Source organism: Amycolatopsis sp. cg9, from assembly GCF_041346945.1.
In the GTDB taxonomy this organism is placed as follows: Bacteria; Actinomycetota; Actinomycetes; order Mycobacteriales; family Pseudonocardiaceae; genus Amycolatopsis.
Map to the genome: position 1 here is coordinate 5,843,560 of NZ_CP166850.1, position 56,103 is coordinate 5,899,662.

Sequence of the window (56,103 nt, forward strand, 5' to 3'; positions counted from 1 at the left end):
GCCGGATCGCCTCGGACAACGGCCGCCACTTCGGGCCGGCCCGGCCCGCGGTGGCCGGCGGGGCGGCCGGTGGCCCGGCGAGGACCGCCGGCCGGGGACGGGGGGACGGGACGGCCGCGAGGGCCGGCACCGGGCCGCCGAGGGAGACGACGCGGTCGCAGCGGGCCAGCACCGCGGGGTGGTGGCTGACGATGACGGCGGTCCGCCCGGCGAGCACCTCGGGCAGGCGAGCCAGGATGGCGGCCTCGGTCTCGGCGTCGACGCCCTCGGTGGGTTCGTCGAGCAGGATCAGCGGCCGGTCGAGCAGCACCGCGCGGGCCAGCGCGACGCGCCGGCGTTGCCCGGTCGAGAGCCCGGCGCCCAGCTCGCCGACCACGGTGGACAGCGGGACGTCGAGCGCCGCGGTGCCGGCGGCGGCCGCCACGGCGGCGTCGGTGGCGTCGGGGCGGCCCAGCCGGATGTTGTCGGCCACCGTGCCCGCGACCAGGTGCGGCTGCTGCGGCACCCAGGCGAGGTGCCGGTGCCAGGTGGTGCGGCCGATGGTCGCGAGGTCGACGTCGCCGACGAGGATCCGGCCGGAGCCGGGCCGGCGCCAGCCGAGCAGCAGGTCGAGCAGCGTCGACTTGCCCGCCCCGCTCGGCCCGGTGACGCCGACGATCTCGCCGGGGGGCAGCCGCACGCTGAAGCCGTCGAGGATCGGCCCGGACCGGCCTTCGACCGTGACGTCTTCGCAGCGCAGGGCCGCGCGCGCCAGGTCGGGCACGACACCGGTGCCGTGGTCGCCGGAGGGCGTGCCGGCGAGGGCGACGATCTCTTCGGCCGCGGCCAGGCCTTCGGCGCTGTCGTGGAACCGCGCGCCGACCGCGCGCAGCGGCAGGTACACCTCCGGTGCGAGGATCAGCACGAGGAGCGCGGTCCGCAGGTCCAGTTCCCCGGCCAGCAGCCGCAGCCCGATCGACACGGCCACGAGCGCGACCGACAGCGTGGCCAGGAGTTCGAGGGCGAGCGCGGACAGGAACGCGACGCGCAGGGTCCGCATCGTGGCGGTGCGGTACTTCCCGGTGATCTCCCGCAGCGACCGGATCTGCGCCCGCGCCCTGCCGAACGCCGTGAGCTCGGCCAGCCCGGCGACGAGGTCGAGGAAGTGGTTGCCCAGCACCGAGAGCGTCCGCCACTGCCGCCGGACGTCACGCTCGGTGTAGCGCCCGATGAGGATCATGAAGAGCGGGATCAGCGGCACGGTGAGGCCCACGACCACCGCGGCGACCCAGTCGGCGGCCAGGATCCGCACCCCCACCACCAGCGGCACGACCGAGGCGATCAGCAGCTGGGGCAGGTAGCGCGCGAAGTAGCCCTCCAGCCGGTCGACGCCGTGCGTGGCCAGCGACGCGACTTCGGCGGGGGAGCGGCCGGCCTGCCGGGGCCCGATGCGCAGCGCGGCCGCGATCACGGTCTCCCGGAGCTGGGACAGCGCCCGGGCGGCCGCGCGGTGGGCGGTCGTCTCCGACAGCCACGCGAGGCCCGCCCGGGCGAGCACCACCAGCAGGAGCATCCCGAGCGGGACCAGGAGGTGCCGCAGCGCGGCGCCGCCGAGGAACGCCCAGGTGATCGTCCCGGCCAGCAGCTCCGCCTGGGCGAGCACCAGCATCGCGGTGAGCACGCCCAGCGCGGCGCAGGCGAGGACGAACGGCCGGACCGCGCTCGCGTGGCGCAGCAGCCGCGGGTCGAGCGGCTTCACCGGCGGCCCGCCGGCAGGCCGCCGCCGGCCGGGATCGAGGACCGGCCGATCCGCTTGCGGAACACCCAGTACGTCCAGGCCTGGTAGGCCAGCACGATCGGGGTGAACGCCACCGCCACCCAGGTCATGATCCGCAGCGTGTACGGCGTCGAGGCGGCGTTCGTCGTGGTCAGGCCGAACGCGGGGTCGGTCGTCGAGGGCAGCACGTCCGGGTAGAGCGACCAGAACAGCGTGAAGGTGACCGCGATGATCGCGCCGGCCGTGCTCGCGAAGGCGTACCCGTCGCGGTCGCCGGCGGCGAACAGCACCGCCGCGATCAGCAGCGCCGCGGCGATCAGCGACGTCAGCCACGCCCAGCCGCCGTGCTCGATCGCGGTGTAGGCGAGGAACCCGCCCCCGGCCACGATCGCGGCGCCGCCGAGCGCGCGGCTCAGCGTCCGGGCGCGGTCGCGCACGGCACCGGTCGTCTTCAGCGTGAGGAAGACCGCGCCGTGGAAGGTGAACAGCGTGAGCGTGGCGAGGCCGCCGAGCAGCCCGTACGGGTTCAGCAAGGTGAAGAACGAGCCGGTGAAGTGGTGCCGGGCGTCGAGCGGGACCCCGTGGACGATGTTGCCGAACGCCACGCCCCACAGCAGTGCCGGCGTCGCGGAGCCGAACACGATGACCCAGTCCCAGGTGTTCCGCCAGCGCGGGCTGTCGATCTTGCCCCGGAACTCGAACGCGACGCCGCGCAGGATCAGCGCGACGAGCACCAGCAGCAGCGCGAGGTAGAAGCCGGAGAACAGGCTCGAGTACCAGAGCGGGAACGCGGCGAAGGTGGCGCCGCCGGCGACGAGCAGCCACACCTCGTTGCCGTCCCAGACCGGGCCGATCGTGTTGATCAGGACCCTGCGGTCGGTGTCGTCGCGGCCGAGGACGCGCAGGAGCGTGCCGACGCCGAAGTCGAAGCCTTCGAGGACGAAGTAGCCGGTCCAGAGGACCGCGATGAGCAGGAACCAGATGTCGGTGAGGGCCATGGCGGGTTCTCCGGCGTCAGTAGGCGAAGGCCGCGGGGCGCGGCTCGTCGGAATCGGTGTCTTCGCGCGGCGCCTCGGGTGGCGGTGGCCCGGCCTTGGCGTAGCGGACCATCAGGACGCCGTCGACGACCGCGAGCACGCCGTAGAGGACGGTGAACACGATCAGCGAGGTCAGCACGCTGCCCGCGGCGACGGTGGGCGACACCGAATCGGCGGTCTTCAGCACCCCGAACACCGACCACGGCTGGCGGCCCATCTCGGTGAAGATCCAGCCGACGCTGTTGGCCAGGAACGGCAGGGCGAGCCCGGCGGTCGCGACGGGGAAGAACCAGCGGGCGCGCGGGGTGCGGCCGCGCCGGAACAGCCAGAGGCCGGCCAGGGAGATCAGTGCGCAGAGGAAGCCGAAGCCGATCATCAGGCGGAACGTCCAGTAGGCGACCGGGATGTCGGGCCGGTACTCGCCGGGCCCGTACTGCCGCTGCTCCGCGGCCTGGAGGTCGTTGATGCCCTCGACCTGCCCGTCGAAGCGGCCGGTGGCCATGAAGGACAGGACACCGGGCACGCGGACGCTGAACTTCTCCTGCGAGCCGTCGAGCGAGCCGATGGTGAACAGCGAGAACGACGCGGGCGCGACGGTGTCGTAGAGCGCTTCGGCGGCGGCCATCTTCATCGGCTGCTGCTGGGTCATCAGGCGCGCCTGCAGGTCACCGGTGACGATGACGCCGAGGCTCGCGATCAGCACGGTGACCAGTGCGAACTTCATCGACGGGCGGAACACGCCGGCGTCGCGGCCCTTGCGCAGCTGCCAGGCGCTGATCCCGACGACGAACATGCCGCCGGTGAGGAAGCACGCGGTGATGGTGTGCGCGAAGGCGCCGACGGCGGTCGAGTTGGTGAGCACGGCGCCGAAGTCCTTCAGCTCGGCGCGGCCGGTCGCGGGGTTGACCGCGTAGCCGACCGGGTGCTGCATCCAGGAGTTGGCGGCGAGGATGAAGTACGCCGAGAGCACGGTGCCGATCGACGCGAGCCAGATGGTGGCCAGGTGCAGCTTCTTCGGCAGCTTGTCCCAGCCGAAGATCCACAGGCCGAGGAACGTCGACTCGAGGAAGAACGCGAGCAGCCCTTCGATCGCCAGCGGAGCGCCGAAGATGTCGCCGACGAACGTGCTGTAGTCCGACCAGTTCATCCCGAACTGGAACTCCTGCACGATGCCGGTGGCCACGCCCATGGCGAAGTTGATGAGGAACAGCTTCCCCCAGAACTTCGTCATCCGGCGGTACTTGTCGTTCCCCGTGCGCACCCAGGCCGTCTGCATCCCGGCGACCAGGAACGACAGCCCGATCGTCAAGGGGACGAAGAGGAAGTGGTAGACGGTGGTGATCCCGAACTGCCATCGGGCGAGTTCCAGGGCGCTCATCGGTTCTCCTGCTCGCGCGGATGCTGGTTACCCCGCCGAGCTTCGGGCCGGGAGGCCGTGCGGCGAGAGGGTCCTTGGTCACTTCCGCGACGGTCCCGGGTCCCTCCCGCCGGAGGCCTTGTGGTCGTACGCTGATCTCCGTCCACCCGATTTCAGGAGGCCGGCATGCTCCGCGTGTTTCTCGTCGACGACCACGAGGTCGTGCGCCGTGGTGTGGCCGATCTGCTGGACGAGGACGAAGGCCTCACGGTGATCGGGCAAGCCGGCAGCGTGTCGCAGGCCCTCGCGCGGATCCCGGCGCTGAACCCCGACGTCGCGGTGCTGGACGTGCGCCTCCCGGACGGCAACGGCATCGAGCTGGCCCGCGAGCTGCGCTCCAAGCTGCCGGAGCTGAAGTGCCTGATGCTCACCAGCTACACCGACGAGCAGGCGATGCTCGACGCGGTGATGGCGGGCGCGAGCGGGTTCGTCATCAAGGACATCAAGGGCATGGACCTGGTCTCGGCGGTGAAGGACGTCGGCGCGGGCAAGTCCCTGCTCGACACCCACGCGGCGGCGGCGCTCATGGCGAAGCTGCGCGACAGCCAGGCCAAGAAGGGCCCGCTGGCCGACCTTTCGGACCAGGAGAAGAAGCTGCTGGAGCTGATCGGCGAGGGGCTGACCAACCGGCAGATCTCCGAGCGGATGTTCCTGGCCGAGAAGACGGTCAAGAACTACGTGTCACGGTTGCTGACCAAGCTGGGGATGGAACGCCGCACCCAGGCGGCCGTGCTGGCCACCGAGCTGCGCAACCAGGCCGACTGACGGGGCTCACCAGGCGCCCACCAGCACGTCGGCCAGCGGCCGCCGCGGGGTCCACGGAACCGGTTCGCCCCGGCCGAGGCGCAGCACGATCTGCGGCCACAACCCGCCGCCGAGCAGCTGGCGGAGTTCGGCGCGCACCGCCGGGACCTCGACCGGCTGGGAGATGAACGACGCGTCGAGCCCGGCCGCCGTCGCCGTCAGCAGCACCCGTTGCATGGCCTGCCCGGCGCGAAGCCGCTCGGCCCGGGTGTCGTCGAAGGAGCCGATGACCACGACGAGGGGTTCGGAGTCGTCGGGCAGGCCGCGCGGGCCCGAGCCGAAGTCCCGGAGCACCCAGCCCCCGTTGTTCGAGGGCGTCCCGCCGGCCGCGTAGGCGGGGACGCCGTCCCGGCTGTCCGGGCCGCGCCCGGTCCAGTGGCGCCACTCGGCGAGGAAGGCGGGATCGGACACCTGGAGCCGGTGTCCCCGGTGCACCAGTTCCCGCAGCCCCTCGAGCTGGTGCGCGCTCAGGCGGGGGAGCCAGGCCTGTTCCACTTCCGCGGCGTGCCGCAGGTCGGCGACCACGGAAGCGGGGACCCGGCCCGGGGCGAACGGCGTCCGGTTCGTGTGCCGGCGCGGGATCGCGTCGGCGAGCTGGATCAGGCGCGGGTCGGGCCGGCGGGCTCCCAGCGGCCGGACCACGGCCAGCAACGTCGGGTCGTCGCGCCGGGGGAACAGGGTCGTCGCCGGGTGCGCGCCCAGTGCGTGGATGGCCGTGCGCAAGTTGAACAGCGCCGCACCGCAGGAGAGCAGCAGCTCCCGCTGGTCCGCGTCCGCCACCGGCAGGGCGCGGTCCGGATCGGCGTGCAGCTCGATGCCCGCGCGGGTGCAGCGGAACCGCCACGGCTGCGTGTTGTGCGTCGACGGGGCGAGCACCGCGGCGCCGATGACGGACTTCACCTGATCGGAGTCCAGCAGGCCGATCGAGGTGATGGGTAGGGTCATGGTTTCCCCTCGGTGCCGGGGACCGGCACACTGTCGATCCGGAAGCGTCCTTCGACGATCTCTCGCGCCGCGGCGTCGCGGAAAGGGGACAAAGTCACCGATGATGCGGAGGACTTGGTGAGCGAAGCCGGGCAGGAGCCGCGGCGGCTGGCCGGCACGCTGTCCGGGCTGCGGCTGCGCGAGGTGCTGCGCGACCTGCAGGACCGGATCGAGCTGCTGATCGGCACCCGCGACAAGATGGACGGCCTGCTCGACGCCGTCCTCGCGGTCGCGTCGGGCCTGGAGCTGGACACCACGCTGCGGCGGATCGTGCAGGCCGCGATCGAGCTGGGCGAGGCGAAGTACGGCGCGCTGGGCGTCCTCGCCGACGACGGTTCGCTGTCCGAGTTCGTCTACCTCGGGATCGACGACGAGACGCGACGGCTGATCGGCGACCTCCCGGCCGGCCACGGCGTCCTCGGCGTGGTCATCGAAGAAGCGAAACCCCTGCGGCTGGCGGAGATCTCCGGGCACCCGGCGTCGGTCGGGTTCCCGGCGCACCACCCGCCGATGCACACCTTCCTCGGCGTGCCGGTGCGGGTGCGCGACGAGGTGTTCGGGCGGCTCTACCTCGCCGAGAAGAAGGACGGCGAGCCGTTCACCGACGACGACGAGGTCGTCGTGCAGGCGCTCGCCGCGGCGGCCGGCATCGCGATCGAGAACGCGCACCTCTACGAGCAGGCGCGGGTGCGGCAGCAGTGGCTGGCCGCGACCAGCGAGGTCACCACCGAGCTGCTCGGCGGCACCGACCCGGCCGAGGCGCTGAACGTGATCGCGACCCGCGTCCTGGAGCTGACCGGCTCGGACGTCGCGCTGCTCGCGCTGCCCAACTCCGGGCGGCTCGACGTGGACGAGGACTGGGGCGACGAGGTCGACGACCTGACGGTCACGGTGTGCGCGGGGACCCGGGCGGCGGAGCTGTCGGGAACGCGGATCACCCTCGTGGACAGCATCCCGGGTGCGGTGTACCGGGACCGGACGCCGCGCAGCGTGCCCGAGATCGTCTTGCGCGAGCACCGGTTCGGGCCCGCGCTGGTGGTTCCGCTGCGGGCGGGCGACCGGACGACGGGCGTGCTCGTCGCGGCCAGGGAAGCGGGCGCGGGCGCGTTCGAGACGGCGCAGCTGCCGGTGGTGGCGTCGTTCGCCGACCAGGCGGCGCTGGCGCTGCAGCTGGCGGCGCAGCAGCGGGCCGCGCGGGAGCTGGACGTGCTCGGCGACCGCGACCGGATCGCCCGGGACCTGCACGACCACGTCATCCAGCGGCTGTTCGCGGTGGGCTTGTCGATGCAGAGCACCCAGCGGCGGACGAAGTCGCCGGAGCTGCAGAAACGGCTCGGCGACAGCATCGAGCAGATGCACGAGATCGTCCAGGAGATCCGGACGGCGATCTTCGACCTGCACGGCGGCGCGGCGGGGGAGACGGGCCTGCGGCTGCGGCACCGGCTGCACGACGCGGTCGCCGAGCTCACCGACGACGCGCCGCTCCAGCCGACGGTCAGCATGACCGGCCCGGTCGACACGGTGCCGGCGCAGCTGGCCGAGCACGTCGAGGCGGTGGTGCGCGAGGCGGTGAGCAACGCGGTCCGGCACGCGGACGCCGCCACGCTCTCGGTCTCGGTCACGGTGCGGGGGGAGACGATCCGCGTCGTCGTGGCCGACGACGGCAAGGGGCTGGCGGAGGGCATCTCGCCGAGCGGGCTGGGCAACCTGCGCGACCGCGCGGAAGCCGTGGGCGGCACGTTCGCGCTGACCGACGGCCCGGACGGGGGCCTGCAGGTGGAGTGGGCGGCCCCGGTCGGCTGAGCCGCGGGGTACCGCGGACGCTGGGCCGGGCGGCCGAGGGGTGTCGTCCGGCCGACGTCGAGCGCGCCGCGAGCTGCGTGACGCGCTGAGCCGCGGGGTACCGGCGGCGCACCGCGGACGCTGGGCCGGGCGGCCGAGGGGTGTCGTCCGGCCGACGTCGAACGCACCGCGAGCCGCGCGACCCCGTGGTGCGGGCCGTGCTCGTGCGGTGTCGCGACTGCTGTGCGGCGGGCTCGTGCGGCCGTCGGTCGTGCTGATCGAGCCGGCTGGTGCCCGGGTCCGCGGCGACGACCCGGCCACGAAGCCGGTCGCGCCGGTCGTCGCCCCCGGCCGGATCCGGACTCGCCGGGCGTCCGATCGGCGAAAATCGTGACGGTCGGCTAGCGTCTGTCACGCGGGCCGGTGCGCTCCCTCCCCCCTCGGCGCGCCGGCCCGCTTCACCTCGCCCGCGCGGCCGGACACCGCCCGCCGGCTTCGGTGACGAAGGTCCTCGCGGTTCGGGCAATCCGGCCGCGTCGCCGCACCCCGGTCCTGCGGTCTCCTTGTCCCGCGGCGGTCCATCGCCGCGCAGAGCCGGTTTCGGAGCGCCCGTGCGCCCAGCACGTCGGATCCAGGTCACGAAGGCCGGTGACGCACCCCCACGCCTGAGGAGAAACGATGGCCCGGGCCCTGCTCGCCGGCGGTGACGTGGTGCTCGTGCGCCCGTTGCGCCCGGCCGACACCGCCGAGGTGCTCGCCCTGCACACCAGGCTGACCCGGCAAGACACCTACTTCCGGTTCTTCGGCGCCCCGTCCGGGCTGGAGAAGCTGGCCGCCGGGATCGCCGCCGACCCGGGCCCCGGCCACTACGCCGTGGGCTGCTACTCGCGCGGCGAGCTCGTCGGCGTCGCCAACTACGAAGTGCTGGCCGACTCGGCCGACGCCGAAGTCGCGCTCGTCGTGGACGCGAAGATGCGGACCCAGGGCGTGGCGACCCTGCTGATGGAACACCTCGTCTCCCACGCCCGGAAGACCGGCCTGCGCCGGTTCCTCGCCGAGGTGCTCGCCGAAAACGCCAAGGTGCTCAACGTCTTCAAGGACCTCGGGCTCAGCTTCGAGGCGACCATCGGCGGTCCCGAGCGCGACGTCGTGATGACGCTCGACGAGGACTCCGCGTACCTGGACGCGGTGCTGAAGCGCGACTCGATCGCCGACGCGGCGAGCTTGGCGCACTTGTTCAAGCCGTCCTCGATCGCGGTGATCGGCGCCGGCCGCCGCCCCGGCTCGGTGGGGCACGCGGTGCTGGCCAACCTGGCCTCGTCCGGCTACCGGGGTCCGGTCGAGGTGGTGAACCCGCACGCCCGCGCGATCCTCGGCGTGCCGTGCGTGCCTTCCGTCGCGGCGCTGAGCCGGACGCCCGAGCTCGCCGTGGTCTGCCTGCCCGCGGCCGCCGCGGCCGCCGCGGTCGAAGAGTGCGGCAGGCGCGGGGTCCGGGCGGTCGTCGTCATCTCCTCGGGGCTGACCGGTACCGAGCACGGCGACCGGGTCCGCGCGGCGGTGCGCGAGTACGGCCTGCGGCTGGTCGGCCCGAACTGCCTCGGCGTCCTGTCCACGGATCCGGCGTGCCCCTTCGACCTGACCTTCCTGGCCGCCGGCGTGAAGCCCGGCAACATCGGGGTCGTCACGCAGTCCGGCGGGGTCGGCATCGCCCTCGCCGAATCCCTCGGCGACCTCGGTCTCGGCATGTCGACGCTGGTCTCGACGGGGGACAAGTACGACGTCAGCGGCAACGACCTGCTGATGTGGTGGACCGCCGACCTCCGCACCGAGCTGGTGGTGCTCTACCTGGAGTCCTTCGGCAACCCCCGCAAGTTCGGCCGGCTGGCCCGGGGGCTCGCCCGCACCCGCCCGGTGCTCGCCGTCCGCTCCGGCAGCGGGGACACCGCCCAGCGCGCGGCCGCGTCGCACACCGCCGCCGCCGCGACCCCGGCGGTCACCCGGGACGCGCTCTTCGAGCAGGCCGGGGTCATCGCCGTCGACACCGTGGCGGAGCTGGTCGACGTCATCGCCGGGCTGTCCTGGCAGCTGCTGCCGGGCGGGCGCCGGGTGGCCGTGGTCAGCAACGCCGGTGGCGCCGGGGTGCTGGCCGCCGACGCCTGCGAGCGGGAAGGCCTGGTGATGGCGGAGCTGTCCGAGGAGACCCGGAACCGGCTCGCGAAGGTGCTCCCGGCCGAGGCCGCGGTGCGCAACCCGGTCGACACGACCGCGGCCGTCCCGCCGGCGGTGTTCGCCGACGCGCTGCGCGCGGTCCTCGCCGACGACGGCGTGGACGCGATCATCGCGGCGACCGTCCCGACCGCGGTCGGCGACCCGGGCACGTCGCTGGCCGGAGTCCTGCCGCCGGAGTACAAGACCGTCTTCGCCGTCCGGCCCGGGCAGCGGGCCCGCGTGGCACCGCTGGTGCCCGGGTCCGGGGTGACCGCCTGCTACGACGACCCGGCCGCGGCGGCCGCGGTGCTGGCCCGGCTCGTCCGGTACGAGGAGTGGCTGAACCGGCCCGAGGCCGGCGACCCGGCCGCCCCGCCGGCGGACCCGGACGCCCTGCGCGCGTTCGCCGCCGGGCGCGAAGGCTGGCTGCCGCCCGCGGACGCGGTCGAGCTGCTGCGCCTGGCCGGGATCCCGATGGTGGAGACCCACTACGTCGAAGCCGGCGACTCGATGGCCGCCGCGGCCGCCGACCTCGGGTCGCCGGTCGTGCTGAAGGCCGACGCCGACGGCCTGCTGCACAAGACCGCCGGTGGCGGAGTGCTGCTCGACGTGCACGGCGCCGACCGGATCCTGGAGGCGTTCCGGACCCTGCGGTCCCGCTTCGGCTCGGCCCTGCGCGGGGTCACGGTGCAGCCGATGGCCGAACCCGGCCGGGAACTGCTGGTCGGGGTGCGCTCGGACCCGGTGTTCGGGCCGCTGGTCGTGTTCGGCGTCGGCGGTGTCGACACCGACCTGATCGCCGACCACGCCGCCCGGCTCGCGCCGCTCACCGGCGCCGACGCGGACCTGCTGCTCGACGGCCTGCGCGCGTCGAAAACGCTGTGGGGGAGCGGGAAACTCGACCGGGCCGCCGTGCGCGAGCTGCTGCTGAACGTCAGCCGGCTGGCCGAGCTGGTCCCGGAGCTGGCCGAACTGGACCTCAACCCGGTCCGCGTGCGGTCCGACGGCTGCGTGGCGCTCGACGTCCGCGCCCGGCTGGAGCGGCTCACCGCGCCGGATCCGTTCTTGCGCGGGTTGCGGGACTGAGCCGGAGAGGAGAGAAGCGTGCGCGTGCTGACGGTGAACCCGGGTTCGTCGAGCGTGAAGGTGTCGCTGGTCGCCGACGGCGTGGCGGTCGGCTGGGCCGCCTGGGACCTGGCCGACCCCGCCGTGGTCGGGCAGGCGATCCGCCGGTGGTCCGAAGTGGACGCCGTAGCGGTGCGGTTCGTCCACGGCGGGTCGCAGACGGCCCCGGTGTGCGTCGACGACGCGCTGCTCGCCAACCTCGGGCGGCTCACTTCCCTGGCGCCCAACCACCAGCCGCTGTCGCTCGAGGTGACCGGGGAAGTCCGCCGCCTCCTGCCGGACGTCCCGGTGGTGGCCTGCTTCGACACCGCGTTCCACGCCCGGATGCCCGAAGCCGCCGCGCGCTACCCGCTGCCGCGCGCGTGGACCGCGCAGAACCGCCTGCGCCGCTACGGGTTCCACGGCCTCTCCTGCCAGTACGCCTTGCACCGCACCGGTGAACTGCTGAACCGGGCGCCGGACGGCCTGCAGCTGGTGTGTGCCCACGTCGGGGCCGGGGTGTCGGTGACGGCGATCCGCGACGGCCACGGCGTCGACACCAGCATGGGCTTCACCCCGCTCGAGGGCGCCATGATGGCGACGCGGTCCGGTTCGATCGACCCCGGCCTGCTGCTGCACGTGATGCAGACGGCGCCGATGACCGCGGCGGAGATGGCCGACGCCTTGTTCCACCGCTCGGGGCTGGCGGGGATGACCGGCACGAACGGCGATCTGCGGCGGGTCCTCGCGGCCGCCGCGCGCGGCGAGCACGACGCCGCGGTCGCCCTCGACGTCTACCGGCACCGGCTGCGGCGGGAGATCGGCGCGGCGGCGGCGAGCTTGTCCCGGCTGGACGCGGTCGTGTTCACCGGCGGGGTGGCCGAGCACCAGCCGGAGCTGATCACGTCCGTCATCGACGGGCTCGGGGTGCTCGGCCTGCGGGCCGGGAAGGTGCCCCACACCGAGGTCGACCGGATCGTCACCGGGGCCGGCTCACCGGTGCCCGCGCTGATCGTGGCGCCCCGGGAGGACCTGGAACTGGCCCGCGGCGCCGAAGCGGCGCTCGCCCGAGAGACCGTGAGGTGACCCCGTGCCCGTCTTGCCGACCGAAGCGTCCTTCGGCGACGCCGCCTGCCGGGCCGCCGCGGGACAGCCGGGCGGATGACCGGGCTCGGCTTCCGCTGGGACGCCTCCGCCCGGGCCGTCCTCGGTGACGCGCTGGCGCGGCTGGGCCCGAACCGGTGCGTCGCGGAGGTCACGCCGGAGGAAGTCGTGCTGACCGAGCCGCTCACCCGGCGGGAGCGGGCGGGCAACGCTGCCCTGCTCGAATGCGGCGCGGCGCTGTCGACCGTCTGGACCGTCCTGCGGGTGCTGGGCCGCGACCCGGTCGTGGCCTTCCCGCGGGACCCCGGACGGCCGGACATCGCCGCCGTCGTCCGGATCGGCGGCCCGCGCGGCCCGACGGCCGGGGAATGGGCGCGCTACCTCGCGCTGCGCGAGCCGGCGGAACCGGGACGCGGCACGGTGTCGCGGCCGGTCAGCCTCGCCGTGCTCAGCGCGCTGGCCGCCGACGACTTCTGGCCGGACACCGACGTCCGGCTCGTCCGCCCCGGCTGGGCTTCGACGCTCAAGCGGCTCGGCGCCGACCTCACCGGCCGGTCGGCCCTCCTCGTCACCACCCCGGGCGACACCCGCCGCCACCACGTCCTCGCCGGCGCCGCGCTCCACGCGACCCGGCTCGCCGCGGCGGTGCGCGGGTTCGCGTCCGAGCGGGTTCCGCTGATCTCCCTGGCGGCCGCCGAGCGGGCCCGCCACGCCGAAGTGCTGCGGGGAGTCCCGCAAGGGCTGCTGCTGGTCGGCCTCGCCACCCCGAACCGGCGGCGGGCGTGACGGCCACCCGGCCGCGGCCACCGTCCGGAATGGACGGTGGCCGCCGTGCGGTGCCGGCTCAGCCGCGGAACAGCGCGACCTTCAGCGCGTTGCTGTCCTGCGGGTGGGCGAAGACGTCGTAGGCCTCGTCCATCTCGTCGAGCCCGAAGCGGTGGGTGATGAAGCGGCTCGTGTCCAGCCGGCCCGCCGCGAGCATCCGCAGCAGCATCGGCGTGCTGGAGGTGTCGACCAGGCCCGTCGTGATCGTGACGTTCTTGATCCACAGCTCCTCGAGGTGCAGCGTGGCCGGTGCGCCGTGCACGCCGACGTTCGCGACGTGCCCGCCGGGGCGGATCAGCTTCGCGCACAGTTCGAACGTCTCCGGGACCCCGACCGCCTCGATCGCGACGTCCGCGCCGAGCCCGCCGCTCGCCTCCGCCACCGTCGCCGCCGCGTCCTCCGGCCGCACCATCAGGTCGGCGCCGAACGACTTCGCCGCGTCGAGGCGGGCCGGTTCCTTGTCGACCACGATGACGGTCCCGGGGGAGAACAGCTGGGCGTTCGTGATCGCGGCGAGCCCGATCGGCCCGGCCCCGACGATCACCACCGTGTCACCGGGCTTGACCCCGCCGTTGCGGACGCCGACCTCGTAGGACGTCGGCACGATGTCGGCCAGCATCAGCGCCGACTCGTCGCTCACCCCGGCGGGCAGCACGTACGTCGACGTGTCGGCGAACGGCACGCGCGCGTACTCGGCCTGGACGCCGTCGGTCGTGTGCCCGAGGATCCAGCCACCGCCGCCGAGGCACTGGCCGTAGGCCGCGACCCGGCAGTACGCGCAGCGGCCGCACGCGGAAATGCACGACACCAGCACCTTGTCGCCGGTCTTGACGCCGGTCACGGCGGACCCGGTCTCGACGATCGTGCCGACCGCTTCGTGACCGAGGACCCGGCCGCGCTCGACCTCGGGCACGTCGCCCTTGAGGATGTGCAGATCGGTGCCGCAGATGGTGACCGCGTCGACCCGCACGACCGCGTCGGTGGGCGCGGCGAGCTGGGGTTCGGCGTGGTCGGTCCAGCTGCGCCGGCCGGGGCCGTCGTACACGAGTGCCTTCATCTTTCGTCCTTCCGGCAGGGGAACGGGCGCCCGCCGGCCGGCGGGCGCCCTGGGTGGGGGATCGCTTTCAGCGCAGCCACGCGCGGTCACCGACGGCGTCGGCCCAGCGGCGGCCGAGTCCCCAGGTGTGCCCCGCCGAGGCGGCGGCGAGCGCGATGAGGACCAGCGCGTAGATGATGTGGTAGTCGATGATCGGGTTGGTGGAGTGCGTCGCTTCGCCGGTGCTCATGCTCTGCGCGAGCGGCCATTCGGCGGCCCACATCATGAGCATCATCAGCGAGCCGGCGATGGCGCTCAGCCGCAGCCCGACCCCGGCGATCACGGCGATGCCGATGGCGCCCAGGCCGAGCATGAACAGCCAGTCGGCCCACCAGGTGCCGGCCCAGGTGTGGAACATCGACTCGAACGGGCCGGCGTGGACGTTGCTCAGGAAGCCCTTGGTCGGCGAGCCGCCGCTGAGCCAGGCGCCCTTCGCGGGAGTGGCGTAGCCGAGGCCGAACAGCTTGTCCAGGAACGCCCACAGGAAGATGAACCCGGTGGCGACCCGCAGGACGGCCAGCGACTTCCCGGCGACCGTGGGGCCGGTGGTGAACTCGGGGATCGGCTTCGGTTCGGTGGCCCGGTGAACCGGGGTGTTCTTCTCATCCGGTCGGATGGACATGGGGAAACCTCCGTTCTTTCGGTGCTGCGGTCAGTTTGTTCCGGTGCCCGGCCGGTCTCTGGGGCCGAAGGTCACCGGCGGGGAGGCCCTTGGGCGCCGGTTGCCGGGGACCGCCCGGAAAGGACCGAAGTCCTCGCACGGGGGAGGCGGAAGCCTCGCGGTTCGGGCAGAACGACTGCTTCGCGCGAGAAGCGGAAAGCGTTACCTGGAGCGAAGAGACCTCTGGTGGGTGCGGAAGGAGCGGTGATGACGGGAACAACCGCGAACGGCCGGATCGTGGTCGGCGTCGACGGATCGGAAACCGGCGCGGCGGCCCTCGTCTGGGCGGTGGGGGAAGCGGAGACGAGCGGCGCGGAACTGGACGTCGTGACGGTCTGGCGGCACGACGTGATGCTCGACGACCTCTCGGTGGGCCGGACCGTCGAAGAGGCGCGGATCGCGCACCGCCACGAGCTGGAGGCACTCGTCACGGCGGCGCTGCAGCACCACGCCGGGGTGGTCGCGCGGTGCGCGGCCCCGGACGGCGAGCCCGCCGACATCCTGGTCGAGCGCGCGAAGGACGCGACGATGCTGGTGGTCGGCAGCCACGGCAAGGGCAAGCTGCGCGAGGTCCTCGCCGGTTCGGTGAGCAGCGCGTGCCTGCGCCGGGCGACCTGCCCGGTGGTGGTGATCCCGCCGCCCGCGCGTTCCCCGGAAAGCCCGCTGGGCCGTCGGCTCGCCGAGCTGGCTTGACCCGGGCCGTTTGTCCATTGTGGACTATCGATCTCCTCCGGGCGTACCTCGGCGGCGGGCGGGCGGGGATCGCCCGCCCGCGCACCGTCATCTCGTCTTCGTGAGGGCGTCGCGGCGGCGTTCGTACTCCGCCTCGTCGATCTCGCCGCGGGCGAACCGCTCGTCGAGGATCCGGCGGGCGTTCCCGTGGCCGCCCGGGGGCTGCGGGCCCCGCCGGGCCAGGACGACGGTCAGGCTGACGACCGCGGCCAGCACCAGCGTCATCAGCACGAGCATGCCGATGCCACCGGCCCAGCCCATGGATCCGGTGTGGTGCCACCAATACGGCATGACGGCTCCTTTCCTAGTGGGCCTGGAAGTGCTTCGGGGGAGCTTCGAGGGGCTGCAGCACGTCGGCGAGACCGCGCCGCGGGGTGGCGGGCAGCGGGTCGGCGTTGGCGGGCGCCCAGCCGACGCGCAGCACCATCTGCGGGAACGAGCCGCCGGTGACCCGCTCGGTCACGGTTTCGCGGACGTCGGGCAGCTCCAGTGGCTCGGTCAAGGGGCACGACGCCAGGCCGAAGGCGTTCGCCGTCAGCAGCACGGCGCTGGTCGCCTCACCGGCGCGCAGGCGCGACATCCGGTCGTCGGAGGCGGTGCTCAGCACCAGCAGCACGGTCTCGTCGTCCTCGGCCTTGGCGTCGGGCGGCTGGGTCAGGAGCGGGTCGGCGAACGGGCGGGCGCGCAGGACGCCCGGGGTGTCGTCCGGGGCCGGGGTGTTGCGGGACGGGACGCCGTCGGGCGAGACGTGGCGGCCGCTCCAGGCCGCGAGTTCGGTGCGGTAGGCGGGATCGGCGGCGTGGCGCCGCGACGCTTCCTCGATCGCGGTCGCCAGGTGGTGGCGCCCCGAGTTCTCGGCGACCTGCAGCACGGTCCCCTCCAGCGCGGCGGCCTTCGCCAGCGCTTCGACGTGCCCGCGCGGCACGGTCCACGAGCTGTGCCGTCGCCGGTCGGTGCGTCGCCGCGGGATGGCCGCGGCCATGGCGATCTCGTCCTGCGACGGCTCGTGCCGGTGCAGCTTCACGGCCGCGAGGTGCCCGGGCTCGGCCGGGTTCGGCAGCCGGTGCACCGCCGCGGCCCAGCCGAGGGCGGCGAAGCCGATCCGGAGGTGGTGCAGGGCCGCGCCGCAGCTCAGCAGCAGGTCCCGGCCGTCCGGGTCGGTTTCGGGCAGCCGGCGGTCGTGGTCCGCGTACAGGTGCAGGGAGCTGTGGCCGATCCGCCAGCACCACGGCTGGGAGTTGTGCACCGACGGCGCGCGCAGCGCCATGGCCACCGCGGTCCGCACGGTGAATTCGTCCGGGAATCCTCGGTCCATCGTCGGCCTGCCTCGGGTCGGGTTCTGCTGGCGGTCCGACGGTCGCACGCCGGTCCCGGACCGGGAGAGGGCCGGAGTGCCTTTGCCGCGGGGACTTTCGGTGCGCCGGCACCGCGCGCGTGTGCCTCGCCGGACACCTCGGGCGCTGGTGACGAAAGTCCCTGCCGCCAGTGCCGAACGACGCCATCCGGCGCGGGCCGCGCGCCCGTACCGTCGGGACCCGACGAGCGCCGGTCCGCAGTGGCCGGCGCGCCACCCGAGGCGATGGAGGGTGATTCCCCTGCTGACCGGTATCGACCGTGACCACGGCCTGCGGAGCGGCCTGACCGGCTACCTGGCGGCCGTGAGCGCCGCGGTCGGCGTGGGCGCGGAGTCCTGCACGGTGGACCTCGACGACCCCGCGTCGGCGTACGTCGCGCTCGACCTGCGGCTGCCCGGCCACCCCGGCCGGGACACGGCGCTGCTGTGGGACGAACGCCACGGCTGGGCGCTCGCCATGGAGACCCACTCCGGGGAGGACCTGCTGGTGCTCGCGTACCTCGGGGACGAGCTCGTGCCCGCCCCGGCGCGCGTCCGCGGGTTCGTCGCGGCGATCCGGGCCGCCGGCGGCGCGTCCGGCGAGGCCGTCCCGCCCGACCTGGGTGCTGACCGCGGCGACCTGCCGGCCCGGTTGCTGCGCCACCGCCGCGGCGCGTGGACCACGGCGCCGTTCCTCGCCGAGGCGGGCTGATCGGATGTCCGCTGCGGAGCACCAGGCGTGGACGCCGGCCGAGACGCAGGTGCTGGTCCGGGCGATGACGCGCGCGCCGTCGGTGCACAACACCCAGCCGTGGCTGCTGGAGGTCGCACCGGGCGCGCTCTCGGTGCGCGAACGCGCCGAACCCGTGCTCCCGCACCACGACCCGCACGGACGCGACCGCGCGGCCTCCTGCGGTGCCGCGGTGGCCAACCTCGAGCTGGCTGCCCGCGCCCTCGGCCGCTCGTGCGCCGCCGCGTTCCTCCCCGAACACGGGCAGCCGGACCTGGTCGCCCGGCTCGCCGTCGGCGGCCCCGAAGCGCCGGCGACCGAGGAGCTGCGCCGCTTCGGCGCGATCACCCACCGGGTCAGCCACCGCGCGCCGTTCGAAGGGGTGGCCGTGCCGGGTCCGGTGGTGCGCGAGATCGCCGGGGCGGGCGGGGCGCCGGGCGTCGAGGCGCGCCCGGTGCGGGCCGGCCGGGAGATCGCCGTCGTCGCCCGGCTGCTGCACCACGCCGCGGAGAGCTTCCGGCGGGACAGCGGCTACCAGCGGGAACTTTCCCTGTGGACGATCCGCGACGAAAGCAGCCACCGCCACGGCGTCGGGCTCGCCGCCGGCCGCATCCCGGCCGGCTCGGTGCCGTGGGCGGGCCTCGTCCGCCGGGCGACCGAGGTCCCGGCGCGGGCCGAGCTCGCACACCGGCTCTCCGGCGAAACGCTGCTGCTCTTCGTCACCGCCGACGACACCCGCCTCGACCACGTCCGCGCCGGCTACGCGCTGGAACGGGCCTGGCTCGCGGCGGTCGGCCTCGGCCTGGCGGCCGCGGTGCTGACGCAGCCGCTGCACCTGGAACCGGTGCGGTCCGCGCTGTGCGAGGACCTCGGGCTCACCGGGTTCCCCCAGGCGCTCCTGCGGATCGGCTACGCGGCCGAGGTGATCCCGCCCGCCCCGCGCCGGGCGGCGGAAGAGGTCCTGCGCCCGGCGGCCCACCACGACCCTTCGGCGCCGGGGCGGTGACTTCCGGCCCTGCTCCCGCTCGCGGAGCACGGGTCGACTGGACCGGGGACCGGATGGCTGGTTCCGAGCGATCCGGAAGGCGGGAGCGATGGACACCAGGACGCCGTTGACCAGGCTGCGGCACAGCCTCCGGCCCGGCCGCACCGCGCTCGCACGCCCGTCGGACCGGCTCCAGGCCCGGCTCCTGGCGCTCGTGATCTTCCTGTCGCTGACGGCGGCCGCCGGCGCGGTGCTGCTCGGCATCGGCGTCTACCGGGTGGAGGCGGCGAAGTCCGCCGAACAGACCGCCGGCCGCTACGTCGTGCAGGCGACCCTGCTGGCCGACGCCCCCCGGCCCCCGGTGACCGGCCACGGCGGGACGTCCGCCGAGACGGGCCCGACGCCGGCGACCTGGCGGACCCGGGACGGGCAGGACCGCGCCGGCGAGGTGCTCGCGGCAGCGGGCGCGGTCGCGGGCCGGCAGGCCGAGGTCTGGCTGGACGCGACCGGCACGCCGACCGAGCGCCCCCTGACCGCGGCCGCCGCGGTGGTCGGGGCCCCGATCGCCGCGCTGACCTTCTGGGTGGCCGTGACGTCCGGGCTCGTCGTGCTCTACCGCGTCGTGGTCTTCCTGCTGGACCGGTACCGCTTCGCCCAGTGGCAGCGGGAGTGGTTCGCCGTGCAGGCCCGGCCCGCCGGTTCCTGAGCGGCGGCCGGGAAGGGGCCGACCGGGTGACGTTCCGGCCGGTCCCTCAACCCGCCGCGACCCGGTCGCGTGGTCGCCGTGCACCGTCCGCGCTGCCGGCGGCCGCCGGGTGGAGCTTCCGCAGCCCCGATGCTCGCACCCGCTCCGAAGATCGAAGTGCCTTACCATGGGGGCCGGAGGGTGTGGGGATGCTGGAAGGGCTGTTGTCGGCCGACGCGGGAGCGCTGTACGACGCGATGGTGCGGTCCGGGCCGGTGCCGCTGGACGATCCGCGGGCCGCCGGGCCGGAGATGCAGGAGCTGATCGACCGCGGGTTCGTGCGGCGCGACTTCCGCGAGGACCCGGTGCTGGCGCCGATGGAGCCGGTGCGGGCCGTCGACCACGCGATCCTCGGCGCGCAGCAGCGGCTGGTCGAGCAGCAGCGCCAGATCGTCGCGGCGCGCCAGCAGCTCGACCTGCTCCAGACCGTCTACCGGGCGACCTACGGCGGCGGCAGCGACGCGGCCGTCGAGGTGCTGTCCGACCCGCAGCGGATCGGCGCCCTGTCGCTCGAGTTGTGCCTGTCGGCGAAGGCGGAGTTCCTCACCTTCACGACGCGGCACTTCAAGCGCAAACCCGACGCGAACACCGTGATGGCCCTGCCCGAGGCGGTGACCGAGCGCGGGGTGCGGCTGCGCAACGTCTACGAGCGCGCCGCGCTGGAGTTCGAGGGGGCGAAGGGCGTCGTCGAGGCCAGCATCGCCGCCGGCTGGACCATGCGGGTGGCGCCCGAGCTGCCGATGAAGATGGTGATCGCCGACCAGCACTCGGCGTTGCTGCCGCTCGATCCCAGCGGGATGGCGGGCGCGGTCTTCGTGCGCAGCCCGACCATCGTGGCCGGCCTGCGGATGCTGTTCGAGCTGGTGTGGAGCCAAGCCGTCCCGATCGGCGACGGCGGCGGGCAGCAGCGCCACGGGCTGACCCCGACCCAGGCCAAGGTGCTCGACCTGCTGGCCACCGGGATGACCGACGGGGCCATCGCGCGCCACCTCGACGTGAGCGAGCGGACCGTGCGCCGCCACGTCCAGGGCCTGCTCGACGCCCTGCAGGCGGACAACCGGGTGGCCGCGGTCCACGCGGCCACCCGGCTCGGCTGGCTCGCTTAGCCGGCTAGGTGTATTGCCCTGTGAGGTTGAAGACGCGGCTGACAGGTGGTTTACCAGCCAGTGAGGTGTGTCCTCGGTGGTGGTTGTAGGTGTGCAGCCAACCCGGTAACGCTGCTCGGCGTTCGGTTTCGGTGCGGTAGGGCTGGTTGTAGGCCCATTCCTCGAGCAGAGTCCGGGTGAACCGCTCGACCTTGCCGTTGGTCTGCGGCCGGTAAGGCCGGGTGCGTTGGTGGGCGATCTGCGTGTCGCGCCAGAGGCGTGAGCGGTAGCAGGAGCCGTTGTCGGTCAGCACCCGCGCGACGGTGATCCCGCAGCCGGTGAAGAACGCCTGCGTCCGGCCCCAGAACGCGGCCGCGGTTTCCTTGGTCTCATCGGCCAGGATCTCGGTGCAGGCCGGCCGGGAGTGGTCATCCACGGCGTTGTGCAGGTAGCTGTAGCCCAGGTTCGCGCGGCCACCGGCCCTGCGGGGCCGGGCGTGGTCGCGGTCGAGCTTTTTGATGTCGACGTGGACCAGGTCACCGGGGGCGGCGTGTTCGTAGCGGCGGACCGGCCGGCCGGTGGCCCGATCGAGATGGACCAGGCGTGCCAGCCGGTAGCGGGTCAGGACCCGGTGCACCGTGGAGGGGTTCAGGCCGAGCAGGTAGGCGATGCGGGCCGGGCCCCACCGGCGCAGGACCCGGACTTTGATGATTCGCCGTTCGGTGCGGGTGGGTGTCCGGTTCGGGCTGGTCCTGGGGCTGTGAGGAACGGTCGGTCATCCCTGCCTCGCCGTGGTTGCGGTAGCGGGCAGTCCACCGCGCGGCGGTGGTGACCGACACCTGGAACCGTTGCGCGGCCCGCCGCAGCGGCCATTGGTCCTCGACGACACAGCGGGCCAGGCGCAGTCTGCCGGTCGGGGTCAGGGGTGCGTTAGCGTGGGTCACGAGGGCCTCCGTTGCCCGGTGTAGACGTCGCAATCCACACCGAACCCGGAGGCCCTCCCTCGATCCAAGATCATCCGATCACGTGTCGCCACGATCGCGACCTCCCCGGACAGAACAGCTAGGCGAGGTGGCACCACGGCTCGCCCTCGGTCCAGATCCACACGCACTTCGGCTGCGGCTTGCCCGTGGCCGAAGCCTCCGGCGCCACCACGCCCCCGAACGCGAGCGCCGCCAGCGCCGCCGCGACCACCCCGGTCACCATCCGCTTGATCATGTCGTCCTCCCCGCGAAAGCGATCTCTCTGATGAGTGACAAGTTAGGCGGCGATGTCTTACGCCGGGAGAGCAAGTCCGGCCACTGTCCGGATCCGGTCACGCGGGGCTCGCCGGGTCCGGGCCGGGCCCGGCCGGCGGCTCCTCGTCCGGCTCCGGGCTCCCCACCCAGTGCAGGGTGTCCGGTTCGGGCCACCACCCCGGCGGGGCGGGACGGGGTCCGCCGCCCGTCTCGCCCCACCAGCGCGCGACCGGTTCGTCAGCCATGCCGGAGCTGCCGGGCTAGGCGCCGAACGGCTGGGCCGAGAGCAGCGTCTGCGTCCAGCCCTGGGTGTCGACCGGGTCGGTGCCGAACCCCTGGATGTCCGAGCCGTCGAAGTCGAACGGGTTGTGGTCGTGGTAGCGGTACAGCGCGCCGTCGCGGGTCTGGCCGTAGTACAGGCCGTAGCCGGGTGACACGATCTGGTCGAAGGTGCTCCAGCGGTCCGCCAGCGTCGTGCCGGTCCAGGTGTGGTCGGCCGCGATGTGGTACGAGCGCAGGACGCCGGTGGTGCTGATGCCGATGAGCCAGTCGTCGCCGGTGGCGGCGATGGTGCGCAGGGTGAACCCGGTGCCGATCACGGCCCGCTGGCCGATCTGGGTGCTCGCCGGCTTGGGCCGGGAGACCACGTAGGACATCAGGGTGCTGCCGGCGATGCCGTAGAGGTGGCCGTGGCCGTCGTAGGTCAGCATGTCGTGGGTCCAGCCGCCGCCGAGCGCGGTCGGCGTGCCGAACTGCAGCGAGTTGTTGTTCGTGATGACGTCGACGCGGTAGAGCACGCCGGCGGGCGAGGTCGCGAGCACGGTGTTGAAGTTCAGCGTGGCCAGCGCCTTGGGCGCGAACCCGAGGTTGTCGGTCGAGACGAGGGTCTTCGCGCGGTCGCCGGTCTGCGAGTTGATGGTGCTGTAGGTCAGCCGCCCGTCGGCGAGCGCGCCGTACACCGACACGGTGGTCGAGGCCGGGCTGCTCAGCTCGTCGACGATGCGCTGCGCGTCGGCGGCCTGCGGCTGGTAGCGCTCGGGGAAGGCGGAGCGCTGCACCCGCTGGCAGACGTCGCCGATCGGGGCGGTGCGCCAGCTGCCGTCGGGGTAGAAGTCCGTCATCACGTCCAGGAACGCGTTGGTGGCCCAGGCCGGGTTGAGCCGCTGCGCCTCGGTGCCCCAGGAGTCGAGCTGCTGGAACAGGCCGAGGCTGGTGTGGTCGACCTTCTCGCTGATGTTCTCGATCAGGGACTCGACGATCGTGGTGGTGATCGCGATGACGGCCGCGCGCTCGTCCAGCCCGCGGGCCTGCACGGCGTTGATGACGGCGCGGGCGCAGGACACCCGGTAGGGCGTCATGTGCCCCTTCAGGGTGCCGGTCAGGACGTTGTTGAGCCGGGTGGCCGCGGCGGTGTCGGCCGCGGTCGGGCCGCCGGTGACGCAGGCCGCGGTCGCGTAGGCCGCCAGCTGCTCCATCCGGGCGGCCATGGCGTCGGACTCGGTGGTGGCGCTCGCGGCGGTGGCGCCCGCGGTCAGGACGGCCAGTGCCGCGAGGCCCGCGGCGATCGATCTCGTGGTGAAGCGCATGGAGAACTCCAAGGGTGGTGGGGCGGTGCCGCGGCCGGGCCGCGGCACCGCCGGGGAAGGGGTCAGGCGCCGGGCGGGGAGACGTAGCCGGAGATCAGCACGTTGTCCGCGCCGGAGCGGGCGGTGTCGGGGTCGATCACCCGCCGGGTCACCTTGTTGCCGACGTTGCCGCCGACGACGGTGAGCGTGCCGTCGGGGTGCACCGCGGTGATCACGTCGACGTGGCCGCCCGTGCTGCCGTCCGGCGCGCCGTAGATGACCCAGTCACCGATCTTCGGGCTGCCGTGCGAGCTGCCGGTCCGGGACTTGAACAGGTCGTGGTCGACACCCCACTTGCCGAGACCGCGGGCGACCCAGGTGCCGCGCGGCACGTTCGCCACGCCGGCGGCCGCCCAGGTCCAGGTGGCGAACATCGCGCACCAGTCGTTCGCGCCGTGGTCGCAGCCGTCGTTGTACTTGTCGCAGTTCGCTTCGGTGGTGCCGACTTCGCCGGTGGCGAGGGTGGCGATCTTCGAGCGCAGCGGCTTGACCGGGGTGGTGCTGGTGCAGCCGGCCGGGTCGGCCGAGAGCAGGTACTGCGTCCAGCCGCGCGAGGCGACCGGGTCGTTCAGGTGGTAGGCGATGTCCGTGCCGGAGCCGTCGGCCGGGTCGTCGTCCTCGTACCAGTACATGGCGCCGTCGGGGTTCTTGCCGTAGTACAGGCCGCCGCCGGGGGAGACGAGGTTTTCGAAGCTCTGCCAGCCGGCGTCGTCGAGCTGCCCGCGGGTGTAGGTGGTGCCGGTCTGCGAAACGGCGTAGCTGATCAGCTGGCCGTCGGACGCGGTCGCGATGAGCCGGTCGTCCCCGGCCGCGGCCAGGGTCTTGAGCGCGAACCCGCCGCTGCCGATTTCGCGGCGCTGCCCGATCTGGTTCACGCCGGGCTTGGGCGCGGAAACGAGGTACTGCAGCAGCGAACCACCGGAGGTCGTGCCGTAGAGGTGACCGTGGCCGTCGTAGGACAGCAGGTTGTGGGTCCAGCCGTGCTGGACGTCGATCGGGTCGTTGAAGGTGAGGCTGCCGCTGTTGGTGACGACGTCGACGCGGTAGAGGACACCGGCCGTCGAGGTCACGAGCAGCGTGTTGAAGTTGAGCGTGGCCAGCGCTTTCGCGGTGAATCCGAGCGTCCGCGTGGAGACGACGACGTGCGTGATGTCGCCGGTGTCCGGGTCGATCGTGGTGTAGCTGAGCCGGCCGTCGGGCAGCACGCCGTAGACCGAAACCCCACCGGCGCACGACGCGGCGGCGGAGGCGGGCGCGGTGGTCAGCGCGGCCGTGGACAGGCCGCTCAGCAGCACGAGGAACGCCAGCACCGCGGCGCGCACTCTGGTTCTGAACATGGGAAACCCCTCGTCGAATGGAAGATTGCGTCGGCCGCGGCCCCGGGAAAGGCGGCTCGACGGGGCAGAGCTTACGAAGGATTTCCGCGGCGGCGCATGAGCGAACCCGGCCATTGGCCGCTTCCGGACAGGGGCCGGCTCATCCGGTGCCGCGCGCGACCGGCTCCGATCTGTCCGAAGTGGACGACCGGTACCGACCGACGGCGCAGCCCGGTCACGCGCAGTGCTAGAGTCGCCGCGCTCGGTTCTTTTCCGGTTACCCAAAGGATTTTCGTCATGGAAGAACAGGCTGCGCTCGAAGCGGCCTCCCGCCGGCGGATCGCGAACGTCAGCCGCAGCCTGGCGGACGCGCGGTCGGCGGCCGACGACGACGTGGTCCGGGTGCAGGCGGCGCGGCTGGAGCACGCGTTCGACCTCGCGCTGCGGTTCACGCTCGGCGAAGGCGAACCGAAGCTGGGCCGGAAGGCGATTCCCCGGCCCCGCAAAGCGTTGCCGCGGCGGTGAACCGTCAGGCCAGGCGGGCGGCGCGGGTGAGCAGGTGGCGCCGCTCGGGTTCGCTGGTGGTGCGCCGGGCCGCCTCCTGGTAGCCGGCGCGCGCCGCGTCGTGGTCGCCGGCCATTTCCAGCAGGTGGGCGCGGACGGACACGAGGTGGTGGGAAGCGGCGGCGCGTTCGTCGGCCGAGAGGGTGCCGAGCAGCGCCAGCCCGGGCGCGGGGCCGTGGACCTCGGCCACCGCGACCGCCCGGTTGAGCGTGACCGCCGGGTTGGGGGCCACGCGCTCGAGAACGGTGTAGAGGGCCAGGATCTGCGGCCAGTCGGTGGCCTCGGCGGTGGGTGCCTCGTCGTGGACGGCGGCGATGGCGGCCTGGAGCTGGTACGGGCCGACCGGGCCGGTCGGCAGGGCGCCGGTCACGAGGGCCACGCCTTCGGCGATGGCTTCGGCGTCCCACCGCGTCCGGTCCTGCTCGCCCAGCGGGACCAGCGACCCGTCCGGGGCCGTGCGGGCCCGGCGGCGGGCGTCGGTCAGCAGCAGGAGGGCCAGCAGCCCGGCCACCTCCCCGTCGCCGGGGACCAGCCGGTGGAGTTCGCGGGCCAGCCGGATCGCCTCGGCCGTCAGCTCGGCCCGCACCAGCCGCGTCCCCGACGTGGCCGTGTAGCCCTCGTTGAAGACGAGGTAGATCACGTGGAGCACCACGCCGAGCCGCGCCGCCCGTTCGGCGGGCGGCGGCGGGGCGAAGCCGGCCCCGGCCGCCTTGATGCGCTGCTTCGCCCGGCTGATGCGCTGGGCCATGGTCGCCTCGGGCACGAGGAAGGCCCGGGCGATCTCGGCGGTCGACAGGCCGCCGACGGCACGCAGGGTCAGCGCGATCTGCGACGGGGGCGTCAGCGCCGGGTGGCAGCACAGGAACAGCAGCGTGAGGGTGTCGTCGGGGTACACCTCGCCGCCGGCGGGGGGAGTGCGGCGGGCATCGGCCTCCTCCCGCCGGCGCCGGGCGGCGTCGCTGCGCACCTGGTCGGCGAGGCGGCGCGACGCCACCGTCACCAGCCACGCCCGGGGGTTCTCGGGCCACCCCTCCACCGGCCACTGGGCGCTGGCCGCCACCAGCGCTTCCTGGACGGCGTCTTCGCAGGCGTCGAAGAGGCCGTAGCGGCGCACCAGCACGCCGAGCACCTCGGGCACCAGGCGCCGCACGGCCTGCCAGCCGGTCACGGCTCGACGTTCGCCTCGTGCATGAGCGGCCGGACCTCGATCCCCCAGTGGCGCGCCGAGGGGTTGCGAGCCGCGATCTCCAGCGCCCGTTCCAGGGAGTCGCAGTCGACGATCGTGAAGCTGCCCAGGAACTCCTTGGCCTCGGCGTAGGGGCCGTCGGTCACCACCGGCGTCCCGCCGGTGACCCGGACCATCTTCGTGTTCACCTCGTCGGCGACGCCGTAGGCGCCGACCAGCTCGCCGGACTCGAACAGCTCCTGGTTGAGGGCATCGGTCTCGCGGATGAGCTCGGCGAGGGCCTCCGCCCCGATCGAGTTGAAGGCTTCTTCGTTGCCGTAGATCAGCAGCATGTACTTCACCGCGCGCTCCTCCGCTCCGCCGGGGCCGGTCCGACCAGATCGCCACTGGCGCCGCGATCGTCCAGCACCAGCTTCGACCGCCCGGTCACGGTATAGCGGATGTGGGTGACCCCGGGCGACTCGACGACCCGGCCCGGGACCAGCTCGATGCCGTCGTCCGCGCCGAGGCCGAGACCGGCGTCGAACAGGCGCTGGCCGTCGCCCAGCAGCACCGGGGCGATGTGCAGCTCGAGCTGGTCGAGCAGCCCGGCGGTGAGCACCTGGCGCAGGAGCTCCCCGCCGCCGGCCACCGCGACGTCCTTGCCGCCGGCGGCGGCCCTGGCCAGCTCGACGGCCCGCTCGGGTCCTTCGGTGACGAAGGTGAAGGACGTGCCGCCCCGGCGTTCGAGCACGGCCCGGGGACGGTGGGTGACGACGAACACCGGGGCGTGGAACGGCGGCTCCTCGCCCCAGGGGACCTCGCCGGCGTCGAACATGCGCCGGCCCATGACGTAGGCACCGGCGGCCGCGAACGTCTCCGCGACGATCTCCGAGTCGATCGACTGCTCACCGCCGGCGAAGCCCTGCCGCTCGCGCCAGGCCATCGCGTCGACGGCCCAGCGGGTGACCCGGAAGAACCCGGGCGCTTCGGGGCCTTGCAGCCAACCGGTCATGCCGTCGGGTTCCCGGGTGTCGCGGGGCCCGGTGTAGCAGCCGTCTAGGGACACCGACATCTGGGCGGTCACCTTGGTCATCGCTCGCGCACCCTCTCGTGGTGGCGGCCTGGCCGGCCGCCGGTACCCCTCAGTCGGAGCCGGCCGGCCGTTCTCGACACGCGCCGGGGAGGAATTCGAGCGGGGTGCCCCGGCTCACGGGACCACGACCGGGGTGCCGGGCAGGACCAGGCGGACGTCGACGCCCGGGGCGAGCCGCGCGACGGCGTCGGCGTAGTGCCGCGGGTCCCGGTCGCCCCGGGTGATCATCCGGTCGCCCAGCCGTCCGCTGTGGAAGGCGTAGTGGTGCGGGACGGCCACGGCCGGCCTCAGCGCGGCCGTCAGCCCGGCCGCTTCCTCGGCGTCCATGACCACCTGCCGGTCGTTCATCGGCCGGACGCACAGGCCGTTCGTCGGCAGGATGGCCAGGTCGACGGGGCCGAACCGGTCCGGGATCGTGTCCAGCTCCGGGACGCGCAGCGAGTCGCCGCCGAAGAAGACCGTGCGTTCGCCTGCCTGGAGGACGAAGGTGACTTCGTGGACGCCGTGCTTGCCCGGTGCCGCCGTCACGGTGAGGTCGCCGATCGTCGTGGCCTCCCACGCCTCGACGACCCGGACGTCGCGGAAACCCTTGTCCCGCGCGATGGCCGCGACGGTGCCGGGCCCGATCAGCGGGGTGGCGAGGTCGAAGCCGCCGGTGACCAGCGCGTCGAGGTCGCAGTGGTCGTAGTGCTCGTGGCTGACCACGACCGCGTCGACGCGGCCCAGCGCGCCGACGGCCGAGGCGAGCGGTTCGCCCGGGTAGTAGGTCGCGGTCTGGGTGAACCACGGGTCGGTCAGGACGCGGAGCCCGCCGAGTTCGATCAGCTGGCAGGCGTGCCCGATCCGGGTGACGCGCAGCGGGGTGCTCATGGTGTTCCCTTCCGGGGTTGTCAGTCGCCGAGGTCGAGGAGCGCGCCCAGCAGCTCTTCGGGGGTCTCGAGCTGCGGCAGGTGGCCGGTGCGGGGGAGCTGGGTGAACCGCGACAGCGGGATCGCCGCGGCGTAGGCCTTCCCGTACTCCGGGTCGACGATGCCGTCGCTTTCGCCCCATACGACGTGCACCGGCAGTTCGAGGTCCCCGAGCCGCCCGGCGAGCGTCGGGTCCGTCATCGCGGGGCCGGTGTAGCCGACGAGGGCGCGCACGTCCGGGCTGGGTCCGGGGCCGCCGGCGCCGGGCGGGACGGGGGCCTTGCCCGGGTCGTGGAAGGAATGCGCCCGGATTTCGGCGGGGGAGAGGCCGCTGATGTCGGTCAGCGGGTGACCGTCCACCTCGATGCCGATCCCGTCGACGATCACGGCGCCGCTGACCCGGGGACTCTTCAGCAGCGCCATTTCGGCGGCCAGCCAGCCGCCGAAGGAGTTGCCGATCACCGTCACGTCCGTGAGGTCGAGCCGATCGAGCAGCGCGACGTACAGCCGCGCCAGCGCGGGCACGCCGGTGAGGCCCCCGGCCTTGGGGGTGCCGCCGAAGCCCGGGTGGGTGGGCAGCAGCACCCGGGAGTGGGTGCGTTCGGCGAGCAGGTCGGCGAAGCCGGTCATCGTCGCGACGCCGCCCCCGCCGTGCAGGAGCAGGTACGGGCGGGTGCGGTCGAGGTCCCGGACGGTCACGTCGGCCGGGTCGAGCGCGTGGGTTTCGGTGCGGGCGGGCCGGAGCGAGCCGGCGAGGGGGCGGGTCGTCATGGGTGCTCCTCGGTCTCGGGACTTACCTAAGGAACCTTATATAAGGATGCTTAGATAAGCAACCTGGTCTCGCGGGGCTTAAGGTGGGCGCATGAAGTACCGCCCCGGTGACGTCGCCCTGGCTGTGAAGCGCCTGCAGTACCGCCACCACCGCGCGTTGAGCCGCGCGCTGGCGCCGCTCGGGCTCTCGCTCGTGCAGTGGGACACGTTGCGCCACCTGCACGCCCGGCCGGACGCCTCGCTGCACGACCTGGCGGTGCTGACCTTCCAGACCGACCAGTCCTTCGGCTCGCTGGCCACCCGGATGGCGGAGCGCGGGCTGATCGAACGCGTCCCGGGCCCGGGGCGGGCGGTGCGGCACCGGCTCACCGAGGAAGGCGCGCGGCTGCGCGCCGAGGGGCAGGAACTGGTCGACGCCGTCGTGACGACGTCGTTCCAGGAGCTGTCGGCCACCCAGGTCGATCAGCTGGGGGAGCTGCTGGATCGCGCGCTGGGGCCGGACCCCACGGCCTGAGGCAGCCGCCGACTTTTGCGTCTGGACGGCGTAATTCTGCTCAAACGCGACATACTTTCGTTGACTTGATGCAAAAGTCGTCCCTACCCTCACTGAGCGTCAGGTAGAGACCCTGGCTCTCCCCGAGGAGCAACGATGCTTCTGGCTGTCCGCGAACGCTGCCGCCGGGCACTTCTGGCGCTAACAGTCCTGTTCACGGCCCTGTCCGCCGTCGTCGTCGGGCCGGCGCACGCCGCCGTGCCGCCCCAAGAGCCGGGTGTGACGCTCCGGGTGTTCGACATGCAGACCGAGCTGACCAAGCTCTGCACCATCAAGCCCGGGTTGACCCCCAACGTCGACAAGCTGATGCCGTCGATCAACTGGACCGGTACCGGCGACTTCGGGGTCGGCGACTTCTTCGTGTCCGAGGTGACCGCCAACATCGCCATCGCGACGGCCGGCACCCACCAGTTCCGGCTGACCAGTGACGACGGCTCGCGGCTGAGCGTCGACGGGCAGGTCGTGATCACCAACGACGGGCTGCACAGCTCGGCCGCGGTGACCGGCTCGGTCGCGCTGACCACCGGCTACCACGCGCTGCGGATCGAGCACTTCGACAACGCCGGCGAGCAGCAGCTCACCCTCGAATGGCAGCCGCCCGGCTCGTCGGCCTTCGCGGTGGTGCCCACCTCCGTGCTCAGCACCGACGCCGGGGTCGTGCGGGTGACGTCGCCGGGGAAGAAGGAGTGCGAAGGCACCGCCGACTCGCCCGGCGACGGCCTGCCGCTGACCGGCGTCCACCCCGGCTTCACGCTGACCGACTTGCGCCCCGGCGGTTTCCAGCCGCAGGTGACCGGGATGGACTGGCTGCCCGACGGGCGCCTCGCCATCGCGACCTGGGGCGGTTCGAACACGACCGCCGGTGAAGTCCACCTGATCGGCAACGCCACCGGGACCACGGACCCGTCCCGGGTGCGGACCCAGCGGATCGCCAGTGGCCTCAAGGAACCGATGGGCGTCAAGTACGTCGACGGCAAGCTGTACGTGTCGGAGAAGACGCGGCTCGTCGAACTCGACGACACCGATGGCGACGGCGTCACCGACGTCTACCGCACGGTCGCGACCTGGCCGTTCGGCGGCAACTTCCACGAGTTCGCGTTCGGGTTGCTGTACCGGGACGGGTTCTTCTACCTCAACCTCTCGGTGGCGATCGACCTCGGTGGCGCGACGACCAGCCCGCAGCCCGCGCCGGGCCGCGGCGTCACCCTCAAGGTCGACAAGAACACCGGTGCCGTCTCGACCATCGCCGGTGGCCTGCGCACCCCGCACGGCATCGGCTGGGGCCCGGAAGGCGACGTCTTCGTCACCGACAACCAGGGCGGCTGGCTGCCCGCGAACAAACTCGTGCGCATCAAGCAGAACCGGTTCTTCAACCACTACACGAACCCGGCGGGCCCGTTCGACGCGCAGCCGGTGACCGCGCCGGTGGTGTGGTTGCCGCACAACGAAATCGCGAACTCGCCCAGCAACCCGGTCCAGCTGACCCAAGGCACCTTCGCCGGCCAGCTCGTCTACGGCGACGTGACCTACGGCGGCCTGCAGCGGGTCTACCTCGAGAAGGTCAACGGCGAGTACCAGGGCGCGGTTTTCCGGATGACACAAGGACTCGAGTCCGGGGTCAGCCGGATCAGCCTCGGCCCGGACGGCGCGATCTACACCGGCGGGATCGACGGCGGCGGAAACTGGGGGCAGCCGGGCAAGCTCGCCTACGGCCTGCAGAAGCTGACGCCCAACGGCGCCGGCACCTTCGACATCCTCGCCATGCGGGCGGTCGCGGGCGGGTTCGAACTCGAGTACACCCAGCCGCTGTCCGCGGCGACCGTGGCCGACCTGAGCACGAAGTACCAGGTCTCGCAATGGCGGTACGCGCCAACGGCCGCGTACGGCGGCCCGAAGGTCGACGAGCAGACGCTCGCCGTCACCGGCACGACGGTGTCCGCCGACCGCAAGAAGGTCACGCTGCGGATCGCCGGCCTGCAGGCCGGGCGGGTCGTGCACGTCCGGTCGCCGCGGCCGTTCGCGGCCGAATCCGGCACGCCGTTGTGGAGCACGGAAGCGTGGTACACCCTCAACTCCGTGGTGGGTGGCCCGCCCGCCGCCCTGACCTACGAAGCGGAGCGGGCCACGCTGAGCGGCGGCGCGGGCGTCAACACCGACCACCCGGGCTACCAGGCCACCGGATTCGTCGACGGGTACTGGAACTCCGGCGCCGCCACGACGTTCGCGGTGACCGTGCCGTCCGCCGGGACCTACAACGTCGGCCTGCGGTACTCGAACGGCCCGAACCCCAGCGCCGGCACGAAATCCGTGAGCGTCTACGTCAACGGCGCGAAGGTCCGCCAGACCCGGCTCGCCAGCACGACGACGTGGGACAACTGGGCGCTGCAGCCGGAAGCCCTCTCGCTCGCCGCGGGCGCCAACTCGATCTCCTACCGGTTCGACAGCGGCGACACCGGCAACGTCAACCTCGACAACATCACCGTCACCGCGGCCACCCGCGTCCCGCTGTTCGACGGGACGAACCTGGACGCGTGGGAGCTCCGATCCGGCGGCGCGGCAACGTGGCCGATCTCCGGCGGGTCCGTGGAAGCGCTCGGCGGGGACATCCGGACCCGGCAGAAGTTCGGCGACTTCAAGCTCCACGTCGAGTGGTACGAGCCGCAATACCCGCCGGAGGTGACCGGGCAGGCGCGGGGCAACAGCGGCGTCTACCTGCAGGACCGGTACGAGCTGCAGGTGCTCGATTCCTTCGGGGACACCACGCTCGCCAACGACGAGGCCGGTTCGATCTACTCGCAGAAGGCGCCGGACGTCAACGCCGCGACCGCACCGCTGACGTGGCAGACCTACGACATCACGTTCCGGGCGGCCCGGTTCGACAGCGCCGGGACCAAGACCGACAACGCCCGGGTGACCGTCGTCTGGAACGGCGTGACCGTCCACAACGACGTCGCCATCACCGGTTCGACCGGCGGCGGTGATCCGGAAGGCGCGGCCGCCGGCGCGATCCGGCTGCAGGACCACGGTGACGCCGGTGCGAACCCGAGGTTCCGGAACGTCTGGGTCGAGCCGATCGGCTGACCGTCGTCCGGCGGGCGCCCGTGCACCGGGCCCCCGCCGGACGCGTCTGTCCACATTAGACGATCGCGTCGCCGAACCAGCGCCGGGCGGCCCGGTCGAACGAGCCGCGATCGGGGACGCGCTCTCCGGCCCAGGCGACGACTCCGTCGGGACGGATCAGGACCGCACCGAACCCGAGGTCGTTTTCCGCGGTACCCGCGACGTACCGCACCTCGCCTTCCCAGGCCGCCGCGGAAGCACGCAGGCCCTCGCCGGCGCTGAAGTCGAGGACGACGCCGCGGCCGTCCTGCACCAGGTCGGCGAGGGCCGTCCCGTCTGCCAGGCGGAAGGCCGGGGCCGTCCGGCCGACCAGCGGCCGGTCGCTGCCGAGGTCGTAGCGGGCCGAGGTGCCGGAAAGCTTTTCGAACACGTACGTCGTGCCCTCCCGGGTGCCGAGCAGGTCGCGCAGCACGCTCTGGACCGCCTGGGCGTGCGGATCCGGCCGCATCGACGCCACCTGGGCCCGCGTCCAGCCCAGCGCCCAGGCACCGACCGGGTGGCGCTCGCGCGAGTAGGTGTCGAGCAGTCCCTCCGGCGCGTGCCCGCGGATCGTCGCCGCGAGCTTCCAGCCCAGGTTGACCGCGTCGCCGATGCCCGTGTTGAGACCCTGCCCGCCGAGGGGCGACACGATGTGCGCGGCGTCGCCCGCGAGCAGGACGCGGCCGCGCCGGTAGGTCGTCGCCTGCATCGCCCGGTCGGTGTAGCTCGAGGCGAGGTGGACCGCCGTCAGCGTCACGTCGGTACCGGACACGCGGCGCAGCACTTCCTGCAGGTGCTCGCGGGTGACTTCCCGCGAGCGGTCGAACGCGCCGCCGTCGAAGTCCATCACGCCGATGTGCCCCTCCGCGGGCATCCGGATGTACATGCCCGCCGGGGTCAGGGTGAACCCCGGGTTCAGCTTTTCGACGTCGGGGCTGGTGGCGAGCGCGACGTAGCCGGTGAACCGGGGCGCGGTGCCGGCGAACTCGAAGCCCGCGAGCCGGCGCACCGCGCTGCGCCCGCCGTCGCAGCCGACGGCCCAGCGTGCCGGGTACTCGTGCTCGCCGGCGTGCACGACCACGTGCTCGTCGTCCTGGGTGAGACCGTCCACCACGACCCCGCGGCGGACCTCGACGCCGAGCTTGGCGGCTCGCTCCGCCAGGACCGCTTCGACCGTGTCGAGGCTCGTCATGACGGTGTCCGGCAGCGGGCTGGGCAGCCGGAACGGCAGGGCCGTGAGGTCGACGTCGGCCGCGTCGAGCACGATCCCGGCGAAGTGCCCCGCCAGGCGGGGCCGGCCCGGCTCGCCGGCGCCGGCGAACCCGGGCAGCCCGGCCGCTTCCGCGAGCAGCGGCTCCAGCAGCCCGCGGCGGTCGAACGCCGCGATGGAGGTGGCGAACAGGCCGCGGCGGCCGAGCGGGGCCGTCCGCCAGGGGGTGCCGGGCTCCGGTTCCCGTTCCAGCACCAGGACCGAGCAGCCCGCGAGGCCCAGCTCGCAGGCCAGGAACAGACCGACCGGGCCGGCGCCCACGATCACTGCGTCATGCATGAGGAATCCCCTTCCGCAGCCGGTTCTCGGCGACCGGTTCAGGCTGCTGCGCGGCGCGCTCAGGGCGCGCACACGGCGCTGGTACGGGGTGTCAGGCACGCACAGCGGCGCACCGGCGGCCTGGGCCGGCGGTCAGTCGTCGGCGGGCAGGTCGAGGGGTGCCTGCAGGTCGTCGGCGCGGAACAGGACCGCGTGCTCGGCGCCCATGGCCTTCCCGTTCATCGCGGTGAACTTCGGGATCAGGTCGGCCGGGGCGGGGTGGTCCGGGAGCGCGGCCAGGTAGGCGGCGTGCGCCTCCAGCGAGGCGACGCCGCGGCGCAGCGGCTCGCCGGTGACGTCGACACCGTGGGTGGCGCCGGTGCCGCCGTGGGCGGGGGTGAGGAGCCAGCGCACGGAATGCGGTTCGAGGCGCTCTTCGTCGATCTGGTCGGGGAAGACCCACCGGTTGCCGGCGTCGCGCACCGCGTCGAGCGTCGCGAGCCCGGCCGCGCGGTGGTCGGCCTGGTCGTAGCCGAAGGGCGTTTCGACCTCGTGGCCGGTGCGGTACACGACGTCGGGCTTGAACCGGCGGATTTCGCGGCAGATGTCGCGGCGCAGGCCGAGGCCGTAGACGAGGACGCCGTCGGGGTGGTCGAGGATCGTCAGGTGTCCGACCCCGACGACGTCGCAGGCGGCCCGCTGTTCGGCGGCGCGCAGGCGGGCGGTCTCCTCGGGCGGGTTCGGCATGCCGGCTTCACCGCGGGTGAGCAGCAGGTAGCCGACCTCGATGCCGCGCGCGGTCCAGCGGGCCACCGCCGCGGACGTGCCGTACTCCATGTCGTCGGGGTGCGCGACGACGCAGAGCACACGCCGGAAGGACTCTTCGGGAAGGGCAGGCAGTGTCATGGGGACAGCCTGCCGCTTCCAGGACCCGTTGTCCGGGGTGCCCGGCGCGGAAGACCTGATCGCCGCGGCGGTCGGGCCGGGCCCGATGGGGCTGGTGTCCCCTTCTCCGCGGCGCTCCGTCGAAGCGGTGGTGACGGCGTTCGGGTTCGCCCACCACCAAGCGGCCGACGCCCGTCCAGCGGCGAAACCCTGCTCACCCTGATCGGCACACCGGCTCGGCCGGAGCGCACCGCGTGGTGGTCGCGATGGCCGGCCGGTCGGCCATCCGACGGCTGACTGTTGCTTGTTCTGTCATGCGGAAGTTAGCCTCCGCAGAACGGAACTATGGAGGCTCACTTCCACCGAGAGGCGGATTCGATGGCGAAGAGCACGCCGGAGACAGGTGACGGGGCGGCCGCGGTGGGCAGGCCCGAGGACGAACGGCTCGGGATCGGCAGGACTTTCGCCTACGGCATCCAGCACGTCCTGACCATGTACGGCGGGATCATCGCGCCCCCGCTGATCATCGGGGGCGCCGCGGGCGTCTCGCCCGCCGAAATCGGGCTGCTCGTCGCGTCGTGCCTGTTCATCGGTGGGCTGGCGACGATCCTGCAGTCCTACGGCGTGCCGTTCTTCGGCTCGCGGCTGCCGCTGGTGCAGGGCACCTCCTTCGCCGGCGTGGCGACGATGACCGCGATCGTGGCCGATGGCGGGCTTCCCGCGGTGTTCGGTGCGGTGATCGTGTCCGCGCTGCTCGGCCTGCTCATCACGCCGGTGTTCTCCCGGCTGGTGAAGTACTTCCCGCCGGTCGTCACCGGGACGGTGATCACGGTGATCGGGCTCAGCCTGATGCCGGTCGCGGCCCGGTGGGCGATGGGCAACGACGCCAAGGCCGCGGACTTCGGGTCGGTCGCCGACATCGGGCTGGCCGCGGCGACGCTGGCGATCGTCCTGCTGCTGAGCAAGATCGCCGTTCCGGCGATTTCCCGGCTCTCGATCCTCCTGGCCATCGTGGTGGGCACCGCGCTGGCCGCCGTCCTCGGCAAGGCCGATTTCTCCCAGGTGGGGAACGGGCCGATCTTCGCGGTACCGGCCCCGTTCGGCTTCGGTGCGCCGACCTTCGACGTCGCCGCGATCGTGTCGATGTTCATCGTCGTGCTGGTGACCCTCACGGAGACCACGGCCGACATCCTCGCGGTCGGGGAAATCGTCGGCACGCGGGTCGGCCACCGCCGGATCGGCGACGGCCTGCGCGCCGACATGGCCTCGTCGGCGATCGCACCGATCTTCAACGGCTTCATCCAGAGCGCCTTCGCGCAGAACGTCGGCCTCGTCGCGATCACCGGGGTCCGGAGCAGGTTCGTGGTGACCGCCGGCGGCGGGGTGCTGGTGGTCCTCGGCCTGCTCCCGGTGCTCGGGCGGGTGGTCGCGGCCATCCCGTACCCGGTCCTGGGCGGCGCCGGTCTGGTGCTGTTCGGCACGGTCGCGGCCGCCGGCATCAAGACGCTGTCCAAAGTGGACTTCAACGGCAACCTCAACCTGGTGATCGTCGCGGCTTCCGTCGGCCTGGGCATGGTCCCGATCGCGGTGCCCGGCTTCTACGACCGGTTCCCGGCGTGGGTCGGCACGATCTTCCACTCCGGGATCAGCTCCGCCGCGCTGCTGGCCGTCGTGCTGAACCTGGTGTTCAACCACCTGAAGCCGGGCAAGGCGGGCAGCGAGCCGTCGGTCTTCGCGACGGCGACCCGGGTGATCGACTACTCGGACCTGAAGGTCCTTTCCCGGCTCGAGAACGGTGACAAGGTCGTCGACGGCAAGATCGTGGACGCGCGGGGCCGGCCGGTTCCGGTGCGGAACTCCGACGGGCAGCCGGTGTCCTACCGGATCGGCTCCGAGCCGGAGGAGCGCTGACGCGGTGACGAGGTTCCGGTGGCCGGGTGCCACGACCGGTCGTGGCACCCGGACTCACCGACGGGGTGGGGTCAGCCGGTCCGGCCGGCCTCGCTCGCGGGCAGGACCCGGTTCCACACCCGGACGTCGTCGATGCTGCCCGGCCAGAAGTCGCTGTGCTGCCCGCCCGAGACCGCGCGGCCGATCGCCAGCGGGCCCGGCGCGGCGTCGCCGGTCGCCTGGCTCCACGTCTTCGCCTGCGCCACGCCGTCGACGTAGAGGGTGTAGGTGCCGGCGTCGGCGTCGTGCACCCCGACCAGGTGGTACCAGCGCCCGGGTTGCGGAGCGACGTCCGACAGCGCCCGGCCGGAGCTCGTCGAGAACGCCAAGCGGTCGTCGGCCGCCGAATACTGGAGGTAGAAGCCGCTGCTCGGGGTGCCGTCCTGGCTGAGCGCCGTCGCCCAGGAACCCGTGTGGTCGAGCCGGACCCGGGCGCTGACCGAGTAGTTGCCGGTGGTGTCCACGACCGGGCCGCCGGTCGCCGCGTACTGGCTCGCGCCGTCGAGCCGCAGGGCCGTGCCGGACGTGCCGGGGACCCATGCGGGGGAACCGGTCAAGGTGGCGTCGTGCGTTCCCGCGCTGTCGTGGGCGACCGCTCCACTGCCCTCGTCGAGGTTCCAGGCGCCGACCGGGTCCCGCTGCCCGGCGGGATGGGCGATCTGGAGGTTCTGGCGCTGGTGCGTGGTTTCGGTCCGGCCGCCGGGGCCGCGGTAGGACGCGGTCGCCGTCACCGTCGCCGCGCTGCCCGGCTCGGCACCCGGCGGTGCGGTCAGCGTGTAGTCCCAGGTCCGGCTCTGCCCGGGCCGGATCGCGGCGGGCGGGCGGCCGGTGGCCGTGACCGACCAGCCGTCCGGGACGGCGACGCTCACCCGCGGGGCGACGAGCGGGCTGCCGGTGGTGTTCCGCACGGTCACGCTCAGCGGCGTGCTCCCGCCGACCGTGATGACGCCGCCTGTGTTGGCGGGACCGACGGTGATCCGCGCGTCGCGGCTCGACGGTGTCCAGGACTGCAGCTCGGTGACGCCGACGAAGGCGCCCGGCGGATTCGTGAACACGAGCCGGACCTTGCTGGTGGTGAGCGTCGGGAAGGTGATGCGGTTGACGCCGTTGCCCACCGGGGCCGCCTGCTCGCGGACCTGGCCGGGGACTTCCTGCCAGGCGGAGCCGGTCCAGTACTCCAGGCGGTAGGCCGCGGCGGGTTTGACCCCGCCGCCGTCGTCGTAGCCGTGCCAGCGGATGTCGCCGACCGGCGTGGGCGCGCCGAAGTCGACGCCGTAGAAGTCGCTCGCGTTCGGCGAGGAGTAGTTGGTCCAGCGGGTGTTCTCGGGGACTTCGCGGTACCAGACCTTGCCGTCGAGCGCGCTCCACGGGTTGTCGCCGGGCCACGTGTACGACGTGATCGGCTTCGGGTAGCCGGTGCGCAGCGGGTTCGCGGCGTCGTCGACGAGTTCCCCGGGCCGGGGGAGCGCGGTGCGGCCGACGTCGATCGTGGTGGCGCGCAGCGTCGCCGAGCGCTGGACGAGCCGGCCGTCGACGTAGAGCCGCATCCCGGCGCCCTGCCCGTAGTGCTTGCCGTCGCGGTCCCACAGCACCGTCACGGAATGGCCGTGGTACGGCACGTTTTCGGCGGCGAAGTGGTCCCAAGCGGACGGGGTGAGCGGCTGGACCCGCAGGGTGTCGTCGCTCTGGGGGCGGAGGCCGATCAGCCCGGACAGCACGAGATCGGTGTAGCTGGAGTGGTTGTAGTCCTCGCTGTGGTTCTGCCCGTCGTAGATCCACGCGTCGCGGTCCGGGTCGTGCGCCTCGGCGACGTAGGGCTCGCCGTTCTTGGTCTGGGTGCGCGCGTAGGCCGCCAGCGCCGCGGCGTAGTCCTCTTTGGACACCGTGGGCTGGGCCGGGTAGTCGTCGAGGAGGTTCGCCAGGCCGGTCAGGGTCTGCGCGGTGGCGAAGGGCCAGCTCGGCCCGTCCCAGCGGCAGCAGGAACCGGCGTCCTTCATGAAGAACGGGCTGCGGCGCTCGGCGGTGGTGGGGCCGAAGGCGCTCGCGAAGCCCTGGGGGTCGAGCAGCTGGGACCACGCCGCGCTGTCGGCGGGCCGGGCGGCGCCGAACATCCAGGGGAGGTACCCGATCTGCTCGCGGCTGCCGGACAGCTTGTGGTCCGGGTTGTCGTCGCGGGCCATCGCGTAGTAGAAGCCGCGGTCCGGGTCCCAGAGCCACTTCTGCAGGGAAGTCTTCAGCTTCGCGGCGCGCTGGGCGTACTCGGCGGCGAGCTCGCGGTCGCCGGCCGAGGCGGCGATGCGGCTGATCGCGAGGGCGTCGCCGTACTGGTAGGAATTGAGCGTCGGCCGGTAGCCGGCGCCGCCGTGGTAGGGGTTGGGCGATTCGTAGGAGGAGGCCGAGAACTCCATGGCGTCCCACACCGGCACGGACCAGTACAGCCCGAGGCCGGCGTCGAACTGCTTGTCCCAGCCGCGGTATTGGCGCACGAGGGCGGGCAGCAGTTCGCGCAGCGGGCCGAAGTCGCCGGTCACCTGGGCCTGGCCGTAGGCCGAAGTGGCCAGCCAGACGCTGTACTCGTGCGCCCAGTCGGTGGTGTCGGCGTTGACGTCGTCGGTGGCGGGCTTGGCGCCCGCGCCGGGGCCGGTGAGCCAGAACCGGAGGTAGTCCTGGCCGTAGCCCGGATCGCGCAGCCAGCGCCCCTCGGTCAGCTGGTGCCCGGCGGCCGCGTTGATCGCCTGGTAGGGCGCGGCGTAACCGCAGCAGTCGAGGAACTCGGTCGAGATCCAGCCGTCGGCGGGGTTCGTGTAGCGCAGGTGTTCCTTGAAGACGCGCCAGCGGTAGTAGTAGACGCTCTCCATCGTGGTGTCGGGGAGGTCGACGAACGGGATGTTCGCTTCGTACCAGGCGGGATCGGCGTACCCGGCGAGGGCGGCGGAGTGGTCGAGGAAGTGCGTCCCCGAGCCGGTGCCCGCGGCGGCCGCGTCGGCGACGCCGGTGAGCGCGACCTGCGCGAGCAGGCCCACGGCGACCAGCCAGGTTCTTCCCCACGACACTCGGCGGCGCATCGGGTCCTCCACGGTTTACAACGTTGTAAAACTCAGACTCGACCACTATCGCTCAGAAACGCTCAGAAGGGAACACCCGTCTTGCGTGCGCTGACCCTGGATGGCCGGCCGGTTGCTCTCGGTGTGCGACACCGCGGCCGGCGCCGATCCGCCGAACGGCGGCATAGCACCGCGCCACGGTGAATCGCATGACCGCGATGACCTGCGGTGCGGTGCGCGCACCGTCGAAAGTCGGTGCCGGGCAAGGGAAAACCCGGCCAGCATCCTTCTTCCGCGGGCGGTCTCGCGTCCGCCGGGGAACGAGGAGATGCGTCGATGCGGAAGCTGCTTGCCCTCCTTTGCTGTGCCTTGGCCGCCACGGCGGTCACGATCGCGCCGGCCGGTGCGGCGGCCGCGCCCGGGGTCGTACCCGGCTTGACCGGCGCCGCCGCGAAGGCGGCCGCCGGGCCGATGGCCGATCGGTTCCTGCAGCTGCGCCAAGGGAAAACCGTCGCGCAGCGGCACACGTTCTGGGGGCCCGAACCCCAGCTCGCCACCAGCGCCGACGGGCTGGTGGTCACCCAGAGCGTCACCCCCGGCCTGCGCATCTCCAACCGCAACGACGTCGTGTACGCACCCACGATGAAGCCGACCGGCCACTCGTGCGTCGAGGTCGTCACCGCCTACGGGCTCGGTGAAGCGGCGCAGGTCTGGGCGTGGGACTGGTGCCGTTCGGTGTCGCCGGCGAAGGTCGTCCCGATCGACAGCGCCTTCCTGGCGAGCTACACCACCTCGGTCGACGGGCACCCGGCCTACACCGTGCAGGAGGTCCGGACCAACACGACGGCCAACAGCTGGACGGCCTCGCTGTACAACGTGAAGACCGGCGCGTGGGACACGCTGTTCACCCAGAGCGGCAGCGACCAGAGCTCGCTGGACGAGGGCTGGGACATCTTCGAGCTGTATTCGACGCGCAACCCCGCGACCGGCAACGCCTACTACTGCTCGGATGCCCGCGGCTCGGTGTTCGAGTCGAGCTCGCTGCAGCTGCGCGTCGGCGGCCGCTGGGTGCCGGCGTCGCCGGCGAACTCGCCGCTGCGCCCGACCGCGAACCCGCGACCGGCCGACTACGACTGCTCGACGCTGCGGTTCGAGGTGCCGGCGCCGAACAGCGCCTGGCGGGTCACGGTCTGAGCGGGGAGTCGCGAAGCCGGCCGCGCTGACCAGGAGTCCGCCCGGGCCCGGCAACGCCGCGGCGGCGGGCGACCCGGCCGGTTCAGGAACAGTCCTCGAGCAGCTCGCGGCCGCGTTCGCGCCACCAGGTGTCGAACGCGGCGCTGCAGCCCTCGCGGCCGGCGTAGCTCGCCGCGACGGCGGCGTGGATCTCCCCGGCGTGCGCCGCCACCGGGGTGCCCGGCCGGTAGCAGAGACGCAGCTCCTGCCACAGCGGCTCGCCCTCGATGGCGCGCACGGCGACGGTCGACGGCCGGTCTTCGCGCGTCGCCAGTGCCGGTGCGACGGCCATGCCGGCGCGGACGAGGTCCAGCAGCGTGGCCAGGCACCGCGGCTGGTGCGGCTGGTCGAGCACGACGCCGTGGCGCCGGCACACCCGCTGCAGGTACGCCGACCAGCGCGTCGTGCCCGGCGGGTCGTCGGCCCACGGGTGCTCGCCGAGGCCGGCGAACGGGACCGCGGGTGCCGCGGCCAGCGGGTGGTCGGGCGAGAGGATCACGAACACCGGCTCCCGCGGGTGCACCACCAGGGTCTCGATGCCGTCGGGAACGACGGCGCCGGGTAGTGGTGGCAGGTAGACCAACGCGAGGTCCAGCCCGCCCGCGGCGAGCCGGGCGAGGGTGACCGACTCGTCCTGGTCCTCGTGCACGCTCACCCCGCGGGTCCACGGCTGCTCGCCCAGCCAGCGCGACACGGCCAGGTGCAGGAAACCGCAGTAGCCGCCGACGCGCAGGGGCCCGGTGAGCGCCCGCTGTTCGCCGATCCGGTCGGTCAGCGCGGACACGCCGGCCAGCACCGCCCGGGCTTCGGTGACGACGTCGGTGCCGAGCCGGGTGGGCTCGCACCCGGTGGGGGACCGGAGGAACAGGGCGCCGCCGACCGACCGTTCCACCCGGCGCAGGAGCCCGGACAGCGCCGGCTGCGAAACGTGCAGCACGCGGGCCGCGCGGGTGAGGCTGCGCGCGTCGGCGACGGCCACGAGGGCACGCAGGTGGCGCAGTTCGAGCTCCACGCTTCCCACTGTAGGCCGGGTGATCAGCGGGGACACCCGACCTGAGTCGGGTAGTGCGCGCGAAAGGGGAGGGCTCGGCGGCGAACGGGGGGCGTTCCGCCGCCGAGCCGGACTGCCGTGCCCGGACCGATCGGGGGGCGTGCCGGTCCGAGCACCTCAGCACCGACAAGAGGGCCGGGCGCCGCCGGAATGACGTCCCGGGCCCGCATTCACCGGTTCGGGTGACGCGGGCAGGCGCCGGTATAGTGCTCGGGCACAGGCACCGATCCGGCGATCACCGGGGAGCCTCCGGAAGAACGGGCCGGCCGGCCCCGGTAGAACCGGACGGGATGTCGCACGTCACGCGGCCGAAGCGAGGGGCACCCGGTCCGCCGGGGGCAAGCGGGGTGGTACCGCGGAGAGCCGGGCAGCCGGGCTTCGTCCCCGCAGGGATGAGCTGACACTCATCCGTGCGAGACGTGACGAAGCCGAGGAGCCCGCGACCATGACCGAGAACAGTCCGTTCACCCCGCTGCCGGCCGACGTCGACTTCGGTGCCCTCGAGCGCGGCGTGATCACGTGGTGGCAGGACAACGACGTGTTCGCCCGCAGCCTGAAGCAGACCGCGGACGGCCCGCCCTGGGTGTTCTACGAGGGGCCGCCCACCGCGAACGGGCACCCCGGCACCCACCACGTCGAGGCCCGGGTCTTCAAGGACGTCTTCCCGCGCTACCGCACGATGCGGGGCTACTCGGTGCCCCGCCAGGCCGGCTGGGACTGCCACGGGCTGCCGGTCGAACTCGCCGTGGAGAAGGAACTCGGGCTCTCCGGCAAGCCCGACATCGAGCAGCTCGGGATCGCCGAGTTCAACGACCGCTGCCGGGAATCCGTGCTGCGCCACGTCGGCGAGTTCGAGCAGCTCACCGAGCGCATGGGCTACTGGATCGACCTGTCCCACCCCTACCGGACGATGTCGCCGGAGTACGTCGACAGCGTCTGGTGGTCGCTGCAGCGCATCCACGAGGCCGGCCGGCTGGTCGAGGACTTCCGGGTCGCGCCCTACTGCGCCAAGGACGGCACCACGCTGTCCGACCACGAGGTGGCCCAGGGCTACGAGGTCGTGACCGATCCGTCGGTCTACGTCCGGTTCCCGCTGACCACGCCGGTCGCCGGGGTCGCCGGGGCCGAGCTCCTGATCTGGACCACCACTCCGTGGACGCTCGTGTCGAACACCGCGGTCGCGGTGCACCCCGAGGTCACCTACGTCGTGGCCCGCACCGCCGAAGGCACCTTCGTGGTGGCCGAGCCGCGGGTCGCCGCCGTGCTGGGCGAGGACGCCGAGGTCTTGGCGACGGTGACCGGCGCGGAGCTGGCCGGGCTGCGCTACCGGCGTCCGTTCGACCTGGTCGAGATCCCCGACGCGCACGTCGTGGTGCCCGCCGAGTACGTGACCACCGCGGACGGCACCGGCCTGGTGCACCAGGCGCCCGCGTTCGGCGCGGACGACCTCGCGGTCTGCCGCGCGAACGGCCTGCCGCTGGTCAACCCGGTCGGCCCGGACGGCCGGTTCCTCGCCACCGTGCCGCTCGTGGGCGGGCTGTTCTTCAAGGACGCGGACGCGCCGCTCGTCGAAGCACTGCGGCAGAGCGGGGTGTTGTTCCGCTACGAGGAGTTCGAGCACTCCTACCCGCACTGCTGGCGCTGCCACACGCCGTTGATCCACTACGCGCAGCCGTCGTGGTACATCCGCACCACGGAGGTGCGTGAGGCGCTGGTGCGCGAAAACGAGCGGACCAACTGGTTCCCCGAGCACATCAAGCACGGCCGCTACGGCGACTGGCTGGAGCACAACGTCGACTGGGCGTTGTCGCGCTCGCGGTACTGGGGTACGCCGCTTCCGTTGTGGCGCTGCGGGAACGGGCACGTCACGGCCGTCGGCTCACGCGCCGAGCTGGGTACGCTGGCGGGCCGGGACCTGGCCGGGCTGGACCCGCACCGCCCGTACGTCGACGCGATCACGTTCGCCTGCCCCGACTGCGGGGAGACCGCCACCCGCGTCCCCGAGGTGATCGACGCCTGGTACGACTCGGGCGCGATGCCGTTCGCGTCCCTCGGGTACCCGCACCTGCCGGGCAGCGTCGAGGCGTTCGAAAAGACTTACCCGGCCCAGTACATCTGCGAAGCGATCGACCAGACCCGCGGCTGGTTCTACACCCTGATGGCGATCGGCACGCTGGTCTTCGACAAGTCCTCGTACGAGAACGTCGTCTGCCTCGGCCACATCCTGGCCGAAGACGGCCGCAAGATGAGCAAGCACCTCGGCAACATCCTCGAGCCGATCCCGCTGATGGACGCGCACGGCGCCGACGCGCTGCGCTGGTTCATGGCGTGCTCCGGTTCGCCGTGGTCGGCGCGGCGGGTCGGTGCCGGGCCGCTGGCCGAGATCGTGCGGAAGGTCCTGCTGACGTACTGGAACACCGCGTCGTTCTTTTCGCTCTACGCGGCGGGAGCGGCCTGGACGCCGGAATCGGCGCGCCCGGCCGGCGCGCGGCACGTGCTGGACCGCTGGATCCTCGCCGAGCTGCAGGCGCTGACCGCGGGGGTCACCGAGCAGCTGGACGCCTACGACACCGCGCGTGCCGGCCGGCTGCTCGCCGACTTCGTCGACGACCTGTCGAACTGGTACGTCCGCCGGTCGCGGCAGCGCTTCTGGGCCGGGGACCAGGACGCGCTTTCCACGCTGTACGAGTGCCTCGACGTGCTCACCCGGCTGCTGGCGCCACTGGTGCCGTTCATCACCGAAGAGGTGTGGCAGCTCCTCGTCCGCCGCGGCGATCCGGCGGCGGCCGAGTCGGTCCACCTCGCGACCTGGCCGCGGGTGCGGGACGAGCTCCTCGTCGCGGAGCTGCCCGGGCAGGTCGCGACCGCGCGGGCGCTGGCCGAGGCCGGTCGCGCGGCGCGCAAGACGACGAGCATCCGGGTGCGGCAGCCGCTCGCCCGCGCGCTGGTCGGCCTGCCGCCGGGCGTCGCGCTGCCCCAGGACCTGCTCGACGACGTCGCCGACGAACTGAACGTCAAGGCGCTGCACCCGCTGGACGCGGCGAGCGCGGTCGTGGACGTCCAGGTGAAGGCGAACTTCCGCGAGCTGGGCAAGCGGTTCGGCAAGCGCACCCAGCAGGTCGCCACCGCGATCGCCGGGTCGGATCCCGGGGCCGTGGTGGCGAGCCTGCGGGACCGGGACGCGTTCACCGTCGACGTGGCGGGGGAAGAACTGGAACTGGGCGCGGCCGACGTGCTGGTGACGGAGGTCCCGCGCACGGGCTGGGTCGTGGAATCGCAGCGCGGCGTGACCATCGCGCTGGACACCGAGGTCACGCCGGACCTGGCGGCCGAAGGGATCGCCCGCGACGTCGTCCGGGTGGTGCAGCAGGCGCGCCGGGACGCCGGTCTCGAGGTCGCCGACCGCATCACCCTGACGATCGGCGCCCCGGCGGAAGTGCGGCAAGCCGTCCTGGCGCACCAGGACTTCATCGCCCACGAGACCCTCGCGACTTCCTTGACCGTGTCCGGGGAAGCCGAGGAGATCGCCGTGCGGGTCGCCAAGGCGTGAGTCAGGCGACCCGGTCGCGGGGCCTCCCCGCGGTGGACCGCGCGAGGGCGCCGTCGATCCGCGCCAAGCTGCGCTCGGGGCCGAGCAGGACGAGGAAGTCGAGCAGCAGGTGACCGGCGGCGCGCCCGGTGACGGCGGTGCGCACCGCCGTCACCGACGTCTTGGCGAGCTCGCCCTTGAGGAGGGCCGAGAGCGTTTCTCCGGTCCACGGGGTGAGGGCGGCCAGCGCGTCGCGGGCGGCCTGCAGCGCGTCGAAGTCCGCTTCGTGGATCGCGGCGGGCTCGTCGTCGAAGAGGACCGCCGCCGCCCGCGCGGCTTCGGGAAGCGACTTCGCCCGGCGCCGCAAGGCGGGAGCCGCCCGGGTGAGCAGGGCGAGCCGGTCCCCGTCCAGCGGGGCCAGGTACGGCAGGAGCGCGTCGGTGAACTCCTCGGCGGTCAGCTCGCGCAGGTGAGTCGTGTCGAGGTCGGTCAGCCGCTTGACGTCGAGCCGGCCGGGGCGGGTGCGGACGCGCCGGACGTCGAAGTCCGCCACCAGCTCCGCCGGCGTGAAGACGCCGCCGCGCGTGGGGTGCGACCAGCCCAGCGCGGCCAGGTAGTTGACCATCGTCCGCGCTTGGACGCCCGCGTCGCGGTAGCCCAGCGCGTCCGCGGCGGGATCCTCCTGGCTGTTGAGGATCTTCGCGTTCGAGGCGAGCACCATCGGCACGTGCCCGAGCCGGGGGACCGCGCGGGCGACGCCGATGCGTTCGAGTGCCCGGTAAGCCGCGAGCTGGCGCGGCACCAGCGGCAGCATCGCGTCGCCGCGGATGTTGTGCGTGATGCCCATCAGCGCGTCGTCCACCGGGCCGGCGAGCGCGAAGGTCGGCCGCCCGTTGGCGCGCACCAGCACCGGGTCGGCCGCGTCGCCCGCCTTGAAGACGATCTCGCCGCGCGCGAGGTCGTCGAAGACCGTCTCGCCCGCGGGCAGGCGCAGCCGCAGCGAAGGGCGGCGGCCGGCGGCGCGGTGCGCGGCCTTTTCCCGCTCGCTCGAGTGCCGGTCGGCGTTGTCGTAGCCGAGCCGCGGGTCCTGGCCGGCCCGGGTGCGCCGTTCGGCGACCTCTTCCGGCGTCGAGAACGATTCGTACAGCTCGCCGGCCGCCAGCAGCCGCCGGGCCACGTCGAGGTGCAGCTCACGGCGCTCGGTCTGCAGGTACGGACCGTGCGCGCCGCCGGTCCCCGGCCCCTCGTCCCAGTCGAGGCCCAGCCAGCGCAGCACGTCGAGCAGGGGCTCGTAGAACTCGGGCCGCACCCGGGCCTCGTCGGTGTCCTCGACGCGCAGGACGAAGGTGCCGCCGTGGTGGCGGGCCAAGGCCCAGTTGAAGACCGCCATGCGCACCAGGCCGAGGCTCGGCCGGCCGATCGGCGAGGGGGCGAAGACGGTGCGCACCGGCGCGGGGGGAAGGTCGTGCATGGTCGTACTCCACGGGTCGTGACTGGTGGACTGGCGGGGCTCAGGAGGCGGCGGGGACTTCGGCGGGCTGGGGGTTCTTGCGCGCGGCCCACGCCACGACCGCGCCCGTCGGCAGGCTCGCGAGCACGAACGCCGCGCCCAGCACGAACCACCCCGGGGAACCCCATTCGATCATCAGGAACGTCAGCAGGGTGGGGGCCACCATGACCGCGGCCGCGTAGCCGGTCATCGAGAAACCCTGGTACTGGCCTTGCTTCCCGGGCGGGGCGAGCTTGAAGGTGATCGTCCAGACGGCCGCGGACACGAGCATCTCGCCCAGCGCGAGCACCGCGCCCGCCGCCACCAGCAGGACGATCGACAGGGCCGTCGGGCCGAAGGCCGAGAACGAGAAGAGCGCGCACGCGGCCAGCAGGACGAAGCCGGACAGCCGGGCGGTGCGCACGGCCCGCGCCATCGTGCTCACCCGCATGCCGATCCGGATCTGGAAGAGGATCACCGCGACGCTGTTCAGCACGAACAGCACGGTGACCACGGCGGTCGGGACGTGGGTGTGCCGGGTGATCCACAGCGGCACCACCAGTTCCAGCAGCACCGTGTGCAGCGAGAGGACCGCGGTGATCGCGGTGAGTGCCGCGAAGGGCGCGTCGCGCAGCACGGCCCGTTTCGGCGCGCCCGCCGCCGGCGCGGGGGCCGGCGGGACGTAGGGGAGCGACCGGAACAGCGCCGCCGAGACGAAGTAGCTCAGCACGTTCACGATCAGCACGACCGAAAACGCCGTCGGCGTCGCGATCTGCAGGGCGATCCCGGCGACCGCGGCGCCCACGCCGATGCCGATGTTGTTGACCGAGCGCACCACCGCCTGCGTCCGGACCACGCCCTCGGCGTCGACCAGGCCGGCGATCAGGGCTTGCAGGGCGGCGCGCGATCCGCGTTGCACCACCACGAAGAAGCAGGCCGTGACCAGCAGTGCGGCGAAGCTGCGCACGAACAGGTACCCGGCCGTGCCGACGCCGTTGAGCGCGACGAGCCACGCGGTCGTCGCGCGCGGGCCGAGCCGGTCGGCCAGGTGCCCCAGCGGCATGCCCGCCGGCAGGCCGACCGCGCCGGCGATGGTCAGCCCGAGGCCCAGCTTGGCCGGCGAAAGCCCGGCCACCTGGGTGAAGTAGAGCGCCGAGCAGGTCATGAACGCGCCGTACCCCGCCGTCAGGAACAGGCTCGCGAGCGCGATCCGGCGCGCGGCCGCGGGTATCGAGCGGAACACCGGGAACTCCTTCGCGTCAGGACAGCAGCAGCCGGGGGCGGCGGAGGTCGAGCCAGGCGGCCAGGTTCAGGCAGCGTTCCAGTCCACTTCGGACACCGGGCGCGCCCGGCTCCCGAACCGCGGCCGCCAGCCAGGCGCGGTTCACCAGGTCGAACACCGGGTGCGGCCGCTCGGCGAGCAGCTCGTTCGCCTGCTCCCGCAACGCCGCCAGGTAGCCCGCCGCCTGGATCGACGGGTAGGCGCTCTTGACCCGGGTGGCGACCGAGTGCGGCAGGAGGTCGCCGGCCGCCGCGCGCAGCAGGCTCTTTTCCCGGCCGTCGAAGCTCTTCTCGGCCCAGGGCGCGTTGTGGACGTACTCCACCAGCCGGTGGTCGCAGAACGGCACGCGCACCTCCAGCCCCGCGGCCATGCTCAGCCGGTCCTTGCGGTCCAGCAGCATGCGCATGAACCGGGTGATGCCGAGGTAGGACGTCACCCGGCGGTCGCGGGTCTCCTCGTCGTCGCCGGGCAGGTGCTCGACCTCGGCGACCGCCTCGGCGTAGCGGTCGCGGGTGTAGCCCGGGATGTCGAGCAGGCCGAGCAGCTCGGGCCGCAGGACGGTGCCGTCGCGGCCCTGCCCGTTCGCCGGGGCGCCGTTCGCCGCCGACATCCACGGGAACGTGCCCGCCCCCTGCGCTTCGGGCGAGCGGTGCCAGTGGTAGCCGCCGAAGACCTCGTCGGCGCTTTCGCCCGACAGCGCCACCGTGGAATGCTTGCGGATCGCGCTGAACAGCAGGTAGAGCGAAACGTCGGTGTCGCCGGTGCCGGCCGGGACGTCCCGGGCCTCGATCACCGCGCGGCGGACCGCCGGGTCGGCCATCGCACCGGCGTCGAGCACGATCTCCGTGTGCACGGAACCCACGTGCGCGGCCACTTCGCGGACGTAAGGCGCGTCGGGGGTGGGCCGCGCCGCGTCGGGCACGTAGGTTTCGCTCTGGCTGGCGAAGTCGACGGAGAAGCTGTGCACCTTTTCGCCGTGACCGGCCAGTTCCCGGGCGGCGAGCGCGGTGACGGCGCTGGAGTCCAGCCCGCCCGACAGCAGCAGGCAGCGGGGGACGTCGGCGATCAGCTGCCGGGTCACGATGTCGGTCAGCAGGTCCCGCACGCGGGCGATCGACCCGGCGCGGTCGTCGGGGTGCGCCACCGTCTTCAGCGACCAGTACGCGTGTTCGCGCGATCCCCGCGCGTCGACCGTGACCACGGTTCCGGGCCGGACTTCGCGCATCCCGGCCCACACCGCGTGCCCCGGGGTCTTGACGAAGGCGAACAGCTCGCGCAGGCCGTCGAGCCCGACCTCCCGGCCGGCCAGGGGATGGGCCAGCAGCGCCTTGGGTTCCGAGCCGAACCGCACCCCGTCCGAAGTGGACTGGTAGTACAGCGGCTTGACCCCCATCCGGTCGCGCACCAGCACGAGTTTCCGCGTCCGGCTGTCCCACACCGCGAAGGCGTACATGCCGTTGAGCCGGTCCGCGACCGCTTCGCCCCACTCCAGGTAGCCGCGCAGGACGACTTCGGTGTCGCCGGTGGTGCGGAAGTCGTGGCCCCGGCGGCGGAGTTCGGCGCGCAGCTCGGCGTAGTTGTAGACCTCGCCGCTGTAGGTGAGCGCGAGGGTCCCGCCCGGGACGTCCAGCGTCATCGGCTGGGTGCTGCCCTCGAGGTCGAGGACGGCCAGCCGGCGGTGCCCGAGCGCGGCGATCCCGCGCGGGTCGACCCACGTGCCGGCCGCGTCCGGGCCGCGGCACGACATGGTCGCGGTCATCGCGGCGAGCGCTTCGGTTTCCTGGCGGAGGTCGCGGTCGAAGGCGACCCAGCCGGTGATGCCGCACATGCGTCTGCTCCTCCGGGTGCGAATTCCTCTGCGGGAACGAAAAAAGTCTCGACGGGGACGCTAGCAGCGGTCGCGGCGCGAAGAGACCGGTCGCGGTAAGCACCGCGCCACCGGGCGGTAATCCCGGCCGCAGCGGGGTTTCCGGGCGCTCATCGAGTGTCCTCTCCGAACAGCCGCGGGAAGTGGCCGATGTCGTCGGAGACGCGGTCGACCAGCGCGGCCATGTCCGGTTCGCCGGGCGGCAACCGCAGGCTCCGGCGGTTCCGCCGCACGGAAGCGGGGGAAAGCGGCAGACCGCCGGCCGCGGCGTAGCGGATGGCGCCCGTCGCGTCCCGGCAGGGCAGCACCTCGCCGCGGGCGTGCTTGCTGGCGCTGAACGGGATGTCGAGCGTGCCGCCGGCGAACGCCTCGACGACGGCGCGGGCCGGGTCCGCGGCCGAGAGGACGGGCCCGGCGAGCTCGTCGACCTCCGCGAGGATCCCCGCGAGTTCCGCTTCGACGGCCTCCTCGTCGACGCGGACGAAGTCCAGCAGCGGCGAGTTCGCCACGGCGGCCAGGCGCATCCCGTCGACGTTCGCCGCGGCGTCGGGGATGCCGAGCGCCTCCTGGTGGGTCTTGGTGACCAGCTTGGCGGCGCCGCCGAGCCGCGCGGTGAGCGCCCCGTAGAAGATCAGCTGATCGGCGTGGACCCGCCGGGCGGGGAACACCCCCATGAACTCGTGCAGCACCGGGTAGACCTCGACGCCGTCCGGCAGGTACCGCCGGGCCAGCAAAGGGATCGCGCGCAACGCGGCGACGTCCTGCGCGAGGTTCCCGCCCTGCGGGTAGGACAGCGACAGGCACGCCACTCCTTCGGCGGCGGCCAGGCTCGCTTCGATGATCCCGACGGCGAGGCTGATCGACGGCGGCACCAGCACCGCGGTCAGGGTGCCGAACAGCTCGCGGTCCAGCGTCAGCCCGGCCCGGTGGAGGTCGCCGGTCAGCGCGTCCACCTCGCGCCAGCAGGCGAGCGAGTGCGCCAGCGGCACGTCCTTGCAGTACGGGAGGTTGTAGGAGATCCCGCCGCCTTCGAACGAGGTCGCGCCGGCGGCCACGGCGACCCGGAACAACGCGCGGGCGTCGGGGGAGCCGTGCCGGATCTCCACCGGGGCGGAGACCGCTTCGACCAGCTCGCGGCCGCGCCGCCAGCCGTGCGCGACCAGGGGGTAGCCGTTGAGCGCCGCCGGATCCGTGTTGACCGCGCGCAACGCCTGGTCGAACCGGTTGAGCCGGGTGAACGAGTCGATGGTCAGCGTCAGGATGTCCGGCGCCGCGCCGGTTTCCAGCTGCCGCAGCAGCCGGAGCATCTCGGCGTGGCCGCCGACGCCGCAGCGGGGCTGGATCGCCGGCACGCCGCGCGTGACCGCCCGCGCGAGCACGTCCCGGGCGGTCGGCCGGGCGCGGGCGTAGCGCACGACTTCGGCCGTGGACGGGAAGTCGGCCTCCGCACCGGGGGCGGCGAAGGGGAGCAGGGCCGGCGGGCCGTTCATCCGGCGCGGGGCGCCCGCGCGGCAGCGGCGCGCCGCTCCAGTTCGCGCAGCAGCGGCACGAGTTCGCCGAGCCCGGCCAGGACGTGGTCGACGCCGAGCGCCCGCAGCCGGTCCTCGGCGCTGCCGTCCTTGTGGCTGCCGACGGACAGGTTTCCGCCGAGCACGATCGGGCACGGCAGGTCGCCGGCGGCGCGGGCGGCCGGCAGCGGGCGCAGGTCGTCGCAGGCGTGGCCGTTGAGGCTGCCGACGACCACCGCGAGGGTCTCCGGGTGCTCGCGCACGGCCTGCGCGAACTCCTCGACCGGCGTGCAGGCACCCAGGTTGACGACGGTGTAGCCCTCGGCCCGCAGCCGGTGGGCGATGAGCTGGTTGGCCACCGAGTGGGCGTCGCTGGCGGTCACGCCCAGGACGATCAGGCCGCGGCCGGGCATCACCGCACCTCCTGCAGCACGGCCTGCTCCCGGGTGGCGCGGACGTCGCGCTTCCCGTTGGCGTTGACCTGGATCTCGGGCACGACGTGGATCCGCCGCGGCACCAGCTCGGGCGGCAGCAGCGTGGCCAGCCCCGCCCGGATCTCCCGTTCCGTCGGCGCGTCCCCGCGGTGGTCGAAGACGACGAACGCCTCGACGACGTCGAGCGTGCCGCCGCGGATGATGTCGAACGCGGCGTCGGCCACCCCCGGCAGCGTCAGGGCGTGCCGGCGCAGCTCCGCTTCCTCGAAGCGGTGGCCGTTGACCTTGAGCTGCCCGTCGGCCCGCCCGAGGTGCAGCAGCGTCCCGCCGGGCAGCACCTCGACGATGTCCCCGGTCCGGTAGGCGCGGCCGCCGAACGCGGGGTCGTCGAGGAACCGGCCGCCGTCCCCGCCGAGGTAACCGCGGGCGATGCCCGCTCCGGCGACCAGGAGCTCGCCGTGGCCGCCGGCTCCCACCGGCTCGCCGCGTTCGTCCAGCACGTACGCGCCGGTGTTCCAGGCCGGGGTGCCGATCGGCACGGTCGGCAGGTCCGGCAGGTCGCGCACCTCGCTGCGGTGGGCGAAACAGCCGATGGTGGTCTCGGTCGGCCCGTAGTGGTTCACCACCTGAACGCCGTCGAGCCGCTCGCCCATCGCCTTCAGCATGGCGGGTTCCAGCGGCTCGCCGCCGATCATCAGCCGGCGCGCGACGGCCCGGTAGTCCGGTTCGAGCATCCGCTCGAACAGCCGGAAGTGGCTCGGGGTGGCCTTGATGAAGTCGTAGGGACGGGCGCGGCGGGCGAACAGGCTCGCGTAGTTCCACGAGGACTCGAGCAGGACGATCGTGCGCCCGTGCGCCAGCGGCACCCACAGCGTGGTGAGCGCCAGGTCGAAGCTCATGCTCGCGAAGACCGGGCAGGCCGCGCCGCCGGCGGCGGGCAGGACGTGCGCCTCGGCCCAGCCGATGTAGTTGACCAGGGACCGGTGCTCGACCTGGACCCCCTTCGGCAGGCCGGTGGAGCCGGAGGTGAACACGACGTAGGCGACGTCGCCCGGCTGCGGTTCGTTCATGGCCGGGGTCGTGCCCGGTTCCGGCAGCTGCGAGGTGTCGACGCCGGGGTAGCCGAAGGTGCAGTCCGCGTCGCCGGTCCCGTCCCACAACACGAACCGGGGGCGGACCTGCTCGAGGATGAGGCGGACCCGCCCGGCGGGGTTGGTCGGGTCGATGGGCGCGTAGGCCGCGCCGGTGGCCATCACCGCGATCATCGCGGCGATGCTCTCCGGGGTGCGGCGCGCGACGACCCCGACGAGCTCACCGGGTGCCACACCCATTTCGCGCAACGCGGCGGCGATGACGACGGCGCGCCGCCACAGCGTGCCGAAGGTGGTCACGCCGCCGTCGCTTTCGATCGCGACCGCGCCGGGGGTGGCTTCGGCCCGCTCGCGGATGAGGGTCACGACGGACGCCGCGGCCGGCTCGTGGTGCTCGCCGGTGAGCGTCGCGCCCGGGAAGCCTGCTGCTCGATGGCCGGCCACGGGGAATCCTCTCTGCCTCTGGCGGTGGGAAGGGGGCCGGCTAGCGCCAGCCGCGGCCGGACACCCCGCGGAAGTCCCACGAGTCCGGCTTGACCAGGTCCGCCAGCGCGGCGGGGACGGTCTGCGCGCCGGTCGCCCGGATCAGCAGGCTCGGCAGCGGCCGGTCGCGGGTGGGCCGCCCGGTCGGCTCGACGAACTCGGCGCCGAGGCCGGCGAGTTCGTCGAGGACCGCGCCCGGGAGGTCGCGGGTCCACAGCAGGAACCGCGTGCCGGGCAGGGTTTCGGCGGCGAGCCGGACGAGGTCGGCCTGGACGTCGCCGCTGCTCGCTTCGCAGTCGACCACCGTCGTGGGGGTCGGGCCGTCGTCGGTGTCCACACCGGACCGATGGGCGACGAGGTATCCTTCCACCGCACCGGTTTCCCCGCGGGCGAGAAGGTAGTAGTACTTCGCCAGCGGGTTCGCCGCACGCCAGCCGAAGTACGCCGCCGTGCGCGCCACGCGGACCCGGCCGTCGTCGGGCAGGGCCGCCGCGACCGCCGTCATGGCCTCGACGTCCGGTGCCGTGGCCGCGGTGATCGCCACGCCGGACCGGGCGCCGCGGGCGGCGGGCAGCGCGGACCACGGGCCCCGGAAACCGTGCCCGGCCGGGCGGTTCAGCACCGCCTGCCCCCACGGGCCGACCTGCTGCCAGCCGCGGATGAGCATCGCGGGGACGGTGCCCTGGTCGCCGAAGTCCAGCAGCCACGGCACGTTGTCCCGGCGCAGGCGGGCGAGCACTTCGTCGACCATTTCGTGGAACACCGGTCCGTTGCGGTGCTCCGGCGCGACGATCGTGTCGGTCAGGCACGGCAGCACGAACCGCTGCCCGTCGACCTCCCAGCCGGACCCGAACACGCCGACCATCCCGGCCAGCTCCCCGCCGGGGGTCCGGGCGAGCACGACGTACCGGCCGTCCAGGTAAGGGTTTTCGTGGTACTTCCAGTCCAGGTAGGACCCGTTGCCTTCCGGCCCGCCGAGCAGCAGCGGGTCCTGCAGGGCGCAGGCTTCCGCGCGGTCTTCGGGCGCGTAGCCGGTGAGCACGAAGTCGCTGGCCACCTCAGGCGTCCCCGCCCTTGGCGCGGACGAACCGCGCGATCCGTGCCAGGGTGCGGAAGTTGTCCTGGCTGATGTCGTCGCCGGTGATGCGGATGCCGAAGTGGTCTTCGAGCTCGACGAACACCGCCAGGAAACGCGAAGAGTCCAGCACGCCGCTGGCGATGAGGTCGTAGTCGGCCGCGAGCGGCTCCACGGGCAGGACCTCGCCGAGGCACGCGCGGAGCCGGTCGAGCACGGCCTGCTCCGCCGCGGTCGCGTCGGTTTTCATCGGTCACCTCAGATCCGGGGTCGGGCGGTGGTCCGGGCTCCCCGAACGTAGCGCGGGCGCCCCCGCGCGGAGGTAATCGCGCGGCACGTGGGGCGCCACCGCGGCGTGCGGTCCGCCGATTACCCGGCGATTACCGCGGCCCGGCGGATTACCGCGCGGTGAGCGGGGCCCCGGCGCCGTTTACCCGGTGGTGGGCGGGCCGCGCCTAGCGTGGGCTCGCATCCACCGCACGACCGAAGACGGAGGTCCAGGTGTCGAAGGGATCCTACGAGGAGAAGGCCGCTCCCGGGTACGCCCGGTCGCGCCACGAGCTGCTCGACGCCGGCCGGGTGCTGCCGCCGCCGTTCGACGGGGTCGCCAAGACCTCGGCGCCGGTCGCGGCCGACGTGTGGGCCCTCGTCGAGCCCATGCTGCGTGAGCACGGCGCCGGGGTGGTACTGCTCGACGAGCCGTTCGCCGACGAGGAGTTCGTCGCGTTCGGCGCCCGGCTCGGCACCGCGACCGAGGAGACCGACCCGGCGGTGCAGCCGTTCGTGACCGGCGGCGTGATCCTCAACCTGCTCGGCAAGAACCGGCGGACCGACGACGTCTCGCTGCAGCCGTTCGCCGAGAACTCGCTGTCGCTGCACACCGAGGGCAGCGGCCGCGTGGCCGCCGACCAGCCGCGGTACATCGTGCTGA

General features: G+C 73.3%; 48 protein-coding genes and 1 pseudogene (2 of these 49 cut by a window edge). 19 read left to right on the forward strand and 30 right to left on the reverse strand.

Annotation, left to right across the window (positions count from 1 at the left end; translation table 11 throughout):
* The 3 genes in view from cydD to AB5J73_RS27895 are tightly spaced (at most 16 nt apart) and all read right to left on the reverse strand, a layout consistent with a single transcriptional unit that may run on beyond the window.
* Positions 1–1,738 carry the 5' portion of a thiol reductant ABC exporter subunit CydD gene (gene cydD, locus AB5J73_RS27885; RefSeq protein WP_370961625.1) on the reverse strand. 1,631 nt of this gene lie to the left of the window's left edge, so the window shows 1,738 of its 3,369 coding nt (coding positions 1–1,738); it begins with the start codon at positions 1,736–1,738; the stop codon falls past the left edge of the window.
* On the reverse strand, positions 1,735–2,754 hold the full coding sequence (gene cydB, locus AB5J73_RS27890) for a cytochrome d ubiquinol oxidase subunit II (protein ID WP_370961626.1): 1,020 nt from the start codon (positions 2,752–2,754) through the stop codon (positions 1,735–1,737). The genes cydD and cydB overlap by 4 nt, the downstream gene beginning before the upstream one ends.
* Before the next feature lie 16 nt (positions 2,755–2,770).
* The gene (locus AB5J73_RS27895) at positions 2,771–4,171 is read right to left on the reverse strand and encodes a cytochrome ubiquinol oxidase subunit I (RefSeq protein ID WP_370961627.1); all 1,401 of its coding nucleotides are present in this window, start codon (positions 4,169–4,171) and stop codon (positions 2,771–2,773) included.
* Between the two features lie 165 nt (positions 4,172–4,336).
* On the opposite strand from AB5J73_RS27895, the gene AB5J73_RS27900 reads away from it, so the two are divergent.
* Positions 4,337–4,975 carry a response regulator gene (locus AB5J73_RS27900; protein WP_370961628.1) on the forward strand — a complete coding sequence of 213 codons (639 nt, stop codon included), beginning with the start codon at positions 4,337–4,339 and terminating at the stop codon, positions 4,973–4,975.
* Positions 4,976–4,981: 6 nt separating this feature from the next.
* On the opposite strand, the gene AB5J73_RS27905 is transcribed toward AB5J73_RS27900, so the two are convergent.
* Positions 4,982–5,959: a hypothetical protein gene (locus tag AB5J73_RS27905; protein ID WP_370961629.1), complete on the reverse strand. Its 978-nt coding sequence runs from the start codon at positions 5,957–5,959 to the stop codon at positions 4,982–4,984.
* Positions 5,960–6,076: 117 nt separating this feature from the next.
* Between AB5J73_RS27905 and AB5J73_RS27910 the strand changes: the two genes are divergently transcribed.
* The 5 genes from AB5J73_RS27910 (at position 6,077) to AB5J73_RS27930 (ending at position 12,982) form a co-directional block, all read left to right on the forward strand.
* A complete protein-coding gene (locus AB5J73_RS27910) occupies positions 6,077–7,801 on the forward strand; it encodes a GAF domain-containing protein (protein WP_370961630.1) in 1,725 nt (574 codons plus the stop codon).
* Positions 7,802–8,009: 208 nt separating this feature from the next.
* Entirely contained in the window at positions 8,010–8,174 is a 165-nt protein-coding gene (locus tag AB5J73_RS27915) for a hypothetical protein (protein ID WP_370961631.1), read from the forward strand.
* 284 nt (positions 8,175–8,458) lie between these two features.
* On the forward strand, positions 8,459–11,074 hold the full coding sequence (locus AB5J73_RS27920) for a GNAT family N-acetyltransferase (protein ID WP_370961632.1): 2,616 nt from the start codon (positions 8,459–8,461) through the stop codon (positions 11,072–11,074).
* Between the two features lie 18 nt (positions 11,075–11,092).
* Entirely contained in the window at positions 11,093–12,178 is a 1,086-nt protein-coding gene (locus tag AB5J73_RS27925; protein WP_370961633.1) for an acetate/propionate family kinase, read from the forward strand.
* 75 nt (positions 12,179–12,253) lie between these two features.
* Positions 12,254–12,982: a hypothetical protein gene (locus AB5J73_RS27930; RefSeq protein ID WP_370961634.1), complete on the forward strand. Its 729-nt coding sequence runs from the start codon at positions 12,254–12,256 to the stop codon at positions 12,980–12,982.
* Between the two features lie 58 nt (positions 12,983–13,040).
* Here the strand turns inward: AB5J73_RS27930 and AB5J73_RS27935 are convergent, their stop codons facing one another.
* Both AB5J73_RS27935 and AB5J73_RS27940 read right to left on the reverse strand, forming a co-directional pair.
* Positions 13,041–14,078, reverse strand: coding sequence for a zinc-dependent alcohol dehydrogenase family protein (locus AB5J73_RS27935; protein ID WP_370961635.1), 1,038 nt, complete (start codon positions 14,076–14,078; stop codon positions 13,041–13,043).
* A 67-nt stretch (positions 14,079–14,145) separates the two neighbouring features.
* On the reverse strand, positions 14,146–14,739 hold the full coding sequence (locus AB5J73_RS27940) for a hypothetical protein (RefSeq protein WP_370961636.1): 594 nt from the start codon (positions 14,737–14,739) through the stop codon (positions 14,146–14,148).
* Between the two features lie 246 nt (positions 14,740–14,985).
* Between AB5J73_RS27940 and AB5J73_RS27945 the strand changes: the two genes are divergently transcribed.
* A complete protein-coding gene (locus AB5J73_RS27945; RefSeq protein ID WP_370961637.1) occupies positions 14,986–15,471 on the forward strand; it encodes a universal stress protein in 486 nt (161 codons plus the stop codon).
* Between the two features lie 87 nt (positions 15,472–15,558).
* Here AB5J73_RS27945 and AB5J73_RS27950 read toward each other — a convergent pair whose 3' ends face one another.
* Positions 15,559–15,801 (reverse strand): SHOCT domain-containing protein, encoded by a 243-nt coding sequence (locus tag AB5J73_RS27950; RefSeq protein ID WP_370961638.1) that lies wholly within the window; start codon positions 15,799–15,801, stop codon positions 15,559–15,561.
* Positions 15,802–15,814: 13 nt separating this feature from the next.
* Entirely contained in the window at positions 15,815–16,825 is a 1,011-nt protein-coding gene (locus AB5J73_RS27955; protein ID WP_370961639.1) for an NAD(P)H nitroreductase, read from the reverse strand.
* A gap of 271 nt (positions 16,826–17,096) precedes the next feature.
* Here AB5J73_RS27955 and AB5J73_RS27960 point away from each other — a divergent pair, with 271 nt between their 5' ends.
* From AB5J73_RS27960 to AB5J73_RS27975, 4 genes are all read left to right on the forward strand, one after another.
* Complete coding sequence (locus tag AB5J73_RS27960) at positions 17,097–17,555, forward strand: DUF6292 family protein (RefSeq protein ID WP_370961640.1); 459 nt, start codon at positions 17,097–17,099, stop codon at positions 17,553–17,555.
* A gap of 4 nt (positions 17,556–17,559) precedes the next feature.
* The gene (locus AB5J73_RS27965; RefSeq protein WP_370961641.1) at positions 17,560–18,579 is read left to right on the forward strand and encodes a nitroreductase; all 1,020 of its coding nucleotides are present in this window, start codon (positions 17,560–17,562) and stop codon (positions 18,577–18,579) included.
* 88 nt (positions 18,580–18,667) lie between these two features.
* The gene (locus AB5J73_RS27970) at positions 18,668–19,264 is read left to right on the forward strand and encodes a hypothetical protein (RefSeq protein WP_370961642.1); all 597 of its coding nucleotides are present in this window, start codon (positions 18,668–18,670) and stop codon (positions 19,262–19,264) included.
* A 188-nt stretch (positions 19,265–19,452) separates the two neighbouring features.
* Positions 19,453–20,409, forward strand: coding sequence for a LuxR C-terminal-related transcriptional regulator (locus tag AB5J73_RS27975; protein ID WP_370961643.1), 957 nt, complete (start codon positions 19,453–19,455; stop codon positions 20,407–20,409).
* A gap of 4 nt (positions 20,410–20,413) precedes the next feature.
* Here the strand turns inward: AB5J73_RS27975 and AB5J73_RS27980 are convergent.
* From AB5J73_RS27980 to AB5J73_RS28000, 5 genes and pseudogenes are all read right to left on the reverse strand, one after another.
* Positions 20,414–21,332, reverse strand: a pseudogene (locus AB5J73_RS27980) (IS481 family transposase).
* Positions 21,333–21,450: 118 nt separating this feature from the next.
* Positions 21,451–21,606, reverse strand: coding sequence for a hypothetical protein (locus AB5J73_RS27985; protein ID WP_370961644.1), 156 nt, complete (start codon positions 21,604–21,606; stop codon positions 21,451–21,453).
* A 97-nt stretch (positions 21,607–21,703) separates the two neighbouring features.
* A complete protein-coding gene (locus AB5J73_RS27990; protein WP_370961645.1) occupies positions 21,704–21,871 on the reverse strand; it encodes a hypothetical protein in 168 nt (55 codons plus the stop codon).
* A gap of 15 nt (positions 21,872–21,886) precedes the next feature.
* Positions 21,887–23,212 carry a tachylectin-related carbohydrate-binding protein gene (locus AB5J73_RS27995; protein ID WP_370961646.1) on the reverse strand — a complete coding sequence of 442 codons (1,326 nt, stop codon included), beginning with the start codon at positions 23,210–23,212 and terminating at the stop codon, positions 21,887–21,889.
* Between the two features lie 62 nt (positions 23,213–23,274).
* Positions 23,275–24,588: a tachylectin-related carbohydrate-binding protein gene (locus AB5J73_RS28000; protein WP_370961647.1), complete on the reverse strand. Its 1,314-nt coding sequence runs from the start codon at positions 24,586–24,588 to the stop codon at positions 23,275–23,277.
* Between the two features lie 276 nt (positions 24,589–24,864).
* On the opposite strand from AB5J73_RS28000, the gene AB5J73_RS28005 reads away from it, so the two are divergent.
* On the forward strand, positions 24,865–25,092 hold the full coding sequence (locus AB5J73_RS28005; protein ID WP_086862720.1) for a hypothetical protein: 228 nt from the start codon (positions 24,865–24,867) through the stop codon (positions 25,090–25,092).
* Between the two features lie 4 nt (positions 25,093–25,096).
* On the opposite strand, the gene AB5J73_RS28010 is transcribed toward AB5J73_RS28005, so the two are convergent.
* The 5 genes from AB5J73_RS28010 to AB5J73_RS28030 form a co-directional block, all read right to left on the reverse strand.
* Positions 25,097–26,299 (reverse strand): RNA polymerase sigma factor, encoded by a 1,203-nt coding sequence (locus AB5J73_RS28010; protein ID WP_370961648.1) that lies wholly within the window; start codon positions 26,297–26,299, stop codon positions 25,097–25,099.
* The gene (locus AB5J73_RS28015) at positions 26,296–26,649 is read right to left on the reverse strand and encodes a YciI family protein (RefSeq protein ID WP_370973364.1); all 354 of its coding nucleotides are present in this window, start codon (positions 26,647–26,649) and stop codon (positions 26,296–26,298) included. The genes AB5J73_RS28010 and AB5J73_RS28015 overlap by 4 nt, the downstream gene beginning before the upstream one ends.
* Positions 26,650–26,654: 5 nt before the next feature.
* The gene (locus AB5J73_RS28020; protein WP_370961649.1) at positions 26,655–27,392 is read right to left on the reverse strand and encodes a dihydrofolate reductase family protein; all 738 of its coding nucleotides are present in this window, start codon (positions 27,390–27,392) and stop codon (positions 26,655–26,657) included.
* Between the two features lie 114 nt (positions 27,393–27,506).
* Entirely contained in the window at positions 27,507–28,262 is a 756-nt protein-coding gene (locus AB5J73_RS28025; protein WP_370961650.1) for an MBL fold metallo-hydrolase, read from the reverse strand.
* A gap of 20 nt (positions 28,263–28,282) precedes the next feature.
* A complete protein-coding gene (locus AB5J73_RS28030; RefSeq protein WP_370961651.1) occupies positions 28,283–29,071 on the reverse strand; it encodes an alpha/beta fold hydrolase in 789 nt (262 codons plus the stop codon).
* Between the two features lie 91 nt (positions 29,072–29,162).
* Between AB5J73_RS28030 and AB5J73_RS28035 the strand changes: the two genes are divergently transcribed.
* Together AB5J73_RS28035 and AB5J73_RS28040 are read left to right on the forward strand one after the other, a co-directional pair.
* Positions 29,163–29,585, forward strand: a complete 423-nt coding sequence (locus tag AB5J73_RS28035; protein ID WP_370961652.1) for a MarR family winged helix-turn-helix transcriptional regulator — start codon at positions 29,163–29,165, stop codon at positions 29,583–29,585.
* A 135-nt stretch (positions 29,586–29,720) separates the two neighbouring features.
* Positions 29,721–32,705 carry a family 16 glycoside hydrolase gene (locus tag AB5J73_RS28040; protein ID WP_370961653.1) on the forward strand — a complete coding sequence of 995 codons (2,985 nt, stop codon included), beginning with the start codon at positions 29,721–29,723 and terminating at the stop codon, positions 32,703–32,705.
* Between the two features lie 55 nt (positions 32,706–32,760).
* Here AB5J73_RS28040 and AB5J73_RS28045 read toward each other — a convergent pair whose 3' ends face one another.
* Positions 32,761–34,272 carry an FAD-dependent monooxygenase gene (locus AB5J73_RS28045; RefSeq protein WP_370961654.1) on the reverse strand — a complete coding sequence of 504 codons (1,512 nt, stop codon included), beginning with the start codon at positions 34,270–34,272 and terminating at the stop codon, positions 32,761–32,763.
* Between the two features lie 132 nt (positions 34,273–34,404).
* The gene (locus AB5J73_RS28050; protein WP_370961655.1) at positions 34,405–35,157 is read right to left on the reverse strand and encodes a PIG-L deacetylase family protein; all 753 of its coding nucleotides are present in this window, start codon (positions 35,155–35,157) and stop codon (positions 34,405–34,407) included.
* On the opposite strand from AB5J73_RS28050, the gene AB5J73_RS28055 reads away from it, so the two are divergent.
* Both AB5J73_RS28055 and AB5J73_RS28060 read left to right on the forward strand, forming a co-directional pair.
* Complete coding sequence (locus AB5J73_RS28055) at positions 35,156–35,359, forward strand: hypothetical protein (protein WP_370961656.1); 204 nt, start codon at positions 35,156–35,158, stop codon at positions 35,357–35,359. The two genes, AB5J73_RS28050 and AB5J73_RS28055, sit on opposite strands and share 2 nt — an antisense overlap.
* A 155-nt stretch (positions 35,360–35,514) precedes the next feature.
* Positions 35,515–37,047 carry a nucleobase:cation symporter-2 family protein gene (locus tag AB5J73_RS28060; RefSeq protein ID WP_370961657.1) on the forward strand — a complete coding sequence of 511 codons (1,533 nt, stop codon included), beginning with the start codon at positions 35,515–35,517 and terminating at the stop codon, positions 37,045–37,047.
* Positions 37,048–37,118: 71 nt separating this feature from the next.
* On the opposite strand, the gene AB5J73_RS28065 is transcribed toward AB5J73_RS28060, so the two are convergent.
* Complete coding sequence (locus AB5J73_RS28065; RefSeq protein ID WP_370961658.1) at positions 37,119–40,151, reverse strand: LamG-like jellyroll fold domain-containing protein; 3,033 nt, start codon at positions 40,149–40,151, stop codon at positions 37,119–37,121.
* A gap of 315 nt (positions 40,152–40,466) precedes the next feature.
* On the opposite strand from AB5J73_RS28065, the gene AB5J73_RS28070 reads away from it, so the two are divergent.
* The gene (locus tag AB5J73_RS28070) at positions 40,467–41,324 is read left to right on the forward strand and encodes a carbohydrate-binding protein (protein WP_370961659.1); all 858 of its coding nucleotides are present in this window, start codon (positions 40,467–40,469) and stop codon (positions 41,322–41,324) included.
* Positions 41,325–41,406: 82 nt separating this feature from the next.
* Here the strand turns inward: AB5J73_RS28070 and AB5J73_RS28075 are convergent, their stop codons facing one another.
* Complete coding sequence (locus AB5J73_RS28075) at positions 41,407–42,375, reverse strand: LysR family transcriptional regulator (RefSeq protein ID WP_370961660.1); 969 nt, start codon at positions 42,373–42,375, stop codon at positions 41,407–41,409.
* A gap of 484 nt (positions 42,376–42,859) precedes the next feature.
* On the opposite strand from AB5J73_RS28075, the gene ileS reads away from it, so the two are divergent.
* Complete coding sequence (ileS, locus tag AB5J73_RS28080) at positions 42,860–45,964, forward strand: isoleucine--tRNA ligase (RefSeq protein WP_370961661.1); 3,105 nt, start codon at positions 42,860–42,862, stop codon at positions 45,962–45,964.
* A gap of 1 nt (position 45,965) precedes the next feature.
* On the opposite strand, the gene AB5J73_RS28085 is transcribed toward ileS, so the two are convergent.
* The 8 genes from AB5J73_RS28085 to AB5J73_RS28120 form a co-directional block, all read right to left on the reverse strand.
* The gene (locus AB5J73_RS28085; protein ID WP_370961662.1) at positions 45,966–47,414 is read right to left on the reverse strand and encodes a glutamate--tRNA ligase; all 1,449 of its coding nucleotides are present in this window, start codon (positions 47,412–47,414) and stop codon (positions 45,966–45,968) included.
* A gap of 40 nt (positions 47,415–47,454) precedes the next feature.
* Positions 47,455–48,675: an MFS transporter gene (locus tag AB5J73_RS28090; protein WP_370961663.1), complete on the reverse strand. Its 1,221-nt coding sequence runs from the start codon at positions 48,673–48,675 to the stop codon at positions 47,455–47,457.
* Positions 48,676–48,691: 16 nt separating this feature from the next.
* On the reverse strand, positions 48,692–50,542 hold the full coding sequence (gene asnB, locus AB5J73_RS28095) for an asparagine synthase (glutamine-hydrolyzing) (RefSeq protein ID WP_370961664.1): 1,851 nt from the start codon (positions 50,540–50,542) through the stop codon (positions 48,692–48,694).
* 149 nt (positions 50,543–50,691) lie between these two features.
* On the reverse strand, positions 50,692–52,071 hold the full coding sequence (locus AB5J73_RS28100) for a methylaspartate mutase (protein ID WP_370961665.1): 1,380 nt from the start codon (positions 52,069–52,071) through the stop codon (positions 50,692–50,694).
* A complete protein-coding gene (locus AB5J73_RS28105; RefSeq protein ID WP_370961666.1) occupies positions 52,068–52,502 on the reverse strand; it encodes a cobalamin-dependent protein in 435 nt (144 codons plus the stop codon). The genes AB5J73_RS28100 and AB5J73_RS28105 overlap by 4 nt, the downstream gene beginning before the upstream one ends.
* Positions 52,502–54,058, reverse strand: coding sequence for an amino acid adenylation domain-containing protein (locus AB5J73_RS28110; protein WP_370961667.1), 1,557 nt, complete (start codon positions 54,056–54,058; stop codon positions 52,502–52,504). The genes AB5J73_RS28105 and AB5J73_RS28110 overlap by 1 nt, the downstream gene beginning before the upstream one ends.
* Positions 54,059–54,098: 40 nt before the next feature.
* Positions 54,099–55,154, reverse strand: coding sequence for a GNAT family N-acetyltransferase (locus tag AB5J73_RS28115; protein WP_370961668.1), 1,056 nt, complete (start codon positions 55,152–55,154; stop codon positions 54,099–54,101).
* A gap of 1 nt (position 55,155) precedes the next feature.
* Positions 55,156–55,422, reverse strand: a complete 267-nt coding sequence (locus AB5J73_RS28120; protein WP_370961669.1) for an acyl carrier protein — start codon at positions 55,420–55,422, stop codon at positions 55,156–55,158.
* Positions 55,423–55,673: 251 nt separating this feature from the next.
* On the opposite strand from AB5J73_RS28120, the gene AB5J73_RS28125 reads away from it, so the two are divergent.
* On the forward strand, positions 55,674–56,103 hold the 5' portion of the coding sequence (locus tag AB5J73_RS28125) for a TauD/TfdA family dioxygenase (protein WP_370961670.1). Its footprint extends 416 nt past the window's final position; 430 of the gene's 846 nt are visible here — the first part of the coding sequence; it begins with the start codon at positions 55,674–55,676; its stop codon lies beyond the right edge, outside the window.

What these genes read in the sequence shown, in the direction of transcription:
- AB5J73_RS27935 (WP_370961635.1), bottom strand. Translation starts at nt 14,078, where the DNA reads ATGAAGGCACTCGTGTACGACGGCCCCGGCCGGCGCAGCTGGACCGAC.
- AB5J73_RS28050 (WP_370961655.1), bottom strand. Translation starts at nt 35,157, where the DNA reads ATGACACTGCCTGCCCTTCCCGAAGAGTCCTTCCGGCGTGTGCTCTGC.
- AB5J73_RS27950 (WP_370961638.1), bottom strand. Translation starts at nt 15,801, where the DNA reads ATGCCGTATTGGTGGCACCACACCGGATCCATGGGCTGGGCCGGTGGC.
- AB5J73_RS27965 (WP_370961641.1), top strand. Translation starts at nt 17,560, where the DNA reads ATGTCCGCTGCGGAGCACCAGGCGTGGACGCCGGCCGAGACGCAGGTG.
- AB5J73_RS28005 (WP_086862720.1), top strand. Translation starts at nt 24,865, where the DNA reads ATGGAAGAACAGGCTGCGCTCGAAGCGGCCTCCCGCCGGCGGATCGCG.
- AB5J73_RS28020 (WP_370961649.1), bottom strand. Translation starts at nt 27,392, where the DNA reads ATGACCAAGGTGACCGCCCAGATGTCGGTGTCCCTAGACGGCTGCTAC.
- cydB (WP_370961626.1), bottom strand. Translation starts at nt 2,754, where the DNA reads ATGGCCCTCACCGACATCTGGTTCCTGCTCATCGCGGTCCTCTGGACC.
- AB5J73_RS28100 (WP_370961665.1), bottom strand. Translation starts at nt 52,071, where the DNA reads ATGAACGGCCCGCCGGCCCTGCTCCCCTTCGCCGCCCCCGGTGCGGAG.
- AB5J73_RS27995 (WP_370961646.1), bottom strand. Translation starts at nt 23,212, where the DNA reads ATGCGCTTCACCACGAGATCGATCGCCGCGGGCCTCGCGGCACTGGCC.
- AB5J73_RS28070 (WP_370961659.1), top strand. Translation starts at nt 40,467, where the DNA reads ATGCGGAAGCTGCTTGCCCTCCTTTGCTGTGCCTTGGCCGCCACGGCG.
- AB5J73_RS27985 (WP_370961644.1), bottom strand. Translation starts at nt 21,606, where the DNA reads ATGATCAAGCGGATGGTGACCGGGGTGGTCGCGGCGGCGCTGGCGGCG.
- AB5J73_RS28055 (WP_370961656.1), top strand. Translation starts at nt 35,156, where the DNA reads ATGGGGACAGCCTGCCGCTTCCAGGACCCGTTGTCCGGGGTGCCCGGC.
- AB5J73_RS28045 (WP_370961654.1), bottom strand. Translation starts at nt 34,272, where the DNA reads ATGCATGACGCAGTGATCGTGGGCGCCGGCCCGGTCGGTCTGTTCCTG.
- AB5J73_RS27895 (WP_370961627.1), bottom strand. Translation starts at nt 4,171, where the DNA reads ATGAGCGCCCTGGAACTCGCCCGATGGCAGTTCGGGATCACCACCGTC.
- AB5J73_RS27970 (WP_370961642.1), top strand. Translation starts at nt 18,668, where the DNA reads ATGGACACCAGGACGCCGTTGACCAGGCTGCGGCACAGCCTCCGGCCC.
- AB5J73_RS27940 (WP_370961636.1), bottom strand. Translation starts at nt 14,739, where the DNA reads ATGTCCATCCGACCGGATGAGAAGAACACCCCGGTTCACCGGGCCACC.
- AB5J73_RS28015 (WP_370973364.1), bottom strand. Translation starts at nt 26,649, where the DNA reads ATGCTGCTGATCTACGGCAACGAAGAAGCCTTCAACTCGATCGGGGCG.
- AB5J73_RS27905 (WP_370961629.1), bottom strand. Translation starts at nt 5,959, where the DNA reads ATGACCCTACCCATCACCTCGATCGGCCTGCTGGACTCCGATCAGGTG.
- AB5J73_RS28060 (WP_370961657.1), top strand. Translation starts at nt 35,515, where the DNA reads ATGGCGAAGAGCACGCCGGAGACAGGTGACGGGGCGGCCGCGGTGGGC.
- AB5J73_RS28065 (WP_370961658.1), bottom strand. Translation starts at nt 40,151, where the DNA reads ATGCGCCGCCGAGTGTCGTGGGGAAGAACCTGGCTGGTCGCCGTGGGC.
- AB5J73_RS27930 (WP_370961634.1), top strand. Translation starts at nt 12,254, where the DNA reads ATGACCGGGCTCGGCTTCCGCTGGGACGCCTCCGCCCGGGCCGTCCTC.
- AB5J73_RS27955 (WP_370961639.1), bottom strand. Translation starts at nt 16,825, where the DNA reads ATGGACCGAGGATTCCCGGACGAATTCACCGTGCGGACCGCGGTGGCC.
- AB5J73_RS27945 (WP_370961637.1), top strand. Translation starts at nt 14,986, where the DNA reads ATGACGGGAACAACCGCGAACGGCCGGATCGTGGTCGGCGTCGACGGA.
- AB5J73_RS28025 (WP_370961650.1), bottom strand. Translation starts at nt 28,262, where the DNA reads ATGAGCACCCCGCTGCGCGTCACCCGGATCGGGCACGCCTGCCAGCTG.
- AB5J73_RS28085 (WP_370961662.1), bottom strand. Translation starts at nt 47,414, where the DNA reads ATGCACGACCTTCCCCCCGCGCCGGTGCGCACCGTCTTCGCCCCCTCG.
- AB5J73_RS27975 (WP_370961643.1), top strand. Translation starts at nt 19,453, where the DNA reads ATGCTGGAAGGGCTGTTGTCGGCCGACGCGGGAGCGCTGTACGACGCG.
- AB5J73_RS27920 (WP_370961632.1), top strand. Translation starts at nt 8,459, where the DNA reads ATGGCCCGGGCCCTGCTCGCCGGCGGTGACGTGGTGCTCGTGCGCCCG.
- ileS (WP_370961661.1), top strand. Translation starts at nt 42,860, where the DNA reads ATGACCGAGAACAGTCCGTTCACCCCGCTGCCGGCCGACGTCGACTTC.
- AB5J73_RS28120 (WP_370961669.1), bottom strand. Translation starts at nt 55,422, where the DNA reads ATGAAAACCGACGCGACCGCGGCGGAGCAGGCCGTGCTCGACCGGCTC.
- AB5J73_RS27900 (WP_370961628.1), top strand. Translation starts at nt 4,337, where the DNA reads ATGCTCCGCGTGTTTCTCGTCGACGACCACGAGGTCGTGCGCCGTGGT.
- asnB (WP_370961664.1), bottom strand. Translation starts at nt 50,542, where the DNA reads ATGTGCGGCATCACCGGCTGGGTCGCCTTCGACCGCGACCTCCGCCAG.
- AB5J73_RS28105 (WP_370961666.1), bottom strand. Translation starts at nt 52,502, where the DNA reads ATGCCCGGCCGCGGCCTGATCGTCCTGGGCGTGACCGCCAGCGACGCC.
- AB5J73_RS27990 (WP_370961645.1), bottom strand. Translation starts at nt 21,871, where the DNA reads ATGGCTGACGAACCGGTCGCGCGCTGGTGGGGCGAGACGGGCGGCGGA.
- AB5J73_RS28000 (WP_370961647.1), bottom strand. Translation starts at nt 24,588, where the DNA reads ATGTTCAGAACCAGAGTGCGCGCCGCGGTGCTGGCGTTCCTCGTGCTG.
- AB5J73_RS28035 (WP_370961652.1), top strand. Translation starts at nt 29,163, where the DNA reads ATGAAGTACCGCCCCGGTGACGTCGCCCTGGCTGTGAAGCGCCTGCAG.
- AB5J73_RS28030 (WP_370961651.1), bottom strand. Translation starts at nt 29,071, where the DNA reads ATGACGACCCGCCCCCTCGCCGGCTCGCTCCGGCCCGCCCGCACCGAA.
- AB5J73_RS28040 (WP_370961653.1), top strand. Translation starts at nt 29,721, where the DNA reads ATGCTTCTGGCTGTCCGCGAACGCTGCCGCCGGGCACTTCTGGCGCTA.